The organism is Enterobacter sp. 168J2, from assembly GCF_034107265.1.
Lineage (GTDB): Bacteria > Pseudomonadota > Gammaproteobacteria > Enterobacterales > Enterobacteriaceae > Enterobacter > Enterobacter nematophilus.
Window position 1 is genome coordinate 1 of sequence record NZ_JAWNEB010000014.1, and the last position, 54,410, is coordinate 54,410.

66 protein-coding genes and 1 other RNA gene (1 of these 67 running past the window's edge) are annotated in these 54,410 nt (G+C 54.4%); 38 read left to right on the forward strand and 29 right to left on the reverse strand.

Features of this window, described 5'->3' with window-relative positions; all coding sequences use genetic code 11:
- Positions 1–104: 104 nt before the first annotated feature.
- Both USG84_RS21775 and USG84_RS21780 read right to left on the reverse strand, forming a co-directional pair.
- On the reverse strand, positions 105–1,130 hold the full coding sequence (locus USG84_RS21775; RefSeq protein ID WP_248113419.1) for a phage portal protein: 1,026 nt from the start codon (positions 1,128–1,130) through the stop codon (positions 105–107).
- Entirely contained in the window at positions 1,130–2,896 is a 1,767-nt protein-coding gene (locus USG84_RS21780) for a terminase ATPase subunit family protein (RefSeq protein WP_151412949.1), read from the reverse strand. The genes USG84_RS21775 and USG84_RS21780 overlap by 1 nt, the downstream gene beginning before the upstream one ends.
- Before the next feature lie 142 nt (positions 2,897–3,038).
- Between USG84_RS21780 and USG84_RS21785 the strand changes: the two genes are divergently transcribed.
- From USG84_RS21785 to USG84_RS21835, 11 genes are all read left to right on the forward strand, one after another.
- Positions 3,039–3,872: a GPO family capsid scaffolding protein gene (locus USG84_RS21785; RefSeq protein WP_248113421.1), complete on the forward strand. Its 834-nt coding sequence runs from the start codon at positions 3,039–3,041 to the stop codon at positions 3,870–3,872.
- A gap of 16 nt (positions 3,873–3,888) precedes the next feature.
- Positions 3,889–4,950 carry a phage major capsid protein, P2 family gene (locus USG84_RS21790; RefSeq protein ID WP_151412947.1) on the forward strand — a complete coding sequence of 354 codons (1,062 nt, stop codon included), beginning with the start codon at positions 3,889–3,891 and terminating at the stop codon, positions 4,948–4,950.
- A 3-nt stretch (positions 4,951–4,953) separates the two neighbouring features.
- Positions 4,954–5,604 carry a phage terminase small subunit gene (gpM, locus tag USG84_RS21795; protein WP_151412946.1) on the forward strand — a complete coding sequence of 217 codons (651 nt, stop codon included), beginning with the start codon at positions 4,954–4,956 and terminating at the stop codon, positions 5,602–5,604.
- A 93-nt stretch (positions 5,605–5,697) separates the two neighbouring features.
- Positions 5,698–6,162, forward strand: a complete 465-nt coding sequence (locus USG84_RS21800; protein WP_151412945.1) for a head completion/stabilization protein — start codon at positions 5,698–5,700, stop codon at positions 6,160–6,162.
- The gene (locus tag USG84_RS21805) at positions 6,162–6,365 is read left to right on the forward strand and encodes a tail protein X (protein ID WP_151412944.1); all 204 of its coding nucleotides are present in this window, start codon (positions 6,162–6,164) and stop codon (positions 6,363–6,365) included. The genes USG84_RS21800 and USG84_RS21805 overlap by 1 nt, the downstream gene beginning before the upstream one ends.
- Positions 6,366–6,368: 3 nt before the next feature.
- The gene (locus tag USG84_RS21810) at positions 6,369–6,584 is read left to right on the forward strand and encodes a hypothetical protein (RefSeq protein ID WP_014884902.1); all 216 of its coding nucleotides are present in this window, start codon (positions 6,369–6,371) and stop codon (positions 6,582–6,584) included.
- On the forward strand, positions 6,565–7,080 hold the full coding sequence (locus tag USG84_RS21815; protein ID WP_151412943.1) for a lysozyme: 516 nt from the start codon (positions 6,565–6,567) through the stop codon (positions 7,078–7,080). Before USG84_RS21810 ends, USG84_RS21815 begins: the two co-directional genes overlap by 20 nt.
- Positions 7,077–7,505 carry an Rz-like lysis system protein LysB gene (lysB, locus tag USG84_RS21820; protein ID WP_151412942.1) on the forward strand — a complete coding sequence of 143 codons (429 nt, stop codon included), beginning with the start codon at positions 7,077–7,079 and terminating at the stop codon, positions 7,503–7,505. The genes USG84_RS21815 and lysB overlap by 4 nt, the downstream gene beginning before the upstream one ends.
- A complete protein-coding gene (lysC, locus tag USG84_RS21825; protein WP_227743268.1) occupies positions 7,390–7,638 on the forward strand; it encodes an Rz1-like lysis system protein LysC in 249 nt (82 codons plus the stop codon). The genes lysB and lysC overlap by 116 nt, the downstream gene beginning before the upstream one ends.
- Positions 7,601–8,032, forward strand: a complete 432-nt coding sequence (locus USG84_RS21830; RefSeq protein ID WP_151412941.1) for a phage tail protein — start codon at positions 7,601–7,603, stop codon at positions 8,030–8,032. The genes lysC and USG84_RS21830 overlap by 38 nt, the downstream gene beginning before the upstream one ends.
- On the forward strand, positions 8,025–8,471 hold the full coding sequence (locus USG84_RS21835; RefSeq protein WP_151412940.1) for a phage virion morphogenesis protein: 447 nt from the start codon (positions 8,025–8,027) through the stop codon (positions 8,469–8,471). Before USG84_RS21830 ends, USG84_RS21835 begins: the two co-directional genes overlap by 8 nt.
- Here USG84_RS21835 and USG84_RS21840 read toward each other — a convergent pair.
- Positions 8,463–9,368 carry a hypothetical protein gene (locus USG84_RS21840; RefSeq protein ID WP_248113423.1) on the reverse strand — a complete coding sequence of 302 codons (906 nt, stop codon included), beginning with the start codon at positions 9,366–9,368 and terminating at the stop codon, positions 8,463–8,465. The two genes, USG84_RS21835 and USG84_RS21840, sit on opposite strands and share 9 nt — an antisense overlap.
- A 94-nt stretch (positions 9,369–9,462) precedes the next feature.
- On the opposite strand from USG84_RS21840, the gene USG84_RS21845 reads away from it, so the two are divergent.
- The 14 genes from USG84_RS21845 (at position 9,463) to USG84_RS21910 (ending at position 21,370) form a co-directional block, all read left to right on the forward strand.
- On the forward strand, positions 9,463–10,041 hold the full coding sequence (locus USG84_RS21845; protein WP_151412939.1) for a phage baseplate assembly protein V: 579 nt from the start codon (positions 9,463–9,465) through the stop codon (positions 10,039–10,041).
- A complete protein-coding gene (locus USG84_RS21850; protein ID WP_110108660.1) occupies positions 10,038–10,397 on the forward strand; it encodes a GPW/gp25 family protein in 360 nt (119 codons plus the stop codon). Before USG84_RS21845 ends, USG84_RS21850 begins: the two co-directional genes overlap by 4 nt.
- Positions 10,384–11,292, forward strand: coding sequence for a baseplate assembly protein (locus tag USG84_RS21855; RefSeq protein WP_058670697.1), 909 nt, complete (start codon positions 10,384–10,386; stop codon positions 11,290–11,292). The genes USG84_RS21850 and USG84_RS21855 overlap by 14 nt, the downstream gene beginning before the upstream one ends.
- Positions 11,285–11,890 (forward strand): phage tail protein I, encoded by a 606-nt coding sequence (locus USG84_RS21860; protein ID WP_151412938.1) that lies wholly within the window; start codon positions 11,285–11,287, stop codon positions 11,888–11,890. The genes USG84_RS21855 and USG84_RS21860 overlap by 8 nt, the downstream gene beginning before the upstream one ends.
- The gene (locus tag USG84_RS21865; protein ID WP_151412937.1) at positions 11,887–13,149 is read left to right on the forward strand and encodes a phage tail protein; all 1,263 of its coding nucleotides are present in this window, start codon (positions 11,887–11,889) and stop codon (positions 13,147–13,149) included. Before USG84_RS21860 ends, USG84_RS21865 begins: the two co-directional genes overlap by 4 nt.
- Complete coding sequence (locus tag USG84_RS21870; protein WP_151412936.1) at positions 13,149–13,745, forward strand: tail fiber assembly protein; 597 nt, start codon at positions 13,149–13,151, stop codon at positions 13,743–13,745. Before USG84_RS21865 ends, USG84_RS21870 begins: the two co-directional genes overlap by 1 nt.
- Positions 13,746–13,877: 132 nt before the next feature.
- A complete protein-coding gene (locus USG84_RS21875; RefSeq protein ID WP_047749060.1) occupies positions 13,878–15,050 on the forward strand; it encodes a phage tail sheath protein in 1,173 nt (390 codons plus the stop codon).
- A gap of 9 nt (positions 15,051–15,059) precedes the next feature.
- Entirely contained in the window at positions 15,060–15,575 is a 516-nt protein-coding gene (locus USG84_RS21880) for a phage major tail tube protein (protein ID WP_151412935.1), read from the forward strand.
- A gap of 54 nt (positions 15,576–15,629) precedes the next feature.
- Positions 15,630–15,932: a phage tail assembly protein gene (locus USG84_RS21885; protein WP_151412934.1), complete on the forward strand. Its 303-nt coding sequence runs from the start codon at positions 15,630–15,632 to the stop codon at positions 15,930–15,932.
- 14 nt (positions 15,933–15,946) lie between these two features.
- Positions 15,947–16,066 carry a GpE family phage tail protein gene (locus USG84_RS21890; protein ID WP_007848878.1) on the forward strand — a complete coding sequence of 40 codons (120 nt, stop codon included), beginning with the start codon at positions 15,947–15,949 and terminating at the stop codon, positions 16,064–16,066.
- The gene (locus USG84_RS21895; protein ID WP_320738454.1) at positions 16,059–19,502 is read left to right on the forward strand and encodes a phage tail tape measure protein; all 3,444 of its coding nucleotides are present in this window, start codon (positions 16,059–16,061) and stop codon (positions 19,500–19,502) included. The genes USG84_RS21890 and USG84_RS21895 overlap by 8 nt, the downstream gene beginning before the upstream one ends.
- A complete protein-coding gene (locus USG84_RS21900) occupies positions 19,502–19,987 on the forward strand; it encodes a phage tail protein (RefSeq protein WP_014884887.1) in 486 nt (161 codons plus the stop codon). The genes USG84_RS21895 and USG84_RS21900 overlap by 1 nt, the downstream gene beginning before the upstream one ends.
- A complete protein-coding gene (locus USG84_RS21905) occupies positions 19,984–21,084 on the forward strand; it encodes a phage late control D family protein (protein WP_151412933.1) in 1,101 nt (366 codons plus the stop codon). Before USG84_RS21900 ends, USG84_RS21905 begins: the two co-directional genes overlap by 4 nt.
- 70 nt (positions 21,085–21,154) lie before the next feature.
- A complete protein-coding gene (locus USG84_RS21910; protein ID WP_151412932.1) occupies positions 21,155–21,370 on the forward strand; it encodes an ogr/Delta-like zinc finger family protein in 216 nt (71 codons plus the stop codon).
- Between the two features lie 140 nt (positions 21,371–21,510).
- Here the strand turns inward: USG84_RS21910 and USG84_RS21915 are convergent, their stop codons facing one another.
- The 3 genes from USG84_RS21915 to smpB all read right to left on the reverse strand — a co-directional run bounded on the left by USG84_RS21915 (position 21,511) and on the right by smpB (position 23,342).
- The gene (locus tag USG84_RS21915) at positions 21,511–22,233 is read right to left on the reverse strand and encodes a hypothetical protein (RefSeq protein WP_151412931.1); all 723 of its coding nucleotides are present in this window, start codon (positions 22,231–22,233) and stop codon (positions 21,511–21,513) included.
- A gap of 173 nt (positions 22,234–22,406) precedes the next feature.
- Positions 22,407–22,770, reverse strand: a transfer-messenger RNA (tmRNA) gene (gene ssrA, locus USG84_RS21920).
- Positions 22,771–22,859: 89 nt separating this feature from the next.
- A complete protein-coding gene (smpB, locus tag USG84_RS21925; protein WP_008502505.1) occupies positions 22,860–23,342 on the reverse strand; it encodes an SsrA-binding protein SmpB in 483 nt (160 codons plus the stop codon).
- Between the two features lie 156 nt (positions 23,343–23,498).
- On the opposite strand from smpB, the gene USG84_RS21930 reads away from it, so the two are divergent.
- Positions 23,499–23,936: a type II toxin-antitoxin system RatA family toxin gene (locus USG84_RS21930; protein ID WP_008502504.1), complete on the forward strand. Its 438-nt coding sequence runs from the start codon at positions 23,499–23,501 to the stop codon at positions 23,934–23,936.
- A complete protein-coding gene (locus tag USG84_RS21935) occupies positions 23,926–24,213 on the forward strand; it encodes an RnfH family protein (RefSeq protein WP_320738455.1) in 288 nt (95 codons plus the stop codon). The genes USG84_RS21930 and USG84_RS21935 overlap by 11 nt, the downstream gene beginning before the upstream one ends.
- Positions 24,214–24,315: 102 nt before the next feature.
- Here USG84_RS21935 and bamE read toward each other — a convergent pair whose 3' ends face one another.
- The 3 genes from bamE to nadK form a co-directional block, all read right to left on the reverse strand.
- A complete protein-coding gene (bamE, locus tag USG84_RS21940; protein WP_028014132.1) occupies positions 24,316–24,654 on the reverse strand; it encodes an outer membrane protein assembly factor BamE in 339 nt (112 codons plus the stop codon).
- A gap of 138 nt (positions 24,655–24,792) precedes the next feature.
- Complete coding sequence (recN, locus tag USG84_RS21945) at positions 24,793–26,454, reverse strand: DNA repair protein RecN (RefSeq protein WP_253543109.1); 1,662 nt, start codon at positions 26,452–26,454, stop codon at positions 24,793–24,795.
- Between the two features lie 85 nt (positions 26,455–26,539).
- A complete protein-coding gene (gene nadK / locus USG84_RS21950; protein ID WP_008502500.1) occupies positions 26,540–27,418 on the reverse strand; it encodes an NAD(+) kinase in 879 nt (292 codons plus the stop codon).
- Positions 27,419–27,540: 122 nt separating this feature from the next.
- On the opposite strand from nadK, the gene grpE reads away from it, so the two are divergent.
- On the forward strand, positions 27,541–28,134 hold the full coding sequence (gene grpE / locus USG84_RS21955) for a nucleotide exchange factor GrpE (RefSeq protein WP_032644906.1): 594 nt from the start codon (positions 27,541–27,543) through the stop codon (positions 28,132–28,134).
- Between the two features lie 51 nt (positions 28,135–28,185).
- On the opposite strand, the gene USG84_RS21960 is transcribed toward grpE, so the two are convergent.
- Together USG84_RS21960 and USG84_RS21965 are read right to left on the reverse strand one after the other, a co-directional pair.
- Entirely contained in the window at positions 28,186–29,472 is a 1,287-nt protein-coding gene (locus USG84_RS21960) for an HlyC/CorC family transporter (protein WP_320738457.1), read from the reverse strand.
- A 19-nt stretch (positions 29,473–29,491) separates the two neighbouring features.
- Entirely contained in the window at positions 29,492–30,283 is a 792-nt protein-coding gene (locus USG84_RS21965; protein WP_061099630.1) for an inner membrane protein YpjD, read from the reverse strand.
- A 166-nt stretch (positions 30,284–30,449) separates the two neighbouring features.
- Here USG84_RS21965 and ffh point away from each other — a divergent pair, with 166 nt between their 5' ends.
- The 7 genes from ffh (at position 30,450) to USG84_RS22000 (ending at position 35,868) form a co-directional block, all read left to right on the forward strand.
- A complete protein-coding gene (gene ffh, locus USG84_RS21970) occupies positions 30,450–31,811 on the forward strand; it encodes a signal recognition particle protein (protein ID WP_253543106.1) in 1,362 nt (453 codons plus the stop codon).
- Between the two features lie 116 nt (positions 31,812–31,927).
- A complete protein-coding gene (gene rpsP / locus USG84_RS21975; protein ID WP_022649067.1) occupies positions 31,928–32,176 on the forward strand; it encodes a 30S ribosomal protein S16 in 249 nt (82 codons plus the stop codon).
- A gap of 15 nt (positions 32,177–32,191) precedes the next feature.
- Positions 32,192–32,731, forward strand: coding sequence for a ribosome maturation factor RimM (gene rimM / locus USG84_RS21980; RefSeq protein WP_003863136.1), 540 nt, complete (start codon positions 32,192–32,194; stop codon positions 32,729–32,731).
- A 31-nt stretch (positions 32,732–32,762) separates the two neighbouring features.
- On the forward strand, positions 32,763–33,530 hold the full coding sequence (gene trmD / locus USG84_RS21985) for a tRNA (guanosine(37)-N1)-methyltransferase TrmD (RefSeq protein ID WP_014832949.1): 768 nt from the start codon (positions 32,763–32,765) through the stop codon (positions 33,528–33,530).
- 43 nt (positions 33,531–33,573) lie between these two features.
- Positions 33,574–33,921: a 50S ribosomal protein L19 gene (rplS, locus tag USG84_RS21990; RefSeq protein WP_002914145.1), complete on the forward strand. Its 348-nt coding sequence runs from the start codon at positions 33,574–33,576 to the stop codon at positions 33,919–33,921.
- 132 nt (positions 33,922–34,053) lie between these two features.
- Positions 34,054–34,458, forward strand: coding sequence for a DUF2946 domain-containing protein (locus USG84_RS21995; protein ID WP_151412930.1), 405 nt, complete (start codon positions 34,054–34,056; stop codon positions 34,456–34,458).
- 39 nt (positions 34,459–34,497) lie between these two features.
- Positions 34,498–35,868: a PepSY-associated TM helix domain-containing protein gene (locus USG84_RS22000; RefSeq protein WP_151412929.1), complete on the forward strand. Its 1,371-nt coding sequence runs from the start codon at positions 34,498–34,500 to the stop codon at positions 35,866–35,868.
- 2 nt (positions 35,869–35,870) lie between these two features.
- Here the strand turns inward: USG84_RS22000 and USG84_RS22005 are convergent, their stop codons facing one another.
- The 4 genes from USG84_RS22005 to USG84_RS22020 all read right to left on the reverse strand — a co-directional run bounded on the left by USG84_RS22005 (position 35,871) and on the right by USG84_RS22020 (position 38,646).
- Positions 35,871–36,356 carry an OmpA family protein gene (locus tag USG84_RS22005; RefSeq protein WP_061097344.1) on the reverse strand — a complete coding sequence of 162 codons (486 nt, stop codon included), beginning with the start codon at positions 36,354–36,356 and terminating at the stop codon, positions 35,871–35,873.
- A gap of 12 nt (positions 36,357–36,368) precedes the next feature.
- Positions 36,369–37,589 (reverse strand): diguanylate cyclase DgcN, encoded by a 1,221-nt coding sequence (gene dgcN, locus USG84_RS22010; protein ID WP_151412928.1) that lies wholly within the window; start codon positions 37,587–37,589, stop codon positions 36,369–36,371.
- On the reverse strand, positions 37,582–38,070 hold the full coding sequence (locus tag USG84_RS22015; protein WP_414146797.1) for a YfiR family protein: 489 nt from the start codon (positions 38,068–38,070) through the stop codon (positions 37,582–37,584). Before USG84_RS22015 ends, dgcN begins: the two co-directional genes overlap by 8 nt.
- Positions 38,071–38,271: 201 nt before the next feature.
- On the reverse strand, positions 38,272–38,646 hold the full coding sequence (locus USG84_RS22020) for a DUF2799 domain-containing protein (RefSeq protein ID WP_061097347.1): 375 nt from the start codon (positions 38,644–38,646) through the stop codon (positions 38,272–38,274).
- A gap of 213 nt (positions 38,647–38,859) precedes the next feature.
- Here USG84_RS22020 and aroF point away from each other — a divergent pair, with 213 nt between their 5' ends.
- Together aroF and tyrA are read left to right on the forward strand one after the other, a co-directional pair.
- Positions 38,860–39,930: a 3-deoxy-7-phosphoheptulonate synthase AroF gene (aroF, locus tag USG84_RS22025; protein ID WP_061097348.1), complete on the forward strand. Its 1,071-nt coding sequence runs from the start codon at positions 38,860–38,862 to the stop codon at positions 39,928–39,930.
- A 10-nt stretch (positions 39,931–39,940) separates the two neighbouring features.
- Entirely contained in the window at positions 39,941–41,062 is a 1,122-nt protein-coding gene (gene tyrA / locus USG84_RS22030; RefSeq protein ID WP_253543059.1) for a bifunctional chorismate mutase/prephenate dehydrogenase, read from the forward strand.
- A 143-nt stretch (positions 41,063–41,205) separates the two neighbouring features.
- Here tyrA and USG84_RS22035 read toward each other — a convergent pair whose 3' ends face one another.
- The 14 genes from USG84_RS22035 to USG84_RS22100 form a co-directional block, all read right to left on the reverse strand.
- Entirely contained in the window at positions 41,206–41,427 is a 222-nt protein-coding gene (locus USG84_RS22035) for a DNA-binding transcriptional regulator (protein WP_032665565.1), read from the reverse strand.
- A gap of 76 nt (positions 41,428–41,503) precedes the next feature.
- Entirely contained in the window at positions 41,504–42,673 is a 1,170-nt protein-coding gene (locus tag USG84_RS22040; protein WP_151412926.1) for a phage late control D family protein, read from the reverse strand.
- Complete coding sequence (locus USG84_RS22045; protein ID WP_151412925.1) at positions 42,670–43,134, reverse strand: phage tail protein; 465 nt, start codon at positions 43,132–43,134, stop codon at positions 42,670–42,672. The genes USG84_RS22040 and USG84_RS22045 overlap by 4 nt, the downstream gene beginning before the upstream one ends.
- Positions 43,135–43,146: 12 nt before the next feature.
- Positions 43,147–45,594 (reverse strand): phage tail tape measure protein, encoded by a 2,448-nt coding sequence (locus tag USG84_RS22050; RefSeq protein ID WP_151412924.1) that lies wholly within the window; start codon positions 45,592–45,594, stop codon positions 43,147–43,149.
- Positions 45,584–45,742, reverse strand: a complete 159-nt coding sequence (locus tag USG84_RS22055; RefSeq protein ID WP_320338389.1) for a GpE family phage tail protein — start codon at positions 45,740–45,742, stop codon at positions 45,584–45,586. Before USG84_RS22055 ends, USG84_RS22050 begins: the two co-directional genes overlap by 11 nt.
- Positions 45,739–46,047, reverse strand: a complete 309-nt coding sequence (locus USG84_RS22060; RefSeq protein ID WP_151412923.1) for a phage tail assembly protein — start codon at positions 46,045–46,047, stop codon at positions 45,739–45,741. Before USG84_RS22060 ends, USG84_RS22055 begins: the two co-directional genes overlap by 4 nt.
- 60 nt (positions 46,048–46,107) lie before the next feature.
- Positions 46,108–46,626, reverse strand: coding sequence for a phage major tail tube protein (locus tag USG84_RS22065; protein ID WP_032678189.1), 519 nt, complete (start codon positions 46,624–46,626; stop codon positions 46,108–46,110).
- A 12-nt stretch (positions 46,627–46,638) separates the two neighbouring features.
- Complete coding sequence (locus USG84_RS22070; RefSeq protein ID WP_151412922.1) at positions 46,639–47,832, reverse strand: phage tail sheath protein; 1,194 nt, start codon at positions 47,830–47,832, stop codon at positions 46,639–46,641.
- 152 nt (positions 47,833–47,984) lie between these two features.
- Complete coding sequence (locus USG84_RS22075; RefSeq protein WP_065420196.1) at positions 47,985–48,527, reverse strand: tail fiber assembly protein; 543 nt, start codon at positions 48,525–48,527, stop codon at positions 47,985–47,987.
- The gene (locus USG84_RS22080) at positions 48,527–50,527 is read right to left on the reverse strand and encodes a tail fiber protein (RefSeq protein ID WP_320738458.1); all 2,001 of its coding nucleotides are present in this window, start codon (positions 50,525–50,527) and stop codon (positions 48,527–48,529) included. Before USG84_RS22080 ends, USG84_RS22075 begins: the two co-directional genes overlap by 1 nt.
- A gap of 7 nt (positions 50,528–50,534) precedes the next feature.
- Positions 50,535–51,068, reverse strand: coding sequence for a phage tail protein I (locus USG84_RS22085; protein ID WP_151412921.1), 534 nt, complete (start codon positions 51,066–51,068; stop codon positions 50,535–50,537).
- Entirely contained in the window at positions 51,061–51,969 is a 909-nt protein-coding gene (locus USG84_RS22090) for a baseplate assembly protein (RefSeq protein ID WP_151412920.1), read from the reverse strand. The genes USG84_RS22085 and USG84_RS22090 overlap by 8 nt, the downstream gene beginning before the upstream one ends.
- Before the next feature lie 5 nt (positions 51,970–51,974).
- On the reverse strand, positions 51,975–52,325 hold the full coding sequence (locus USG84_RS22095) for a GPW/gp25 family protein (RefSeq protein WP_151412919.1): 351 nt from the start codon (positions 52,323–52,325) through the stop codon (positions 51,975–51,977).
- On the reverse strand, positions 52,322–52,963 hold the full coding sequence (locus USG84_RS22100; RefSeq protein WP_252038482.1) for a phage baseplate assembly protein V: 642 nt from the start codon (positions 52,961–52,963) through the stop codon (positions 52,322–52,324). Before USG84_RS22100 ends, USG84_RS22095 begins: the two co-directional genes overlap by 4 nt.
- A 256-nt stretch (positions 52,964–53,219) precedes the next feature.
- Here USG84_RS22100 and USG84_RS22105 point away from each other — a divergent pair, with 256 nt between their 5' ends.
- Positions 53,220–54,410 carry the 5' portion of an SIR2 family protein gene (locus USG84_RS22105; RefSeq protein WP_151412918.1) on the forward strand. The gene runs 294 nt beyond the window's last position, so only the first 1,191 of its 1,485 coding nucleotides appear in the window; it begins with the start codon at positions 53,220–53,222; the stop codon falls past the right edge of the window.

Below are 54,410 nucleotides of genomic sequence, written 5' to 3' on the forward strand. Positions count from 1 at the left end.
ATACAAAAAAAGCTACTGTTATAGAAGCCGCCGATATTGCAACACGCTTTAGATAAGTAGACGCCTGCGCCTGCTTGGGCAGGCGCTAGCTGTAAGCTTAAAATCTATAAAGTATAATTGTTAAATGTAATTACATGTTCCCCTATCCAATGATTAAATTCTTGCACCTTTTTTTGCAATGGCAACAGTTCATTTCGAACAAAAACATTAGCTGCTTTCTCCACATCCCCAAACCCTCCAACATTGCTCGGCATGATCCCCATCATCTGCGGTGGAACGCGGTGAGCCGCCATCATGTCATCCCGGCTCACATTCTTGATATTCAGAAACTCATCCTTTGCTGCAACTTCTGACAATGGGATGATCTGAATCCCGTCCTTTTTGCCGTTTGGCGAGTACATAAATAGGTTGCGGAAGTTGCCTGGCCCTTTGGCGCTTTTCATAGCCTGGCGGATATTGTTCACGTCCTCCTGGTTCTGCGCGGCGTCGGTCATGTACATGATAAAACCCGCATGGCTTCCGTTAATGTAATACTTGCGACGGAACAGCGTAGCGGACTCATTCAGCAGTGCGGAGGGAATGGCGGACAGGTATTCCGGCAGGCCGTAAATCTCCTGGTTTAAGTCCGGCTCCATCAGGTGAAAAATGCTGCCTTTGGTGAACTGATACGGCTGCGTGGTCATGCCGTACTGTACGAACCAGTAAGTATCTAGATCCACTCCGCGGCGGGTGTATTTCGCCAGTGACGGCTCAAGCGACAGAATGCCGCCGAGCCGGTTGGTGCGCTTCTCCAGATAGGCGTTACCAAATACCAGATAGTCCTGCACAAACCGGCTGAACGCCTGCTGGCTGAGCAGCGGGTGCGGAATAAAGGTGCTGGTCAGAATATTGCGCTTCACGGCAATTGGTGAGCTGTGATGCACGGCCGCACGGTAGGTGCGCGCCAGCCCGTCAAAACTCACCGGCGGCTCATACCAGCGGTCCATCTGCACGCATTCCACGTAATCCAGCAGCTCGCGACGGTCCAGCACCGGGATCGGGTCGCCAAAGCTGAAGGCTTCTGCCGTTGTCGCGCCGCTGTGCTGAACGCTTTGCGCGGCTGCGGCGCGGTTTTTCTTACTCTTGCCCATCAAAAAATCTCCACAATATTGCTGGTATTGGCGGATTCGCCCTGCAGCGGTTCGTTAAACAGTGCGTGCATCGTCGCCCAGGCCAGATCGGCATGGCTGGCTTCTTCACTGCGACTAGCTTCATAGGTCGGGCGATTGCCGCTGGCCGTAGTGGCGCGGCGGATTGCCATGAAGGACTGCGCGATGTCGGTGTGCCCGGCGTCGAACTCCAGGCGGCGGTGGCTGATAATGTCGTACGCCTTGAGCACCAGGGCGTTTTTAACGTTGGGGTTGTAGACAAACTCGCGCACGGCCGGGAAGAACGCCTTCACGTTCTCGTACACGCCGTGGCCGACGCCGGTGGAATCGATGCCGATATAGGTCACGTTGTACTGCTGCGTCAGCTTTTTGATGGCGTCCGCCTGGGCACGGAAGTCCATCCCGCGCCACTGGTGACGCTCCAGAATGCGGAACTTGCCGCCCGGTACGGTTGGCGGTGCCATGACCACGCAACCTGCGCTGTCACCGTTTTGCGTACCCTTCGCCGGGTCGTAGCCAATCCATACTTCACGCCAACCAAACGGACGCAGCGCCAGGGCATGGAAATCGCTCCAGACTTCCCAGCTGTCCACCATGCAGGCCTGCAGCTCACTGAGCGGAAATACGGACGCCAGATCGTCGATAAACTCGCACATCAGCAGGTTCTGGTATTCGTCCGGGCTGTACTCCATGCGCAGTTGGTCAATGTCGAACAGGTTACAGCCGCCGCGCACCGCATCTTCCACGGTGACAATCTGGCGATACTGCCCGTCCGGACACAGCAGGCCGGGGGCCAGGCTACCGTGGGTTAGGTCAATATCCACCTTGTCTGCTTTGGCGCGGCCCCGGTTAAACAGCGCGCCGGACCAGAACGGATACGCGCTGTGCGTCAGGCTGGACGGCGTGGAGAAGTAGGTCTGACGCCATTTTTTGTGAATGGCCATCCCGGATGCCACCTTGCGCAGCTCCTGGAATTTCGGTATCCAGAAATATTCATCCAGGTAAAGATTGCCGTGATAGCTCTGCGCCGTGCGGGCGTTGGTGCCGAGGAAGTACAGGCACGCGCCGTTGCTGAGCGTCATCGGATCGCCTTTCAGCTCTACATCCACTTCTTTTGCAAAGTCGATGATGTACTGCTTGAAAACATGCGCCTGTGCCTTGCTGGCTGAGAGAAAAATCTGGTTGCGGCCGGTGGTGATGGCGTCAATCAGCGCCTCCCGGGCAAAAAAGAAGGTCGCTCCGATCTGGCGCGATTTGAGCAGATTGCGGATACGGTGGCGGTTGCCTGCCTCGTACCAGTGGCGCTGGTAGGCGAACATCGAGCCGTGGAAAACCTCCTGCAGCTTCTCGATCTGTTCGTCGGTGAAAACATTCTTTTCGGGCTGGCGGCGCGGGCCTTTGTTGCGGTTGGCAACCTTCGGATTTAAATCAGCCTCATTGCCGCCATCGTTAAATTTACCGATCCGGGCGTGGCGCTCTGACTGGCGCGCCAGCAGGTCAATTTCCTTGAAGTCTTTCCCTTCTTTCTGCTCCTTCATAATGAGCTGGCAGTAGCGCGCGGCGGTGGTGAGCTGCATCTGATCCAGCGGCCCATACTCGCCCCACTTGTCGCGTTTCTTCCAGCTGTGAACGGTTGCAACTTTCTCGCCCAGCATTTCTGCAATGCGGGCTATGCGGTATCCCTGAAAGTACAGCAGCATGGCCTGCCGACGGGGATCGAGGTCTGCGGGGGGCATTGTCGTGTTCATGGCCCAAACATACGGCCTTGCCCGGCGGCTTTCCCCGGCTGCGGTTTGTGTGGCTGACCGTACAAGCGCCGCGCGTTGTTTCACTCCCCCCATCACCGCAAACATAAGGCTCCAATAAGTTTTTTCTAACGGAGCACGGCTCATGACAGTGAAAGCAAAGCGTTTCCGCATCGGGGTGGAAGGTGCCACCACCGACGGGCGCGAAATCCAGCGCGAATGGCTGGTACAAATGGCTGCCAGCTACAACCCTGCGGTGTATACGGCGCAAATTAACCTTGAGCACATTAAAGGCTATTCGCCGGATGGCACGTTTAAGCGTTATGGGCATGTCACCGGCTTAACCGCCGAAGAAATCACGGAAGGGCCATTAAAAGGGAAAATGGCGCTGTACGCCGAAATTAACCCGTCGCCTGACCTGATTAGTCTGATTAAGCAGTGGCAAAAGCAATTCACCTCTATGGAAGTCAGCCCGAAATTTGCTGACACCGGCAAGGCCTACCTTGTCGGCCTGGCTGCCACTGACGATCCGGCGAGCCTGGGCACCGAGATGCTGGCTTTCAGTGCCACCGCCAAACAGAACCCGCTGGCTAACCGCAAGCTAAGCCCTGAAAACCTATTTACCGCCGCTGAAGAAACGCTGATTGAACTGGAAGAAACCCAGGACGAAAAGCCGTCCCTCTTTGCCCGCGTATCCGCGCTGTTTACCAAAAAAGAGCAGACCGACGATGCGCGTTTTTCAGACGTGTACAAAGCCGTTGAGCTGGTCGCCACCGAGCAGCAGAACCTGAGCGAGCGCACTGATAAATCTCTGTCAGACCAGGATGCGCGCATTTCTGAGCTTGAATCCTCGCTGCAGGAGCAGCAGGCCGCCTTTGCCGAGCTTCAGCAGCAACTGAGCCATGAAGACAGCCGTAAAGATTACCGCCAGCGCGCACCGGGCGGTGACGCACCGGCAGGCACCCTGACCAATTGCTGATGGAGCATAAAACCCGATGAAAAAGAATACCCGCTTTGCCTTTAACGCCTACCTGCAGCAGCTGGCGCGCCTGAACAATGTGGAAGTGGAAGAGCTTTCCAGCAAGTTCACCGTGGACCCGTCCGTGCAGCAGACGCTGGAAGACCAGATCCAGCAGTCCGCCGCTTTCCTGACGCTGATTAACATCACGCCGGTTGCGGAACAGTCCGGCCAGCTGCTTGGCCTGGGCGTTGGCTCCACCATTGCCGGAACCACCGACACCACCACCAAAGAGCGCGAACCTACCGATCCGATGCTGATGGAGGACGTGGAATATAAATGCGAACAGACCAACTTTGACACGGTGCTGACCTACGCAAAGCTGGACCTATGGGCGAAATTCCAGGACTTCCAGGTGCGTATCCGTAACGCCATCATCAAGCGTCAGGCGCTGGACCGCATCATGATCGGCTTTAACGGTGTGAAGCGTGCCAAAACCTCTAACCGCGGTGAAAACCCACTGCTGCAGGACGTGAATAAGGGCTGGCTGCAGAAAATCCGCGAAGACGCGCCGGACCACGTTATGGGCAGTACCACCCAGGGCGGCATCACCACGGCAGGCGCGGTGAAGGTGGGCAAGGGCGGCGACTATGTCAACCTGGACGCCGTGGTGATGGATGCGGTTAACGAGCTGATCGACGTGGTTTACCAGGATGATGACGAGCTGGTTGTTATCTGCGGCCGCGAGCTGCTGTCTGACAAGTATTTCCCGCTGGTTAACAAAGAGCAGGAAAACAGCGAGAAAATTGCCGCCGATCTGATTATCAGCCAGAAACGCATGGGCGGCCTGCAGGCGGTGCGTGCGCCGTTCTTCCCGGCCAATGCCCTGCTGATCACCCGTCTGGATAACCTGTCCATCTACTGGCAGGAGGACACCCGCCGCCGTTCTGTTATCGACAACCCGAAACGTGACCGGATTGAAAACTTCGAATCCGTCAACGAAGCGTATGTGATTGAAGATTATCGCTGCGCGGCCCTGGTCGAAAATATCGAAATCGGTGATTTCAGCGCGTCAGCTGCGACGGAAGGTGGGGAGTAACGCATGAGCCTGAGTCCCGCACGGCAGCACCGCCTGCGCATTCAGGCCGAACAGGCCGCCCGGGAGGGCGGCAGTGTTCGCCATGCGTCCGGCTATGACCTGATGCTGCTGCAGCTGGCAGAAGACCGCCGCCGCCTAAAGGGTGTCCAGTCCACCGTGAAAAAGGCGGCAATCAAGGTGGAGCTTCTGCCGAAGTATGCCGCATGGGCGGAGGGCGTGCTGGCTGCCGGAGGTGCGCAGCAGGATGACGTGCTGATGTACGTGATGCTGTGGCGTATCGACGCCGGTGATTATGTCGGTGCGCTGGAAATCGGGCGTCATGCGCTGCACCATGGCTGGGTGATGCCACTAGGCAACCGCAACGTGCAGACCGTTTTGGCGGAAGAAATGGCGGACGCCGCACAAAGCGCCCTGCTGGCCGCCACTGGTTTTGATGCCGATCTGCTCTTGCAGACGCTGGACCTGACAACAGATCTGGATATGCCGGACCAGTCCCGGGCACGTCTGCACAAAGCCATCGGCGCGGTACTAACCGAAAGCAACCCAGCTTCTGCCCTTAATCACCTTACCCATGCGCTGCAACTCGATCCCCGCTGCGGCGTGAAAAAAGAAAAGCAGCAGCTGGAGCGCAGATTGCGCAGTGACAGCTGCTAACGAACGTGCCCCGCGCACGGGCGGCACGGGGTGGCGAAAGGCACTGCCACATCAAAACCTCGTCCACCGCCCACTCTTTCAGGAGAAAGCCGCATGCAGTTTATTGCGCCAGAACAGGCACCGGAACAGGCGGACGTTATTAAAAATACGCCGTTCTGGCCCGATGTGGACCTGTCGAAGTTTCGCAGCGTGATGCGAACTGACGGCACGGTGACGCAGCCCCGTCTCAGGCAGGTTGCACTGACAGCCATTTCCGAAGTTAACGCTGAGCTGTACGACTTCCGCAACCGCCAGCAGATGCTGGGCTACCGGGATCTGGCTGAGGTGCCGGCGGAAATGCTGGACGGCAAAAGCGAGCGCATCCAGCACTACCTTAACGCCGTGTATTGCTGGGCGCGCGCCGTGCTCAATGAGCGTTACCAGGATTATGACGCCACGACGTCGGGAATAAAGCGAGGGGAGGAGCTGGCGGAGGCCTGCGGCGATCTGTGGCGTGATGCCCGCTGGGCTATCAGCCGGGTGCAGGATGCAGCGCACTGCACGGTGGAGCTTATCTGATGAAAGTGCGTGCGCACCAGTATGACACGGTGGACGCGCTTTGCTGGCGTCATTACGGGCGCACGCAGGGTGTCACCGAGCAGGTTCTGCAGACAAATCCGGGGCTGGCTGAGTATGGCCCTTTTTTACCGCACGGACTGCAGGTGGAGCTGCCGGATATTCCGGCGACAACCACGGCGCAGACCGTCCAGCTATGGGACTGAATTATGACGCTTGAACGAATCAGCGCCTTTATCACTTACTGCGTTGCCCTGCTTCTGGCATGGCTCGGCGATTTGTCTCTTAAAGATGTATCGACCATTACCGGTCTTGCGCTGGGCATTATTACTGCAGCGGTGACCTGTTATTTACGCTGGAAAGCCTATCAGCTGCTGCGGGACGGCAGAATATCCAGGGGGGAATATGAGTCCTTCAATCGTTAAGCGTTGCCTGGTCGGCGCGGTGCTGGCGATTGCCGCCACGCTGCCGGGCTTTCAGTCGCTTCATACCTCCGTCGAGGGGCTGAAACTGATTGCTGATTTCGAAGGGTGCCGCCTGCAGCCATACCAGTGCAGCGCCGGGGTCTGGACTGACGGGATCGGCAATACGTCCGGGGTAGTGCCGGGCAAAACCATAACGGAGCGAGAGGCCGCGCAGGGGCTGATTAATAACGTGTTGCTGACGGAAAAAAGGATTGAAGCCTGCCTGCAGGTTAAGCCACCTCAGCATGTTTACGATGCCATGATTAGTATCGGCTTTAATGTCGGAACGGGAGCAATCTGCCGGTCAACAATGGTTTCTTACATCAATCGCCAGCAATGGTGGCAGGCGTGCAACCAGCTCCCCCGCTGGGTTTATGTAAATGGTCAACGGAATAAAGGGCTGGAAAACCGGCGCGCCCGTGAGCTTGCCTGGTGCCTTAAAGGGGCAGGGGCATGACGCGCGCGCTGGCGGTGATCCTGGCTCTGGTGCTGGCATTGCTGGGCTGGCAGTCATGGCGGCTTAACAATGCCGGTTACACCATCGGGACGCAGGCTGAGGCGCTTAAAAAGAACAAGCAGGAGCTGACGAAGAAAAACAGCCAGCTCATCAGCCTGTCCATTCTTACCGAAACAAATAGCCGGGCGCAGATGCAACTTTATGCTGCAGCGGAGGAGACTTCCGCACTGTTGCGGAGTCGCCAGCGCCGGATCGAGGAGCTAAAACGTGAAAACGAGGATTTACGCCGCTGGGCTGACACTCTTTTGCCTGCTGACATTATCCGGCTGCGGGACCGCCCGGCCCTCGCCGGAGGTGCAGCTTACCGTGAGTGGTTGTCCAAAAGTGACCCAGTGCCGTCTGGACAGGTCAGCGCCGCGCAGTAATGGGGATCTGAATCAGGTGCTGGATGAGACTGAGGCCGCCTGGGCGGCATGTGCCGACAAAGTGGACACGATTATTGCGTGTCAGGAGCGAGACAGTGAACAAGCCGCAGTCCTTACGCAACGCCCTGAATAAATCGGTGGCGTATGTTCGTGACAACCCGGACAAACTGCACCTTTTTGTTGATAACGGTTCGCTGGTTGCAACCGGCGCCCGTTCAATGTCATGGGAATACCGCTACACCCTGAACGTGGTGATTGAAGATTTTAGCGGCAATCAGAATTTAGTGATGGCGCCCGTGCTGCTCTGGTTAATGACCAATCAACCGGACGCCATCAACAACCCGGAACTGCGCGAAAAACTTTTTACCTTTGACGTCGATATCCTGAGCAACGATCTGTGTGATTTCAGTCTCAATCTGCAGCTCACGGAGCGCGTGATTGTCAGCACAGACGGCACCGTATCGAGCGTTGAAGCGGTGCCGGAACCCGATGTATCCGAAGAAATGTGGACGGTGAAACGTGGATGACCTGCAGAGGGTGGATGACTGGCTGGCGGCCCTGCTGGCGAATCTGGAACCGGCAGCCCGCAACCGTATGATGCGACAACTGGCGCAGGAGCTGCGCCGGTCGCAACAGCAAAACATCAGGCTGCAGCGCAATCCAGACGGCACCGCTTTTGAGCCGCGCCGGGTAACGGCCAGAAGTAAAAAGGGGCGCATAAAGCGCCAGATGTTCGCCAAATTGCGCACCACTAAATACTTGAAAACCGCCGCCACTGCGGACTCTGCCAGTGTGCAGTTTGATAGGAAAGTCCAGCGCATCGCCCGTGTTCACCATTATGGGCTGCGTGATCGAGTCAGGCGCAATGGCCCGGAGGCCCGGTACGCAGAGCGCCGACTGCTGGGTTTTAACAATGACGTGGAAGTTCTGACCCGTGATTTATTGCTGCGCTGGTTATCACACTGATTGTTGTTGCATCGGTGGATTCATCTTATGTGGCCTAAGGCTTATAAATGGTTCATGATCTATCCAAGAGTCCCAATTTATTGATTCATCATCAAAATTGATGTATTTCATTAGAACCAAAGGGAGAAGTAATTTTAGGTTCGATGAATAATCCTTTAAGTAAATAATGCTTTCAGGCTTGCTGTCTTGAGTAAAAGCTATGTATTCGCCATTGTGAAATAGAGAGTTACGCAGTTTACAGTAATGCATCATATTTCTTTGCTTTACAGGGTTTCCATCTTTAGAAACATCAAAGCCATATTCTTTCAATGCTGATGATAATATTTGAGGAGACCTTCCTGGTTTGAAGTCTTTTTGAATGTATCGGCATAACGATTCTAATGCTGAAAAGTTTAGGAAGTAATCAACATCAACATAGCTCATGCTTTCTCGAAACGAAACCATGGATTTATAGAAAGCAGTTCTGAAGGGGTTCTGATCCGATTTAACATTTTCCGCTAGTTTCCTCATGGCAAGAGCAATGAAGATTGCACGACTTTGTGGGAAGAAGTAATCCTCAAGGATTATTTTTCCAGGGCCTTTTTTTCGCTGAGCATTCAGCTTTCGGGGAAGTGTAGAGCCAAAATTGGTAGGGCTTTCATTTTCCTCAAGTGAACCGCCAATTATTACGTTTTTTTGTTCTATGAAACTGAGTACTGCGGTTAAATCAAAAAGGGTGTGGGAAATTTCTGCGTAATATTTAGGTGAAGGAGTAAAGAAGCCGGTTAAGATATAATTGGTTCCATCGCACTTGTTTTCATTCAACTCTTTAGCAGAGGTGAAAATTGGTGTTAATACGCCACCATCAAAAATGACTTCTTTCGTAAAATTATAACCATAGATAGCAATTGGTGTCATCTTTAGCCCTTTCTCAGTTCCTAGCCATTGTATGGTTGGCCATACATATCAGGTTCCATGCCTCAGATTAAATGTTTATGCAAATATCGTCGACATGAACGCACAACTTACCGAAATCATGCGCCTTATCACCAACTTGATCCGCACCGGCACCGTAACCGAAGTGGACCGGGAAAACTGGCTGTGCCGGGTGAAAGTGGGCGAGCTTGAAACCAACTGGATTAACTGGCTGACTCTGCGCGCGGGCGGTGCCCGTACATGGTGGTGTCCGTCGCTGGATGAGCAGGTGGTGGTGCTGAGTATGGGCGGCAATATGGAAACCGCTTTTGCCTTACCTGCGATCTATTCCAACCAATTCGCGCCGCCGTCGGACTCCGTGGACGGATGCGTAACGGAATACCCGGACGGTGGCTGGTTTGAATATGAACCTGCGACCGGCCGCTGGCATGTGCGGGGCATCAAATCCATGGTGATCGAGGCTGCAGATAACATAACCCTGAAAACGGGGGAATTTGTGGTGGAAGCAAGCAACACGCGCATAAACAGCGAGGTGGTGATCAATGGTGGCGTCACCCAGGGCGGCGGTGCCATGAGTTCTAACGGGATCGTAGTCGATAAACACGGTCATACCGGCGTTAAATCCGGCGGTGATACATCGGGAGGCCCGGTATGACGCTTTATATCGGCATGAGTCAGGGCAACGGCAGGGCCATTACCGACACGGACCACCTGCGCCAGTCGGTCCGGGATATTCTGCTGACCCCGCAGGGGAGCCGCATTGCACGGCGGGAATACGGCTCGCTTCTGTCTGAACTGATAGACCAGCCGCAGAACCCGGCGCTACGCCTGCAGGTAATGTCTGCGGTCTATGTGGCTCTGAGTCGCTGGGAGCCACGGCTTACCCTGGATTCCATCACCATAGACAGCAGTTTTGATGGTTCGATGGTGGTTGAGCTTACCGGGCAGCGTGATAACGGTGCGCCGGTTTCACTTTCGGTATCAACAGGAGCAGACAATGGCAGTCATTGACCTTTCTCAGTTGCCCGCCCCGCAGATAGTGGATGTGCCGGATTTTGAAACGCTGCTAAACGAGCGGAAAGCCGCGTTTATGGCCCTTTATCCAGCAGACGAGCAGGACGCGGTAAGGCGCACGCTTGAGCTGGAGTCTGAACCCGTGACCAAGCTCCTGCAGGAAAATGCGTATCGTGAAATCCTCCTGCGCCAGCGCATTAACGAGGCGGCGCAGGCGGTCATGGTGGCTTATGCCATTGGCGGCGATCTCGATCAGATGGCGGCCAACTACAACGTGAAGCGGCTGACGGTTACTCCTGCAGATAACGACGCGGTGCCGCCGGTCGCAGCGGTAATGGAAAGTGATGAGGCGCTGCGCCTGCGTGTTCCTGCTGCATTTGAGGGGCTGTCCGTTGCGGGGCCGACGGCGGCTTATGAGTTTCACGCTAAAAGCGCTGACGGGCGAGTGGCTGACGCTAGCGCAACCAGCCCGGCACCGGCGGAGGTGGTGCTTACCGTGCTGAGCCGTGAGGGCGACGGAACGGCAGCGGCGGATCTGCTGGCGGTGGTTGAACAGGCGCTTAACAGTGAGAACGTGCGGCCGGTTGCTGACCGTTTGACGGTGCGCAGCGCTGAAATTATTCCGTACAGCGTGGATGCGACGATCTTTCTTTACCCGGGGCCAGAAGCTGAGCCGGTGATGGAGGCGGCAAAAGCCAGCCTGCAGAAATATATCGCCAGCCAGACGAGGCTGGGGCGCGATATTCGCCGCAGTGCTATTTATGCCGCGCTGCATGTGGAAGGTGTGCAACGTGTTGAGCTGGCCTCGCCGCTCGCTGATGTGGTGCTGGATAAGACACAAGCCGCTTCATGTACGGAATGGAGCGTAACCAACGGGGGGACGGATGAATAGTCTGCTTCCTCCTGGTTCATCGCCGCTTGAGCGCCACCTGGCGCAGACCTGCAGCGGAATTTCCGATCTGCAGGTGCCGCTGCGCGATTTATGGAATCCGGCAACATGCCCGGTCAAGTTTCTGCCATATCTGGCGTGGGCCTTTTCGGTTGATCGCTGGGACGAAGGATGGGCGGAGAGCGTGAAGCGCCGCGTGGTGCAGGATGCGTTCTATATCCATCAGCACAAGGGCACAACCAGCGCTGTGCGGCGTGTGGTGGAGCCGTTCGGTTTTCTGATCCGCATCATTGAATGGTGGCAGACCGGCGAGGCGCCGGGTACGTTTCGCCTGGATATTGGGGTGCAGGACCAGGGCATAACAGAGGAAACCTATCTGGAGCTGGAGCGCCTCATCGGTGACGCCAAACCCTGCAGCAGGCACCTGATCGGCATGTCCATAAATCTGCAGACGAGCGGGCCATATTTTGTGGGGGCTGTCACTTACAGCGGCGAAGAAATCACGATTTACCCGTATATCAACGAAACCATCATTTCCGGTGGTTCTGCCTACGAGGGCGGTGCCGTCCATGTTATTGACACAATGAGAGTGAATCCATGAGCGCAAAATTTTATACCCTGCTGACGGATATCGGCGCGGCGAAACTGGCAAATGCCGCCGCGCTCGGTGTTCCGCTGAAAATTACACAGATGGCGGTGGGGGATGGCGGTGGCGTGCTGCCAACGCCAAACGCACAACAGACAAAGCTGGTCGGTGAAAAACGCCGTGCAGCTCTGAATATGCTGTATATCGATCCGCAGAACAGCAGCCAGGTGATCGCTGAGCAGGTGATACCCGAAACTGAGGGCGGTTGGTGGATTCGTGAGGTTGGTCTGTTTGATGAAACCGGCGCGCTGATTGCTGTCGGTAACTGCCCGGAGAGCTACAAGCCGCAGCTGGCAGAGGGGAGCGGCCGCACGCAGACAGTGCGCATGGTGTTAATTACCAGCAGCACCGATAACATTACGCTGAAAATTGATCCTTCCGTGGTGCTCGCTACCCGTAAATACGTGGATGATAAGGTACTGGAGCTCAAGGTGTATGTGGATGATTTGATGGCAAAGCATACCGCCGCCAGCGATCCCCATACGCAGTATGCGCCGAAAGCCAGTCCGACATTCACCGGCACGCCAAAAGCGCCGACGGCTGAGGCAGGCAATATTTCCACGCAGCTTGCAACCACGGCCTTTGTGCAGGTAGCGATTGCGGCACTGGTGGACTCATCGCCTGGCGCGCTGGATACGCTGAACGAACTGGCTAAAGCACTAGGCAACGATCCGAACTTTGCCACCACTATGACCAATGCGCTTGCCGGGAAAATGGATAAATCAGCTAATGGCGCAGATATTGCAGATATTTCCGCGTTTCTGAATAACCTTGGTCTGGGGGCAGGCTCCGCTCTGCCAGTTGGTGTGCCTGTTCCATGGCCTCTTACTACAGCTCCCGCTGGCTGGCTGAAGTGCAATGGTGCAGCCTTTACTGCTGCGCAGTATCCGAAGCTGGCACAGGCGTATCCGGGGCTAAAACTTCCTGATTTGCGCGGCGTGTTTATTCGCGGCTGGGACGATGGGCGGGGGCTGGATAGTGGCCGCGCTATTCTGTCGTATGCTGCTGATAAGTTGAGGAAGCACACACACGCGTTATTGTTTGGTAATGGTGATGGGGGCGAAACTCCTGCTGTTCATGAATCTTACCGTAAGAGTTCAGCGACCGTTTATTTTGCTTATTCGGGGAGCAGTGGCGTGTATTTATCCGATGAGGGCCAGAACGAAACCGCGCCATGCAATGTGGCATTTAACTACATCGTGAGGGCCGCATAATGCAAAGCGCAGTTATAGAAAATGGATTTGCCGTCGTGGCTGGTGAGGTTGTTGTGTTTAATTATGACAGTCTGACGCGGGTTTATTTGTCGCAAACAACGGAGTTTATTCCCGTGGGCGTCAGCATTCCTGCAAATGCCTGTACGGACATGCCACTGGCAGCAAAAAAAGGTTATGTTGTCTGCCGGAACAGTCAACTGACCGGATGGGAATATCTGGCAGATCATCGCGGTGAAACCGTCTGGAATATCAGAACCGGGGCGGAGCAGCAAATTACCGTGCCGGGCGATTATCCTGCTGATACGACTATTTACCCGCCATCGACACCATATGATAAGTGGAACGGTGAGCGCTGGGTAACAGATGAGGCGGCGAAAGCAGCTGCAGTAATTGCCGAAGCTACAGCAACAAAAGCAGAACTCATTAAAAGCGCCGCTGCCAAAATCGAACCCCTGCAGGATGCTGTTGATCTGGATATGGCAACAGATGAAGAAAAGAGCCGCTATGATGCCTGGCGAAAATACCGCGTATTGCTGACGCGCGTGGATACATCGCAGGCCCCCGATATTAACTGGCCTGAACCTCCCGAAGATTAATCCCGTCCCCGCAACTGCGGGGATTTTTTACCTCTTCCATTGTGTCATTCCCTATACATAGCCCAGCGCGTGCGCCGCGTGCATATCAACCAGAACATAGACACACCCCCTGTAAACCGGAGAGACTGCCATATGGCTCAGGATTACCACCACGGGGTGCGCGTTGTTGAAATCAACGAGGGCACCCGACCTATCACCACGGTGAGCACCGCCATCGTGGGCATGGTCTGCACCGGCGATGATGCTGATGCGTCCATGTTTCCCCTTAATAAGCCGGTCCTGCTGACCGATGTGCTGACCGCCAGCGGTAAAGCGGGCGAATCTGGCACGCTGGCCCGTTCGCTGGATGCGATTGCCGACCAAGCTAAACCGGTGACCGTCGTTGTGCGCGTTGCGCAGGGTGAAACCGAAGCGGAGACAACCTCTAACATTATCGGCGGCGTGACAGCCGACGGTAAAAAAACAGGCATGAAAGCGCTGTTATCTGCGCAGTCCCAGCTCGGCGTTAAGCCGCGCATTCTGGGCGTGCCAGGGCACGACACGCAGGCGGTAGCTACTGAGCTGTTGAGCGTGGCGCAGAGTCTGCGCGGGTTTGCTTATCTGTCCGCCTACGGCTGCAAAACGGTAGAGGAGGCTATTGCCTATCGCGCTAATTTCAGCCAGCGCGAGGGGATGCTTATCTGGCCTGATTTCATCAGTTTTGACACCGTGCTGAATGCTGACGCAACGGCTTACGCTTCAGCCCGTGCGCTTGGTCTGCGTGCCAAAATTGACGAGCAGACCGGCTGGCATAAATCCCTGTCTAACGTGGGCGTGAACGGCGTCACCGGCATTTCTGCGGATGTGTTCTGGGATTTGCAGGACCCGGCAACCGATGCAGGGCTGCTGAACCAGAACGATGTCACCACGCTGATCCGCAAAGACGGTTTCCGCTTCTGGGGCTCCCGCTGCCTCAGTGACGATCCTCTGTTTGCCTTTGAAAACTACACCCGAACCGCGCAGGTACTGGCTGACACCATCGCCGAAGCGCACATGTGGGCGGTTGATGGCGTGCTTAACCCGTCGCTGGCCCGCGACATTATCGAAGGTATTCGCGCCAAACTGCGCAACCTGAAAACGCAGGGCTACATCATCGGCGCCGACTGCTGGCTGGATGAGTCCGTAAACGATAAAGATTCCCTGAAAGCCGGGAAGCTCACTATCGATTACGACTATACGCCGGTACCACCTCTGGAAAACCTGATGCTGCGCCAGCGCATCACCGATCAGTATCTGCTGGATTTCTCCAGCCAGGTCAGCGCGTAAGGGGACAATATGGCTTTACCACGCAAGTTAAAACACCTGAACCTGTTTAACGACGGGAATAACTATCAGGGGATCGTTGAGTCTCTGACCCTGCCAAAATTCGGCCGCAAGTTTGAAAAGTATCGCGGCGGCGGTATGCCCGGTTCGGCTGATGTTGATCTGGGGCTGGATGATGGCGCGCTGGACACGGAATTTTCAATCGGTGGCACCGAACTGCTGTTATTCAAACAGATGGGTAAAGCCACCGTTGACGGTATCCAGCTGCGTTTCACCGGCTCCATTCAGCGTGACGATACCGGCGAAGTGCAGGCCGTTGAGCTGGTTGTGCGCGGGCGACATAAAGAAGTCGATTCCGGCGAATGGAAAACCGGGGAGAGCAACACCACAAAAGTCAGCAGCACCAACAGCTACGCGAAGCTGACCATTAGCGGCGAGGTGCTCTATGAGGTTGATGTGATCAACATGATTGAAATCGTTGATGGCGTGGACCTGATGGAAGAACACCGCAACGCCCTGGGCCTCTGATCTACTTTAAAGGCGCGGACAGCCGCGCCAGTACCTTATTAACAGGAAATGACAATGAGCGAACAACAGACTGAAAAAACCGTACAGCTGGACAGCCCAATCAAACGCGGTAAAACCGAAATTGCCGAAATTGTGCTGCGCAAGCCGCAGTCCGGCGCACTGCGTGGCACTCGTCTGCAGGCGATCATGGATATGGACGTCGGCGCGATGATGACGATTATTCCCCGCATCTCCACGCCCGCGCTGACCGCTCAGGAAATGGCTGAAATGGACCCCGCCGATCTCACCGCGCTGTCGGTTGAGGTGGTCACTTTTTTGTTGAAGAAATCGGTGCTTGCCGGTTTGCCGACAGCCTGACGGTAGAAGACCTGGTGGCTGATATCGCCACCATTTTTCACTGGCCGCCGTCCGTCACTGACGTTATGCCGCTGACCGAAGTGCTGGAGTGGCGGCATAAAGCGATTCAGAGAAGCGGGGCCAGCGATGAGTGACACTAACCTGCGTTTGCAGGTAATTCTCAATGCGGTTGATAAACTCACCCGCCCATTCCGATCAGCGCAGGCCAGTTCTAAAGAGCTGGCTACCGCCATTCAGCAAAGCCGCGCAAGATTAAAAGAACTGGACGCCCAGGCGGGCCGTATTGACGGTTTCCGCAAGGCAAGCGCGCAGCTGGCCGTCACCGGCAACAGTCTTAAAGCCGCACGCGAAGAAGCGGCGAAGCTTGCCACGCAGTTCTCGGCCACTAACCGGCCGACGGCGGCGCAGGCGCGTCTGCTGGAGCAGGCAAAAAACCGCGTTAACGAGCTGCAGAGCAAATACAACGGCCTGCGTCAGTCGGTGCAGCGTCAGCGTCTTGCGCTCAATGAGGCCGGGCTGGACACCAAAAAGCTGAGCAGTGCGCAGCGGGAGCTGCGGCAGAATGCCGACGAAACCCGGCAGGCGCTGGACCGACAGCAGAAATCCCTTAAACGCCTGGGCGAGCAGCAGGCCCGTATGAACGCCGTCCGCGATCAGTATTCGCGGCGCCTTGAGGTGCGGGATCGTATTGCGGGCGCCGGAGCAACGACTACTGCCGCCGGGCTGGCGATGGGCGCGCCGGTGATGGCTGCCGTTAAAAGCTATGCCAGCATGGAAGATGCGATGAAAGGCGTGGCAAAGCAGGTTAACGGGCTGCGGGACGACAACGGCAACCGCACAAAACAGTTTTATGACATGCAGGATGCCATCAAGGCCGCCAGTGAACAGCTGCCGATGGAGAATGGCGCCATCGACTATGCCGCGCTGGTTGAAGGTGGCGCCCGCATGGGCGTGACAAACCAGAACGATTCTTACGAAGACCAGAAGCGTGACCTGCTGGCCTTTGCATCCACTGCTGCAAAGGCCGCAACGGCATTCGAGCTGCCCGCTGATGAGCTGGCGGAGGGGCTGGGGAAAATCGCGCAGCTCTATAAAGTGCCGACCCGCAATATTGAACAGCTTGGCGATGCCCTGAACTACCTGGACGATAACGCCATGTCTAAGGGCGGCGATATCATCAATGTGCTGCAGCGCATGGGCGGCGTGGCTGAACGGCTTGATTTCCGCAAGGCGGCCGCGCTGGGTTCCACCTTCCTGTCTCTGGGCGCCGCGCCTGAAATTGCCGCCAGCGCATCAAATGCGATGGTGCGCGAACTGTCGATTGCAACCATGCAGAGCAAGCGGTTCATGGAAGGTACGGATCTGCTGAAACTCAATCCAGAAGAGATTGAAAAGCAGATGACAAAGGACGCAATGGGGACCATTCAGCGCGTGCTGGAGAAGGTCAACAAACTGCCGCAGGACAAGCGCCTGTCCGCCATGACGATGATATTTGGCAAGGAGTTTGGCGATGATGCGGCGAAGCTTGCAAACAACCTGCCGGAGCTGCAGCGACAGCTGAAACTCACATCAGGCAATGAGGCTAACGGCTCCATGCAGAAAGAATCCGATATCAATAAGGATTCACTTTCCGCGCAGTGGTTGCTTGTGAAAACTGGCGCGCAGAACGCTTTCAGTAGCCTGGGTGAAACCCTGCGCCAGCCGCTGATGGATATCATGGGGTACGTCAAAAACGTTACCGGGGCACTGCGTCGATGGGTTGAGGCTAACCCGCAGCTGGCGGGCACGCTGATGAAAGTGGCTGCAGCCACAGCTGCGATCACCGTTGTGCTCGGCACGCTGGCGGTGGCCGTTGCTGCCGTGCTGGGGCCGCTGGCGGTGATCCGTTTTGGCCTGTCCGTGCTGGGTGTAAAAACACTCCCCTCCGTTATGTCTGCAGCGACCCGCACCGGCGGCGCGCTGTCCTGGCTGGCAAATGCGCCGCTTTCCCTGTTGCGTCGTGGCCTGGCTGCATCCGGCAGCAGCGCCGGATTGCTGGCGTCTCCCCTTAACTCCCTGCGCCGTTCTGCCGGGCTGGCTGGCAATGCGCTGAAAGCGCTGGCCGGTGCGCCGCTTGCTGTCCTTCGCGGCGGAATGTCTGGTATTCGCAACATTATCGCCATGGTAATGAATCCGCTGGCCGCGTTGCGCGGGGGATTATACGCAGCCGGTGGCGTGCTGCGTTTTCTGGCGTCCGGCCCGCTTGCCCTCCTTCGCGTTGCGCTGTACGGGATTTCTGGATTGCTGGGCGCCCTGCTTAGTCCGATAGGGCTCGTTGTGGCGGCGCTGGCTGGCGTGGCGCTTGTTGTCTGGAAATACTGGCAGCCGATAAGCGCATTTTTAGGCGGAGTGGTTGAAGGATTCAAAGCTGCAGCTGCACCTATCAGTGCGGCGTTTGAGCCACTGCAGCCTGTTTTCCAGTGGATAGGTGACAAGGTCCAGGCATTGTGGGGCTGGTTTACTGATCTGCTGACGCCGGTTAAATCCACCTCTGCAGAACTGCAAAGCGCGGCGTCGATGGGACGGCAGTTTGGGGAAGCGCTGGCGGCAGGGCTGAACATGGTCATGCACCCGCTGGATTCGCTTAAATCGGGCGTGTCCTGGCTGCTTGAAAAACTCGGCATCGTCAGCAAGGAGGCGGCCAAAGCGAAGCTTCCTGAGCAGGTCACGCGGCAGCAGCCAGCCACGGTAAACACAGACGGTAAAGTGGTGCTGCCGCCTGGCGGATTCCCGCCGATGGGTTTTGCTGGCATGTACGACAGCGGCGGTACCATTCCGCGCGGCCAGTTCGGCATCGTGGGTGAGAATGGCCCTGAGATTGTTAACGGGCCCGCCAATGTCACCGGCAGGAAACGGACTGCTGATCTGGCGAGGATGGCGGCAACGCTCAATCCTTCCCGGCCGGAACCGGCCAGCGCTAAACAACGTCCTGAACGCGGGATAGTTCTGCCGCCTGATAGTGTGAACGGTCCGGCAAATCTTCCGGTAAGCAATCGCACTACTGAACTGGTGAAACTGGCGGCAACAGTAAGCCCCGTTCGTGATGTAACAGCCAGCCCGGAGCAACGGCCTGAAAGCAGGTTAATACTGCCTCCTGAGATTGTTAACGCCCCGGTAAATCGTCCTGGTCGGGATCGTGCTGCGGAGCTGGCTGATATCGCTGCGGCTGTCATGCCAGCACCGGCCCTTGCGGAAATCACGGATAACAGGGCTGACCCGATGGCTATGCGCCAGAAGGTGTTCGCTTCCGTGGTCGCTGGGGTAATGGGCCTGGCGGCTGCCCCGGCAGAAGCCGCACCACTTCATCCGTACAGTGTACCTGTCAGGACGCAACCGGCGCCATCGGAGAAGACAGAGAGACAGCCGCAGGTCATTAAGTACGAGATAAGCGCGCCAATTCATATTGTCGCCCAGCCAGGGCAAAGCGCGCAGGATATCGCCCGCGAGGTGGCCCGGCAGCTTGATGAGCGTGAGCGCAGGGCCAGGGCAAAAACACGCAGTAATTTCAGTGATCGAGGGGGGTACGAATAATGATGATGGTGCTGGGGTTGTACGTATTCATGCTGCGAACAGTGCCCTATCAGGAGCTGCAGTATCAGCGCAGCTGGCGGCACGCAGCCAACAGCCGGGTTAACCGGCGCCCGTCAACGCAGTTTCTTGGACCGGATAACGATACGCTTACTCTGTCCGGTGTCCTGCTGCCGGAGATTACCGGCGGCAGGTTGTCTTTGCTGGCGCTGGAGCAGATGGCGGAGCTGGGAAAAGCCTGGCCTCTGATTGAGGGGAGCGGGACGATTTACGGCATGTTTGTGATCGAGAGTCTGAGCCAGACAAAAACAGAATTTTTTGAGAGCGGTATGCCCCGACGCATCGAATTTTCGCTGAGCCTGAAACGGGTGGATGAGTCGCTGTCTGATATGTTCGGCAGCCTCAGCGACCAGCTCAGTAATTTGCAGGAATCTGCCACCTCTGCGATAGGCAATATGAAAAATACGGTTGGAGGGTTACTGCAGTGAATTTCAGCTCTGATCTCCTGAACCTAAACAGCAAAACTCCCGGTTTCAGTATCATCATTGAAGGTAAAGATGTGACTACCGTTCTGGATGCGCGCCTGATGAGTTTGACGCTGACGGATAACCGGGGCTTTGAAGCGGACCAGCTTGATCTGGAACTGGACGACTCGGACGGGCTAATCGTTCTGCCGCGTCGGGGGGCCATTATTCAGTTTGCGCTGGGGTGGAAAGGTCAGCCGCTTTTTCCGAAAGGGGCGTTTACTGTCGATGAGATTGAGCACAGCGGCGCGCCTGACCGTCTCACAATCCGCGCGCGTAGTGCAGATTTCCGTGAAACCCTTAACACGCGGCGTGAAAAGTCCTGGCACCAGACAACGGTGGGCGAAGTTGTGAAGGAAATCGCGGGCAGGCATAAATTAAAGATGGCGCTGGGAAAGGACCTGTTGGACAAGCCTATCGATCATCTTGACCAGACTAATGAAAGCGACGCCAGCTTTTTGATGAAGCTGGCACGGCAGTATGGGGCGATAGCCTCAGTTAAGGACGGAAATCTGTTGTTTATTCGCCAGGGGCAGGGCAGAACGGCAAGCGGTAAGCCGCTGCCGGTTATCACCATAACCCGCCAGGCCGGTGACGGTCATCGTTTTACCCTGGCAGATCGCGATGCCTATACGGGGGTGATTGCCAGCTGGCTCCATACCCGTGAGCCAAAGAAAAAAGAGACAGCAAAGGTTAAGCGCCGTCGAAAGAAAACCACCGCGACAAAGGAGCCGGAAGCAAAACAGGGAGATTACCTGGTTGGAACGGATGAAAACGTGCTGGTACTCAACAGAACTTATGCAAACCGCAGTAATGCAGAGCGAGCGGCAAAGATGCAGTGGGAGCGCCTGCAGCGCGGGGTGGCAACATTCTCCCTGCAGCTCGCAGAGGGAAGGGCTGATCTGTATACCGAAATGCCGGTGAAGGTGAGCGGCTTTAAACAGCCTATTGATGAAGCGGAATGGACGATCACCACGCTCACGCATACGGTCAACGCTGACAGTGGTTTTACAACCAGCATTGAGTTGGAGGTGAAAATTGACGATCTCGAAATGGAATAAGTGGTTCTCAATATTGAATAATGGTGTATCATTATTGTGAATTAAGCAAAGATAAAAGGGGGATTGATAAATGATGAATTGTCCGTTGTGCGCTCAGGCCGCACACACACGCAGCAGTTTTCAAGTCTCCACTCAAACCAAGGAGCGTTACAACCAGTGCACCAATATTGAGTGCGGGCATACGTTCGTCACGCATGAAACTTTTGTTCGTTCAGTGTGCCGACCACAAAAAATCAGCTCTGCACCACCTCATCCGCAAGGGATGCAGGAACAATTAGTTTACTGATACTAACCCGCCACTGGCGGGTTTTGAATAATATCGAGACAGTTATTTGATTTTTGACGCAAGAAGAATATAAATGATTTTTTAAAATTAAAACTATTTTATAAATACTTTGTTGTTATTGTTTTAATATTTTTTATGAATTATTTTATTTTAAATATTTCATGAATAGAGAATTTTTTTAATTCATCGCTCTCGTGTTCAACTCTGCCCCTTTCTTCATTAAATTCATTAAATAAATCATCAAATGGTCTATGAGTTAAAGAGTTGTATGGGGAGTTGGGGTTTATCTCATTTACTAGTGCTATATACATATTTGTTGCCTTCATGCCTAACTCAAAAGCATCAGCGGTAAGTTGGTCTAATCTTATTCCGTTCTCTGTGTTTAAGCTTATATTCCAGCGAGTTAGTGAACCAATTGTAGATCTTGTTTTGTAGGCTGAACTTGTTGCTTTTTCGATGTTTTTTGATGCTTCATCAAGTTGTTTAACTAACTGAGGGTCCTTGGGATTATTAGTGTTTTTATAAATATTAATAAGTGTCATATTTAAAAATAGGCTTGAAAAGCTATCTATGCAATCATCGAGAGACATCAATGCTGTATCTATTTTACTAATGGCATTATCGGACAGTTTATCTTTAAATAAGTTGGATATATTTTTGAATGCACGAACGGCGTAGGTAGCTAAAATAATATTTGTGGTGGCTATTATAATGTCACTTACAGTCCCAGTATAGTTTGGGGCAATGCTTAATGAACGGAGATAAAGATAAATAAACTGCATACAGACTAAGATGAAAAGTACAAAAACTATTATCACAAGATATTTATTAACTGGCATTTTTTTGTTCAGGTTGAAGTCCATAGTAGCCTCAAATTGAGATTAAATTACAGCTTGAAAGTAGCAACGCGTGTCCGATCACTCATAAGAATAGGAGGCAATATGACTGTACCCAACCCTAGCGCATTGCTATCGCCATTTTGCCGCCACGGCCAAAGAAAAAAGGGTTACGTTTTCACGTAACCCCTTGTTTTATTTGGTGGAGCTGGCGGGAGTTGAACCCGCGTCCGAAATTTCTACATCCTCGGTACTACATGCTTAGTTTGTCTTTACATTCGCACGCCAGCTGCGGACAGACACGCCACTAACGAACTAGCCTGATTAGTTTTAACGCTTCAACCCCAGGCAGGGCTTCCACGCGATCTCTTTTGGGTTTGACCTCTCTTTGATCCCCGTCTTAAGAGCGGAAGCTAGGGAGAGAGGGCTCAGAGCAGGTTATTAAGCTGCTAAAGCGTAGTTTTCGTCGTTTGCGACTATTTTTTTGCGGCTTTTAACGAGGCAAACCGCCCCTCGGCATGCACCTTGGGTTTCGCAAATCCCGTCGAATCCAGAATCAGCCCCAATAGTGTTGAACTCAGTATACCAGATTTCACTTCCTGGATACCAGCCCGGAATGCTAACTTATTGAATAGTACAATAAGTGTGCAGAATCAACGTCCTGCGTTTTTCATGATGCGCGCTTTATCCAACTGCCACTCGCGCTCTTTCAGGTCAGTACGCTTGTCGTGCTGTTTTTTACCTTTGGCGACGCCAACTTTCACTTTGCACCAGGCATTTTTCCAGTACAGCGACAGGGCAACCACGGTGAAACCTTCACGGTTGATGCGTCCGTAGAGGGATTCCAGCTCACGCTTGTTCAGCAGCAGCTTACGGGTGCGCGTTGGGTCACAGACGTAGTGCGACGAGGCGACGGTCAGCGGCGTAAAGTTCGCGCCGAATAGGAAGGCTTCGCCATCTTTCAGGATCACGTAGCTGTCGCCGATGTTGGCTTTACCGGCGCGCAGCGATTTTACTTCCCAGCCCTGCAACGCAAGGCCAGCTTCGAATTCTTCTTCAATGAAATACTCATGGCGAGCACGCTTGTTGAGCGCAATGGTCGCCGAGCCTGGTTTATGTGCTTTTTTCTTCGTCATAAGTGTCGTAAAGCCGTCGGTAATCTGATTTCAAAAAGTCACCTCATTGCGTCCTGTGAGGTCTAACGCGCTATCTTAGCACGAGATGAGGCTTAGCGTTTTTTTAACAGGTGATAAATGTTATTATTTGTCCGTTGTGTGACCATGGAAAATGCTATGCCTCAGATTAGCCGTACTGCGCTCGTTCCTTACAGCGCGGAACAAATGTATCAGTTAGTGAACGATGTTCAGTCTTATCCAGAGTTTATCCCGGGATGTACCGGGAGCCGCGTTCTGGAGTCAGGCCCGACGCAGATGACTGCGGCGGTGGATGTCTCCAAAGCGGGGATCAGCAAGACGTTCACCACCCGCAATACGCTGACCAACAATCAGAGTATTTTGATGCATCTGGTGGATGGTCCATTTAAGACCCTGATGGGTGGCTGGAAGTTTACGCCCCTGAGCGCTGACGCCTGCCGCATTGAGTTCCATCTGGACTTTGAGTTCACCAATAAGCTGATTGAGCTGGCGTTTGGCCGCATCTTTAAAGAGCTGGCGTCAAATATGGTTCAGGCGTTCACCACCCGCGCCAAAGAGGTTTACAGTGTCGCATAAGATCGCTGTGGAAGTGGTGTACGCGCTGCCGGAAAAGCAGTACCTGCAGCGCGTAATGCTGGAAGAGGGGGCAACCGTAGAGGCGGCTATCCGCGCGTCCGGCATTCTTGAGCTTTGCAGCGATATCGACCTGGCGAAGAATAAGGTCGGGATTTACAGCCGTCCGGTGAAGCTGGGCGACGTGTTGAGAGAGGGCGACCGGGTGGAGATTTATCGTCCGCTGATTGCTGACCCGAAAGAGCTGCGTCGCCAGCGCGCGGAGAAGGCGGCTAAGTAGCGTGTTTCCCCCTTACCCTGTCCCTCTTCCCAAAGGGGCGAATGGATAAAGAAAAACAAAAAAGGTGCTCATTGAGCACCTTTTTGCATTTTTGGCTTCTGATTATTTGGTCAGAGCAGGTTTGTTGTCGATGTTGGTCAACACACCGGCGCTGCTGAAGGTCAGCGTCAGGGTCTGCTGGGTCACGCTTTCGTGGCCTGGCTGCTGACGGAATACATAAAACCAGGTGTTAGTGCCGAACGGATCGGTCATCATCGGGGTTCCCAGTGCATAAGCGACCTGCTGTTGTGTCATCCCCACGCGGATTTTGGACACATCGTTAGGGGTAAGGTAGTTCCCCTGGTTGATGTCAGGACGGTAAACCACTTTCTCCAGAGTGGAACAGCCTGCGGTCAACATCAGAAGAACCGCTGCGGCAGCGGTCAGCATTTTACAACGCATAGTGATTTGATTCCTTTTCGGGCCCGAGCAGAACGCGGCTCATATGTAATATGCCGATGATAATAGACCTTGCCCCACTTTGAAACCGGTCTGGCGGCGTTTTTGTTGTTCTGTATGACCCTGAGATCCCGAAAAAGTTTATGCCGCCAGCAGTTCTTTCGCGTTCGCGAGCGTATTACGCGTGACTTCACTGCCGCCGAGCAGGCGCGCCAGCTCCTGCAGACGGGCACGTTTATCCAGCGGCTTCATGTGCGTTTCGGTCATTTCGCCGTCGGTTTCTTTGCTGACAATAAAGTGATGATGACCACAGCCCGCGACCTGCGGCAGGTGGGTGACACACATCACCTGCGTTGATTCACCTAGCTGACGCAGCAGTTTACCCACCACTGCCGCCGTTGGGCCGCTGATGCCGACATCCACTTCATCGAAAATCAGCGCCGGGGTTTCCATTTTACGCGCGGTAATCACCTGAATCGCCAGCGCAATACGCGACAGTTCACCGCCGGATGCCACTTTGGAGATAGCCTGCAGCGGCTGCCCCGGGTTGGTGGTGACGCGGAACTCGATGCGATCCGCCCCTTCTGCCGTCAGGTGGTTCTCTTCAAAACGGACATCAATGGTGAACACGCCGTGCGGCATCGCCAGCGTGTGCATGCTGTCGGTGATGTGCTGGCTGAGTTCCTGAGCGTAATGCTGACGGATCTCATGCAGTTTTTTCGCCGTGGTCAGCGCCTGCTGATGATGCAGGTTCACGGCCAGAGAGAGGGTTTCCTGCGAATCCGCCTGATCGTCAAGCTGCTGCTGTTCTTCGAGCAGAGACTGATAGTAGCCTGGCAGTTCTTCCGGCGTGACATGGTGCTTGCGCGCCAGTGAAATTTGACGAGAAAGGCGCTGCTCCAGTTCAAACAGGCGGTTCGGGTCGAGGTCCAGCCGCTCACAGTAATGACGCAGTTCGTCACTGGCTTCTGAGATTTGAATCGCGGCCTCTTCCAGCATATCCAGTACGCCAGAGAGTTTGCTGTCCATGCCGGCCAGTTCGGTGACCAGTTGACGGACATTGTACAGCTGGCTCTGCAGGTTTACGTCTTCGCCATCTGCGAGCATGTTGAGCGCATTCTGGCTGGTTGAGAGCAGGTGGCCGCTGTTCGCCAGGCGCTTGTACTCTTCGTCAATTTGTTCAAACTCACCCGGCTGCGGATTGAATTCGTTCAGCTCTTTTAGCTGGTACGCCAGCAGCTCCGCACGCGCGGCGCGCTCCTGGCTTTGCTGCTGGTGCTGGGCGAGCTCGCGGCAGCTTTGATGCCACTGGCGATAGTGCTCCGCCATAAGCTGAGTAAGCGCGTACTCACCCGCATAGCCATCAAGCAGCGCTTTCTGCTGCTCTGGTTTAACGAGTTGCTGATGCGCATGCTGACCGTGGATCTGGATTAGCAACTGGCCGAGTTCGCGGAGCTGGGAGAGCGGAACCGCCGTGCCGTTGATAAAGCCACGCGAGCGTCCGTCGCTGCTGATCACGCGGCGAAGTAAACACTCACGTCCATCTTCAAGCTGGTTCTGTTCCAGCCAGCGCAGGGCAGCAGGGGTGTCTTTCAGGGAGAAACGTGCGCAAAGATCGGCACGGTTTGAGCCCATGCGCACCATGTCACCCTCTGCACGGCCGCCAAGGCACAAGCCGAGGGCATCAATGGCAATGGATTTACCCGCACCGGTTTCCCCGGTGATCGCCGTCATGCCGCTGTGGAAATCGATCTCAAGCTCACGAACAATGGCAAAGTTGCTGATGGTCAGTTGTGCCAGCATAATTGTTTTCCTGTATGAAAAACCATAACTGTGTTTTCATACAGTATAAACTGGTTTTTTATACAGTAAAGCACTGGATGCAAAATCAGAACAATTTTTTTGACCAGCCAAGCTTCGAGCTTAATGTATTGAAATAGCTGTAATCTTTCGGGTGAATCAGATTCAGGTGGTAATCACACCGGCGAATAAGAACATCTTCACCTTCCTGGATCGGTAGCGCGATCTGGCTGTCGCAGCTGATCTCCAGGTCGTTACGGCGGTGCGAGAAGCGCAGACGTATCGTGCTGTCGCCGTTAATCACCAGCGGGCGGGCGGAAAGCGTGTGCGGGAACATCGGCACCAGGGTAATAGCATCCAGAGAGGGCGTCAGAATCGGGCCGCCCGCAGAAAGCGAGTAGGCGGTTGAGCCGGTTGGGGTGGAGATAATCAACCCGTCAGAACGCTGGGAGAAGGCAAAAATCTCGTCGATATAAACTTCGAACTCGATCATATGCGCCACTTTACCGGGATGAAGCACCACCTCGTTGATCGCGGTGCTGATGCGCTTCTGACAGTCCTGCTGGCACACCTGGGCTTCCAGTAAAAAGCGTTTTTCGCTGATATAGTGACCTTCCAGCACGTCGGCCAGCTGCTGTTGCGCGTTGTCCGGGTCGAGGTCGGTTAAAAAGCCGAGATTGCCGCGGTTGATACCTATGACCTTAATGTCATAACGCGCCAGCGTGCGTGCCGCGCCGAGCATGTTGCCGTCGCCGCCCACCACCACGGCGAGATCGGCCTGTTGGCCAATTTCCGCCAGCGTGCCGGTTTTGACGCTCTTCAGCTGCAGCTCCTGCGCAATCTGCTGCTCGACCATCACTTCATAGCCTTTGCTACACAACCAGCGATACAACATTTCATGTGTCGTCAATGCGGTAGGGTGACGCGGATGCCCGACGATCCCAATACACCTGAAATGATTATTCATTTTCTGGAGGTCCTTGTGCCTGATGAATGATGACAATCTCTCTTGTTCCCTTGAATCCAGGAAACTGATCCCCATAATAAGCGAAGTTAGCGAGATGAATGCAGAAAAACGCGGAGAAATTCATGAGTAGTAAAGAACAGAAAACGCCTGAGGGGCAAGCCCCTGAAGAAATTATCACGGAACAGCACGATGAAGTTGAGGCTGTAGAGCCAGACGCATCTGCTGAGCAGGTGGACCCGCGCGATGAAAAAATTGCGAATCTGGAAGCCCAACTGGTAGAAGCACAGAATCGCGAACGCGACACCGTTCTGCGCATCAAGGCGGAAATGGAAAACCTGCGTCGTCGTACCGAGCAGGACGTTGAGAAAGCGCATAAATTTGCGCTGGAGAAATTCGTTAACGAACTTCTGCCGGTGATCGATAGCCTCGACCGCGCGCTGGAGGTGGCTGATAAAGCGAATCCGGACAACGCGGCGATGATCGAAGGTATTGAACTGACGCTGAAATCCATGCTTGACGTGGTGCGTAAGTTTGGCGTGGAAGTGATTGCGGATACCGATGTCCCGCTGGATCCAAACGTTCACCAGGCCATTGCAATGGTTGAATCTGAAGAGATTGAAGCCGGTAAAGTGCTGGGCGTGATGCAGAAAGGTTACACCCTGAACGGCCGTACCATTCGCGCTGCGATGGTGACCGTGGCGAAAGCGAAAGCGTAATTTGCTACCTGTAGTGCCGGGTGGCGGCATTCGCCTTACCCGGCCTACGTTTTATTCGGCAATACTTTCCCGAAGTGGCGTGACGGGCAGCACCTTCACCTGCTTAATCATATTGTCCTGCACGTCCAGGATATCAATATCGTACTGCTCAATGCGCACCCGCGTGCCCGCCGCCGGGATCTCTTCCAGCGCTTCCAGAATCATCCCGTTCATGGTACGAGCTTCATCTTCCGGCAAATGCCAGTTAAAGGCTTTGTTGAGTTCCCGAATGTTCGCGCTGCCGTCAATCAGCACCGAACCGTCGTTTTGCGGGGTCACCTCTTCCGCAAGTGAAGGCGACATCGACGTGGTAAAGTCCCCGACAATCTCTTCCAGAATATCTTCGACCGTCACCAGCCCCTGAATATCGCCGTACTCGTTGACCACCAGGCCGACTTTCTTCTTGTTGCGCTGGAATTTAACCAGCTGCGTGCTGAGCGGCGTTCCTTCCGGCACGTAGTAAATCTCGTCGGCGGCGCGCAGCATCACCTCTTTGGTGAACTCTTTTTTCTCGGTCATCAGACGGTAGGCTTCGCGCACGCGCAGCATGCTGATCGCGTCATCCAGCGAGTCGCGATAGAGCACGATGCGCCCGTGCGGGGAGTGCGTCAGCTGGCGGACAATAGCTTTCCAGTCGTCATTGATGTCGATACCGACGATTTCGTTACGCGGCACCATGATGTCGTTCACGCTCACCTTTTCCAGATCCAGCACCGACAGGAGCATGTCCTGATTGCGACGGGAGATCTGCGAGCGGGATTCGTTCACGATAGTGCGCAGCTCTTCTTTGCTGAGCGCGCTGCTGATAGTGACGTCGGCTTTAATCCCCACCATCCGCATCAAAACGCGCGTGACCATGTTCAACAGCCAGACCAGCGGCATCATCAGGATCTGCAGAGGCGCCAGCAGGAAGCTGCTCGGGTAGGCCACCTTTTCCGGGTAAAGCGCGGCGATGGTTTTCGGCAGCACGTCGGCAAACACCAGCACCACAAACGTCAGCACGCCGGTGGCAATCGCCACCCCGGCGTTGCCGTACAGGCGCATCCCGACGATGGTACCGAGGGCAGAGGCCAGAATGTTGACAAGGTTGTTGCCGATAAGCACCAGGCTTATCAGCCGATCCGGCTTGCGGAGCAGTTTTTCAACGCGACGGGCGGCACGGTTACCCTGTTTAGCACGATGACGCAACCGGTAACGGTTTAAGGTCATCATGCCGGTTTCCGAGCCGGAGAAATAGGCGGAGATGACCACCATGACGATCAGGATAACGATCAGCGTGGTGGTAGAGATGTGTTCCAGGGGGAACTCCTTTTATAACTTAGCCAGCAAATTGCTGTATGAAGCGGCTGCCAAAATAGGCAAGGGTGAGAATGCCCGCACCCGCGACGTTGAACCAGACGACGCGACGACCGCGCCAGCCTTCATGATAATGGCCCCACAACAGGACAATATAGACAAACCACGCGATGATGGAGAGCACTGCTTTATCGATATTCTCCACGCTGAACAGGTTCTTCATGTAAAACAGGCCCGTGCAGAGCGTGAGCGTCAGCAGCACCACGCCTATCTGGGTGATGTGGAACATCTTACGCTCAATGACCATCAGCGGCGGCATTTCATGGTTAAACGCCAGCTTTTTGTTTTTCAACTGGTAGTCAATCCAGGCGAGCTGCATGGCGTAAAGCGCGGCGATGATCAGCGTCGCGTAGGCAAACAGCGACAGGCCGATGTGCACCAGCATCCCCGGCGTCGCCTCCAGATGCGTAATGAATTCATTAGGCATAAAGGTGGCTAAAGCCAGATTGATCAGCGCGAAGGTATAGACAATCGGCAGCAGCAGCCAGCCGCGATTTTTAGACGCGACGATGGTCATGACCGTACAGATCATCAGGCTGACCAGCGAGCCGACGTTGAGGGCGCTCAGATTTTGTACGCTGCCGTCGCCGGGAATGATGCGTGATTCCAGCGCAAACGCGTGGCTTATCAGTGCGATGACCGCCGAAAGAATAGCCATGCGCCGCCAGCCGCTGTTTTTTTGCAGCAGTCCGGGAATAATCAGCGCGAGGCTGACAGAGTAGGCAACAAGGGCGATCAGTGCGAAAACAGGCATATGGGCATCGACAGTTGTCTTAATAAGAAAGAGAAGCAGTATAACGTTACGTGACGCCTGCTCCAACCGTTGCATAACAACAAAGGCGCCTTCATGTTATACTCCGGCAAAATTCTGTGTATGTGCCGCTCAATGCGGCCCAACGTTTCTACTCAGGCGAGAGACAATGTTTGATAATTTAACCGATCGTTTGTCGCGCACGCTGCGCAACATCAGCGGCCGCGGACGCCTTACTGAAGAGAACATCAAGGAAACGCTGCGCGAAGTGCGCATGGCGCTGCTGGAAGCAGACGTGGCGTTGCCGGTTGTTCGTGATTTTATCAACCGCGTAAAAGAGAAGGCGGTTGGTCATGAAGTTAACAAGAGCCTGACCCCGGGTCAGGAGTTCGTCAAAATCGTTCGTAACGAACTGGTTTCGGCGATGGGCGAAGAGAACCAGGTGCTTAACCTGGCGGCTCAGCCGCCGGCCGTGGTGCTGATGGCGGGCCTGCAGGGTGCGGGTAAAACCACCAGCGTCGGTAAGCTGGGTAAATTCCTGCGCGAAAAGCACAAGAAGAAAGTGCTGGTGGTCTCTGCGGACGTCTATCGCCCGGCGGCGATCAAGCAGCTGGAAACGCTGGCCGAGCAGGTCGGTGTGGATTTCTTCCCGTCCGACGTTGCCCAGAAGCCTGTCGACATCGTTAACGCCGCGCTGAAAGAAGCGAAGCTGAAGTTTTACGACGTGCTGCTGGTGGATACCGCCGGTCGTCTGCACGTCGACGAAGCGATGATGGACGAGATCAAGCAGGTGCATGCCTCTATCAACCCGGTAGAGACCCTGTTCGTTGTTGACGCCATGACCGGTCAGGATGCGGCGAATACCGCGAAAGCGTTTAACGAAGCGCTGCCGTTAACCGGCGTGGTGCTGACTAAAGTGGACGGTGACGCCCGCGGCGGTGCGGCGCTTTCGATTCGTCATATCACCGGTAAGCCGATTAAATTCCTCGGCGTGGGCGAGAAAACCGAAGCGCTGGAGCCGTTCCACCCGGACCGTATTGCCTCCCGTATCCTCGGCATGGGCGACGTGCTGTCGCTGATCGAAGATATCGAGAGCAAGGTTGACCGCGCGCAGGCCGAGAAGCTGGCCAGCAAGCTGAAAAAAGGCGATGGTTTCGATCTCACCGACTTCCTTGAGCAGCTGCGTCAGATGAAAAACATGGGTGGCATGGCAAGCCTGATGGGCAAACTGCCGGGGATGGGCCAGATCCCTGACAACGTCAAATCCCAGATGGATGACAAAGTGCTGGTGCGTATGGAGGCGATCATTAACTCCATGACGCTGAAAGAACGCGCCAGGCCAGAGATCATCAAAGGTTCCCGTAAGCGCCGTATCGCAGCCGGCTGCGGCATGCAGGTGCAGGACGTTAACCGCCTTCTGAAACAGTTCGACGACATGCAGCGCATGATGAAGAAAATGAAGAAAGGCGGCATGGCGAAGATGATGCGCGGCATGAAAGGGATGATGCCCCCTGGTTTTCCTGGGCGTTAATCGCTTTTGAGATTGCTTTTTGCCCGAAAATGAGTAAAATTTTCGGGCTTTTAATATGACACCCGGGCTCCGTTCCTCGATGGGGCCCGGTTGTTTTATTCACACAAGAGGATGTTATGGTAACTATTCGTTTAGCACGTCACGGCGCTAAAAAGCGTCCGTTCTACCAGGTTGTTGTGACTGACAGCCGTAATGCACGCAACGGTCGCTTCATCGAGCGCGTTGGTTTCTTCAACCCACTGGCCTCTGGCGCAGAAGAAGAAACCCGTCTGGATCTGGATCGTATCGCTCACTGGGTTGGCCAGGGCGCTACTGTTTCCGATCGCGTTGCTACGCTGATCAAAGCAGCAAACAAAGCAGCTTAATCTGTCACGGTGGTCATGATGAGCAATAAAGCACCTGTTGAACCGATCGTATTGGGAAAAATGGGTTCTTGCTACGGTATCCGTGGTTGGCTCAGAGTGTTTTCCTCCACTGAAGACGCTGATAGCATTTTTGATTACCAGCCCTGGTTCATCCAGAAAGCCGGTAAGTGGGAAGAGGTCGAGCTGGAAAGCTGGCGTCACCACAATCAGGACATCATCATCAAGCTGAAAGGCATTGACGATCGTGATGCCGCGAATGCGCTGACTAATTGTGAAATTGTCGTGGATTCGTCGCAGTTGCCACAGCTGGAAGAGGGCGACTACTACTGGAAAGACCTTATGGGTTGCCAGGTAGTCACTACCGAAGGCTACAGCCTGGGGAAAGTCATCGATATGATGGAAACCGGGTCAAATGACGTTCTCGTCATTAAGGCAAACCTGAAAGATGCATTTGGCATCAAGGAGCGGCTGGTTCCGTTCCTCGATGGACAGGTTATCAAGAAAGTCGATCTCACTACTCAAACCATTGAAGTAGATTGGGATCCTGGTTTTTAAATTCTCCGGATAAACGGTAAAAGACGGCGCTATGTGGATTGGCATAATTAGCCTGTTTCCTGAAATGTTCCGCGCGATTACCGATTACGGGGTAACTGGCCGGGCAGTAAAGAATGGCCTGCTGAGCATCCAGAGCTGGAGTCCTCGTGACTTTACTCATGACCGGCACCGTACCGTGGACGATCGTCCTTACGGCGGCGGACCGGGGATGCTAATGATGGTGCAACCCTTACGGGACGCCATTCACACAGCAAAAGCCGCGGCAGGTGAAGGCGCAAAGGTGATTTATCTGTCACCTCAGGGACGCAAGCTTGATCAAGCGGGCGTCAGCGAACTGGCGACGAATCAAAAGCTGATTCTGGTCTGTGGGCGCTACGAAGGGATAGATGAGCGCGTAATTCAAACCGAGATTGACGAAGAATGGTCTATCGGCGATTACGTTCTCAGCGGTGGTGAGTTACCGGCAATGACGCTGATTGACTCCGTCGCCCGGTTCATTCCGGGGGTACTGGGCCATGAAGCTTCGGCAACGGAAGATTCCTTTGCCGATGGGTTGCTGGACTGTCCACACTATACTCGTCCTGAAGTGTTAGAAGGGATGGAAGTACCGGCAGTGTTACTGTCAGGAAACCATGCCGAGATACGTCGCTGGCGTTTGAAGCAGTCGCTGGGCCGAACCTGGCTTAGAAGACCTGAACTTCTGGAAAACCTGGCTCTGACTGAAGAGCAAGCAAAGTTGCTGGCCGAGTTCAAAACTGAACACGCGCACCAGCAGCATGAACATGATGGGAATGCGTAATACGCTCCCGAATATCAGTTTACCCAGGATAAGAGATTAAATTATGAGCAACATTATTAAGCAACTTGAACAAGAGCAGATGAAGCAGGACGTACCTTCCTTCCGTCCAGGTGACACCGTGGAAGTGAAAGTATGGGTTGTTGAAGGTTCCAAAAAACGTCTGCAGGCATTCGAGGGCGTGGTTATCGCTATTCGTAACCGCGGTCTGCACTCTGCATTCACTGTTCGTAAAATTTCCAACGGCGAAGGCGTTGAGCGTGTCTTCCAGACTCACTCTCCGGTAGTTGACAGCATTGCTGTTAAACGTCGTGGTGCTGTACGTAAAGCTAAACTGTACTACCTGCGTGAGCGTACTGGTAAGTCTGCTCGTATTAAAGAGCGTCTGAACTAAGATTCGCTTAAGCGACATCCTGTTAGAAAGGGCTGGCCGAAAGGCTGGCCCTTTTTTTATCCCATCGCACCTCTCGCGTTAACCCTTTCGTCATAAATCATTTACAATGCTTGCCTCTTCGGTGGAGGGTAAGTGGATAACGTACTGCATCAGCCTAAACGGAAACGCGCAGCGGCATTGACCGCGCTGTTTGCGATCCTGCTGATCGTGGTTGCGCCGCTTATTTCCGTCTCGCTGCAGAAAGACCCTATGAGCGCCATGCCGGGTATGCATCATGACATGAGCATGATGTCGATGGACGATCATCATAGCGATATGCAGCATTCCACGCCTGTCGACCATGCGGAAGCGTGCGGCTACTGCGTGCTGTTAGCCCACGTGCCGGGCGTGATGCTCGCACTGATTGTGCTGCTCAGTATCGTGCTGCAAAGGCTGCGCGTGAAGCCACCGCGTCAGGCGGTTAGCTACTGGCACTTTTTCCCCTGGCTTTACCCCGATACCCGCGCGCCGCCGCGGCAGTCTGCTTTTTCCCTTTAAAAACTAAATCGATAACTTTTTGCCTTAAAAAGGAAAAGTATGACTACCTGCACGCCGCGCGCGGCATGGGGAAACCTGCTGCGTCGCCTCCATTTCTACGTCGGGCTGTTTGTCGGCCCGTTTATCTTCTTCGCCGCGCTGACCGGTACGCTGTATGTGGCGACCCCGCAGCTCGAGAATGCGCTCTACCGGCACGCGCTCCATACGGATTCCGTGGGCGAGCCGAAGCCGCTGGCGGAACAAATCGCCATGGCGGAAAAAGCCGTTGGCTCAGATTTGCGTTTACACGCCGTTCGTCCGGGGCTGGTTGAGGGGGAAACCACCCGCGTGATGTTTGCTGACCCTGCGCTTGGGCCATCGGAAAACCGGGCGATCTTTATCGATCCGGTAAGCCTGGCGGTGCTTGGGGATATGACGGTATACGGCACCAGCGGGATTTTACCGCTGCGTCAGACCATTGATTATCTGCATACCTCTCTGATGCTGGGCGATATCGGGCGGCTCTATAGCGAACTGGCCGCTTCCTGGATGTGGGTGGCCGCGCTGGGAGGGATTGCCCTGTGGTTTTATACCCGACCAAAACGGCGGATTAACAATCGCTTCCAGAACCGTCGTCGGGTGCATGTGACGCTCGGCTGGTTATTACTGGGGGGCATGCTGCTCTTCTCTGCAACCGGCCTGACCTGGTCCCAGTGGGCGGGGGGAAACGTTGATAAGCTGCGCGCTGAGATGAACTGGCTCACCCCGCAGGTGAACACGACGCTTTCCGGCGTGGCGGAGAGCGTGGATGAGCACGCCGAACACCGTGGCCATCATGGCGGAATGGTGATGCCGGAAATGGCGATGGATCTGACGCAGTTTGATGGCGCGTTAAGCGCGGCGCGTAAGGCGGGGATTGATGCCAACAGGCTGGAGATCCGCCCGGCAAAAACGATGGATCGCGCATGGACAGTGACGGAAATCGACCGCAGCTGGCCGACTCAGGTGGACGCCGTTGCGGTTGATCCCGGTACGATGCAGATCCTGGACAGAACCCGATTCGAGGATTTCCCGCTCATGGCAAAACTGACCCGCTGGGGCGTGGATTTCCATATGGGGATCTTATTCGGGCTGGTGAATCAGCTGCTGCTCGTTGCCTTCGGCCTTGCCCTGTGCGTGCTTATCATCTGGGGATACCGGATGTGGTGGATGCGTCGTCCGGCACAGTCGGCAATGAATCCGGTGCAGACGCTTTCTCAGAGCTGGCTGGCGCTGTCAGGGTGGGGAAGAGGTGTTACTGTGGTCATCAGCGCACTGCTGGGGCTGGCTTTGCCGGTGATGGGCGTGAGTCTGGCGCTGTTTGTTCTGATTGACTGGCTGCGCTGGCGAGCGGCAACAGGCGTGTCGCTCACCGAATCATCCGCTAAATAATCCTATGGCGTGCTGATAACCACTGACACCCGGCGGTTTTCAGCGCGCCCTTGCGCAGTGCTGTTGCTTGCAATCGGGTATTTTTTTCCTAATCCTTGGGTGGTGAGATTAGTGCGCGGGATATTCGCGCCCTTCGCCCACGCGTCGGCAACGGCATCGGCGCGTTTTAACGACAGGGCTTCGTTGTAACTTTCTTCACCGTAGTTATCCGTATGACCGTCCATTCGCGCGTGATTCAGGCCAGTTTTCGCCAGACGAGAGGCCATGGATTGGATCTGGGTTTCACTTTCCGGGCGCAGTCTGGCGTCATTCTTATCAAAGAGGATGGTATCTGACAGCCCCAGAGACCAGTCGCCGTTCAGTTCGTTAAAACCGTAAGACTTCATCGCCGCGATTTGCTCAGGTGTGAATTTGCCCTGGGGCGGCGACTGGCAGCCAGCCAGAACCAGTGAGGCCATAACTAACGGCGCGAAGTATCGTTTTAACATAGAATTTCCTTTCTAACTTATTGTTTTTGTACGCTGGTTTTTAACCTGGTACATATTGCGGTCGGCTTTCTCCAGTAATGCTTCAACGGACGCATTTTCCCACGCCAGAGCAAAGCCAATGCTGAGTGACATCGATGCTTTTAGTCCGTTATGCAGATCAAACGGACGGATAAACTGCTGCGCTAGCGCAGCACAAATGTGTTGAACCTCAGTCTCAGAATGCACGCCGTAGAGCACCATGGCAAATTCGTCACCGCCAAGGCGGTAGGACTGATGGCGTTTATCGCCAAACTCCATCATCCTGCTGGCGACTTCAATCAGCACGCAGTCTCCTGCCGCGTGACCCCAGGTGTCGTTGATAAACTTAAAATTGTCACCGTCGAGGAAGAGCAGGGCCGAGTTTGTTCTTGCGGAAGGGTCATTCATTAACGCCGCAATGCTGTTACGGAACGCCGCGCGGTTGGCAAGTCCGGTAAGCGGGTCGTGCATGGCGGTACGCAGCAGCTGAGCGTTTTTCGCCTGGAGCTTAAGCTGCCACTCTTCCATCTCATCCAGCAGGCTGTTGAAGTCTTCACCAAACTGATGGAATTCTTCGATACGGCTATCTTTCACCCGGCGGGAGAAGTTGCGGTTTGTGCGCACGTCATGCACAACGTCGGTGATATTTTGCAGCGCCGTTACCATGCCGCGGTGCAGAGAGTGGGTAATGGTGAGCGCGACGACGGTTGCAAAAAGAATACAGCCGGTGAGGACGGCAAACGACATCCAGATGAAATGACTGATAAGACTGTCACGCGCGGTAAGGCGAATTTCGCCGATTGCCGCGCCGTTATGCATGATTGGCTGCGCAACCGGAACGGGGAAAAGCCAGCGACTCACCAGCGCACCCAGCGTGTCGTTATTATCCTTTGGGTTCCAGGACCAGTAGGCAAAGCGCTTTTTATGCCCGTTGATGACTTCTGCAACGGCAAACTGCCCCTGCTTACCCAGCGCAGCAAGCGTTTCGTTGGCTGCCAGTGAATCGTTGAAAACCAGCGAGGCTTCAAGGCTGTGGCTCATTGTGGCGCCGGTTAATTCAAGATTTTTTTGCGCGTATTGTTTTAATGTTACGACCGAGGCAAAACAGAGCAACAGCCATATTAACGTCATCGTGATGATGACGCTTATCATGCTGTTTCGCCTCAGCGTTCTTTTAAACGTCGGACGCGGCGTCGAGGTGAAATCTTTATCCATGCTGCTTATTCCGTGCAAGCATTAATACATCCGGGCTGACCCTGACGCCACTGCGTGTCAACGCATCCAGATTGACGGAAAACCGCACCTGGCCACGATCGATTATCAGGCAAAAAGCACTGCCAATAACACATTCCGGATTTTGCTCTGAGATTAATAGCAATGCTCTGCCCTGATATTGACTTATTAATTCAAGTTGTTTCGCAGGTGGTTCAGTCCCGAAATAAACAGCATCGCATGTCGCGGCCAGGGCTTCCCGATCGTTACGTACAATAACGGGGGTATAGGGTAACTCGTTATGCCCCTGGTCTCCGCTGAGCGCGTGCTTATAGTGAGAAGTGGCATAGATGCAGAGTTTAGGCTGACCGGAAAGCGACGGCCATCGCGTATAGCTCACTATGCCTGAGACAATAGAACGTACCGATTTATCTGTCTCCGTGAGCGCGCCTGCCATCGCCGGGCCCACCATAAGGAACAGCATTAGCACCAGAGTGAGTCGGAACAAAGAGTTCAAGTATAAATTTCTCACCAGAATCCGCCGTACCGCTCCGGAAATAGATGTCCTTAAGAGTTGCGGGCAGAATACCATTGTTTATCAGAACCGTCATTATGTCAGAAATAGCCCATGGCTGACCTAAGCTAAATCCTACAGTTGTTTATTTTTCAAAGAATAAAAGCAGACTTAATTAAGCCTGCTGGAACGCATACTTTCATCCATTCCTTTTTGCCATGACGCATGCAGTTTCGCTGCATTTTCAACGGTATCACAACTGGCTGGATAAGATTTGCCCGCTAATCCCCAGGCATGAATAAAGCCTTCTTCGCATACTTTCTTCTGACCATCAGCATAGCCACGGAGATATTCACTCCGATCGATGTTGGGGTCGTTAAGACTATCGGCCAGGGTCTGGTTATCTTTAACCGGCAGGCCATTCATGGCGTCTTCTTTACCCGCAGTGAACCAGTCCGGGCTCGTCCAGTTGGGCTGGAAAGTGTAAGGATTAATCTGGCAGCCCGATAAAAACAGCGACAGCAGGACGAAAGCAATCGATCGCATAATCCTTCTCCTTTTTCTTCAGCATAGCCTGGCGGGAGAAAATCAGTGTGTAATTTAAACTTTACGGTTTTGATGGCTGATTTTTGCATCTAATTTGTCTATGTAAACTAATGTGTACGTATTTTGGATTGAAATGTTTACTTTTTATGGTATCGTGGTTTCACCTCACTGAGGAAAACAACTATCGCAAACGAGCTTTACAGGATCGCTATCATGCAAAAAGACGCGCTGAACAACGTACATATCACTGACGAACAGGTTTTGATTACCCCGGATCAACTGAAAGCGGAGTTTCCGCTGAGCGCCGCGCAGGAGGCTCAGATCGAGCATTCTCGCCAGACCATTTCTGACATTATCGCCGGCCGCGATCCGCGCCTGCTGGTGGTATGTGGTCCTTGCTCTATTCACGATCCTGAAACCGCCATTGAGTATGCTCGTCGATTTAAAGCATTAGCGGAGGAGGTCAGCGATAGCCTCTATCTGGTAATGCGCGTCTATTTTGAGAAGCCACGTACGACCGTCGGCTGGAAAGGGTTGATTAATGATCCGCACATGGATGGCTCGTTTGATGTGGAAGCAGGCCTGAAGATTGCGCGTCGCCTGCTGGTGGAGCTGGTCAACATGGGGCTGCCTCTGGCAACCGAAGCGCTGGATCCGAACAGCCCGCAATACCTGGGCGATCTGTTCAGCTGGTCCGCGATTGGTGCGCGTACGACGGAATCGCAAACCCACCGCGAGATGGCGTCTGGCCTGTCGATGCCGGTTGGCTTTAAAAACGGTACCGATGGCAGCCTGGCGACGGCGATCAACGCCATGCGCGCTGCCGCCATGCCGCACCGCTTTGTCGGTATCAACCAGGCGGGCCAGGTGTGCCTGCTGCAAACGCAGGGCAACCCGGACGGCCATGTGATCCTGCGCGGCGGTAAAGCGCCAAACTACAGCCCGGCGGACGTGGCGCAGTGTGAAAAAGAGATGGAACAGGCGGGACTGCGTCCGGCACTGATGGTAGATTGCAGTCATGGTAATTCGAATAAAGATTACCGTCGCCAGCCAGCGGTTGCGGAATCCGTGGTCGCGCAGATCAAAGACGGAAACCGTTCGATTATTGGTCTGATGATTGAGAGCAACATTCATGAAGGCAATCAGTCATCAGAACAGCCGCGCAGCGCGATGAAGCACGGCGTCTCCGTGACGGATGCCTGCATCAGCTGGGAAACCACCGATGCGCTGCTGCGTGAGATCCATAAAGATTTAAGCGGCCAGCTGGCGACGCGTCTGGCTTAAGAGGGTAGTTATGGTTGCTGAATTGACCGCACTGCGCGATCAAATTGATGAAGTGGATAAGGCTCTGCTGGACCTGCTGGCGCGCCGCATGGCGCTGGTTGCCGAAGTCGGTGAGGTGAAAAGCAAATACGGCCTGCCAATTTACGTCCCGGAGCGCGAAGCCTCAATGCTGGCCTCCCGTCGTAAAGAGGCCCAGGCGCTGGGCGTTTCGCCGGATTTGATTGAAGATGTTCTGCGCCGCGTGATGCGGGAATCCTACTCCAGCGAAAACGACAAGGGCTTTAAAACCCTCTGTCCGTCCCTGCGGCCGGTGGTGATTGTTGGCGGAGCAGGACAGATGGGGCGTCTGTTCGAGAAAATGCTGACGCTTTCTGGCTATCAGGTGCGCATTCTGGAAAAAGAGGACTGGGCACAAGCACCGGAACTGATGAAAGATGCCGGAATGGTTATCGTCAGCGTGCCGATCCACGTGACGGAGCAGATCATCGGGAAGCTCCCGCCTTTACCGAAAGACTGCATTCTGGTAGATCTGGCTTCCGTCAAAAACGGTCCGCTGCAGGCGATGCTGGCTGCGCATACGGGCCCGGTGCTGGGCCTGCACCCGATGTTTGGCCCGGACAGCGGCAGCCTGGCGAAGCAGGTGGTGGTTTACTGCGACGGCCGCCAGCCGGAAGCCTACCAGTGGTTCCTGGAACAGATTCAGGTCTGGGGGGCGAGGCTGCACCGCATCAGCGCGGTCGAGCACGATCAGAACATGGCGTTTATTCAGGCGCTGCGCCACTTTGCGACCTTTGCCTACGGTCTGCATCTGGCGGAAGAGAACGTGCAGCTTAAACAGCTGCTGGCGCTCTCTTCACCAATCTATCGTCTTGAGCTGGCGATGGTCGGGCGTCTGTTTGCGCAGGATCCCCAGCTTTACGCCGACATCATTATGTCGTCTGAAAATAACCTGGCGCTGATCAAGCGCTACTATCAGCGCTTTGGCGAAGCCATTACGCTGCTGGAGCACGGAGACAAGCAGGCGTTTATCGACAGCTTCCGCAAAGTGGAGCACTGGTTCGGTGATTACGCCACGCGTTTCCAGAGTGAAAGCCGCACGCTGTTGCGCCAGGCAAATGACAGTCGCCAGTAATCCAATGATGTATATACTGAAAGCCAGCAATGCTGTTTTAATTTTAGACGCAATACAATGAAATAAAAGGATTTATTTCTAACGATGTCCACACGTCGTCCACACATCGAAAAAAAGCCCCGCATTGCGGGGCTTTCTTTTGGTCACTGCCAGTGCATTTGTTGCTGACCTGATGATGTCGGGTGAGGTGCCGCTGGTACTACAACGCCCGGCGATACAATGAAACGCTCGACCGTCTCAGTGGTCACAAACGTCGCGCTGCAGTTGATGTTTGTGCACTGGTGATACCGCTCTTTGGTCGTGTCAGTAAAATAGCGACTTGTGCGGGCGTGAGCGGCGAAATGGCATTTTGGACAGTGAAACATGGCGAGCACCTCATTTATTTTCCGATGCGCTAATTTTACTCAATTTATCCTTATATAACAAACACATAAAAACAAATCACTGCGTTAATTCTTCGCTTTCGTACTCCACATCCGAAACCTTAACCTCAAGCTCTAAGCCCGTCGTGTAGCCGTTCCCGTTGAGGTTATGCACCACCCGGCTGATTATCCAAGCCTGCTCGTCTATGACGCGCTTAAACCCTTTCACCGCGATTGGCGTTTCAGGAAATAAATCTGCCCGGCCAATCGCCAGCGAGATTGAAAACTCAGCAACGCCGCGCTGCAGCTTGTCCCACTTCGCCTGAGCGGCGCGCATGGCCTGCGCCTTTGTCGCATAAATGGTCGTCAGCTCCAGTACGTTGTCAGCCTCACCGGCCATGTACTCACCCTCGCGCGCTTCCTGCTCTTTTTTGGCTTTGGCATTTGCCGGGGCTTTGGTAGCCTTTGGGTGCTGCAGCGCGCGCAGGTGCTTCTCTTTGAGCTTACGCTTAAGCTTCACCTTTTGCTTTTGCGGCTTCGGGTCTTTGGTGTGCAGCCATTTTGCCGACACGCCGGTGTAGGCTTCCCGGTCAGCAATGGCAAACTGATGACGATCACCGTCGCCGCGCTCAAGCGTCATCTGCGGAATGGGCTTCCCGCTGGCCGTCTTACCGCTCCCCGCTTTGAGGAATAACAGTTTCCCCGCTTTTACCGAAACCGCCGCACCGTTCCGGTCAGCCAGGCGGGAAAGAAACACCGCGTCCGATTCCTGCGACTGGTCAATGTGAGGCACGGCGACGGCTTTCAGCGTGTCGGCCACGCTGGCCGTCAGCTTATTGCGTGCCGCAATCGTCTCGACAATTTGCCCGAGCGTGGTGTCATGCCATGACTGTTCCCGGCGAGAGTTCAGCGACCCGCGAAAATCGGCGCTGCGCCCCCGGATGGTCAGCGTATCTGGCGCACCACGGTGCTCGATTTCGTCGACCGTGAACGTCCCTTTTTTTATCAGCGCTGCACCCTGCCAGCCTAACCACAGCGTCAAGGTTGCGCCGCGCGGCGGCATTGCGATTAGTCCGTCAGTATCATCGAGCTCGATATCGAGCTGGTCGGCCTCGAATCCGCGATTGTCGGTCATGGTCAGGCTGATAAGGCGGTCGCCAAAATCCTGCGTGATATCCTCGTTATCCAGCTTGAGCATAAACGCCGGGGCAATCTTCGCCCCGGCCTGAATATCCATTCCTGTAATCATCCTGCCAGCCCTCCCAGCCAGTCACCGGCAGACGTGACCAGATTGTCGGCCTGCGTTTTCAGGTCGCCATAAATGGCCGCCAGCGATTTATCGACCCGCTTAAGGGAAAGGCTAAACTCGATTTTTCTGGCCGCTCCGTCGCTGAATAGCTCGGTGTGCGTGTGCGTCACTTTGTCGATGACATACATGCCGTGGATCATGCCCGTTCCGTCAATCAGCGGCCACGCGCGCGCCTCGTCTGCCATCAACTCGATGGCGGTCAGTGACAGCCGTCCGCCGGTAATTTCGGGATAGAGCACGCCCGACAGCGTGCGCGTGGTTTCCCCTTCCCCGAGATACTGGTAAGCCGGTGGCTTGCCGATACGGTCGTTTGATGCCCAGCGGTAATCCTTTGAATACTGCATGGACTGATAGGGCAGCGTGCGGCGCTCAAACACAAACAAACCCAAAACCATTAACATGCTTTATCCCCCTCAGTCATGACGCATACTTGAGCGCTGACGCGCACGGTTTTCACGGTCGAATTTATCGACAGCCTCGCGGAGCTGCCGGTCAAGGTCGCTGCCCGGCGCGATGCCCCCATTCAGGTTGATGTTATATTCTGGCTTGCTCTGATCGACGTAAGTCTTACCAGTGGGTGCCGTTACCGGCTGATATGCCTGATAACCGCCATACGCTGAGGTTGCCGGAATATAAGACCCATTTTTCGAGCCGGTGGCGGCACTGGCTTTTGCGGCCTTCTGGTCAAGGTCGCTCGATTCTTTATTGATAACCCCGAGTTTTTCCAGCAGCCAGTTAACGCCAGTACGCAATGTATTAAAGCTTTTGAGCGGTAACATCAGCGCTTCGGCCAGTAACTTACCGAACATCACACCCGCATTTTTGCAGCTGTCGAGCGTCTCCTGCGTCGACTTAACCGGTGCGATCAGGTCTTTGAACCACTGCCAGACTCCGCGTAATTTCTCCATGAAAGAATCAAACACCGGCGCAAGCGGTGCGAAAATTTCCGCCACCGGCGCAAAGGCCGCTTTAAGTCCCTCCACCACGCCTGAGAAAAATGCGCTTATTGGCTCCCAGTATTTGCGAATAAGCAGCGCACCGGCGACGATGGCAACCCCAATAGCGACAATCGGCCAGGTAAGCGCCCCGAGCACCGAAACAATGGCCGTTCCCATTGCGGCCAGATTTGTACCGAGAAAACCGGCAGCGGCGATAATCACGTTGATGCCCGTTACCACCGGCCACGCTATCAGGCCAATCCCGCCCAGCACGCCAATCAGCGCCAGTCCGCCCCCAACAATCACCCCGATAGTGGTCGCCAGTCCTTTATTCTTCTGGATCCATCCGTCGAGCTGTAACACATATTTCGTGGCGGTCTGCGTGAGCTTACGCAGTGAGCCCTCCTGCTGGTCAAACAGGTCAGTACCAACGGCCTCATAAGCTGACTGGAATTCTTTGAAGTCGCCGCCGAGGTTGTCCTGCATGATTTTGACCAGCTCAGCTGTTTTCCCGTCCGAGGCTTTAAACGCCGCCGTGAGCTGGTCGAGTTTGCCGCTTGAGGCAGCGGTCATCAGCACCGCCGCTGCCGAGCTGGCTTCCTCACCGAAAATGGTTTTCATGTACTCGCCTTTCTGGCTTGTTCCGAGATTATTTTTCTCAAAACTGCGCTGCATTTCTTTCAGAATGGCGAATATCGGGCGCGTGTTGCCCTTGCTGTCAGACGTTTTAACACCGAGCTCTTTAATGGCCTCGTATGCCTTACCGGTCGGAGCCTGCAGGCGACTCAGGACGGCACGGCTGCCGGTCCCTGCCATCGAGCCGGTGATTTTGGCGTCATGGAGTGCGCCGACCATTGCGGCGGTCTGCTCGATACTGACCCCGGCATTTTTTGCTACCGGCGCAGCATACGTCAGGGCGTCGCTCAACCCGTCAAAGTCAGCGGCCGTTTTGTTCATCGTCATCGACAGCACGTCGCCGATGTGTGCTATCTGGTCGTTAGACATCTGAAACGCGGATTTCATCCCCGTCAGCAGCGCGGCGTTTTCTTCCATCGAGCGACGGTTAGACAGCGCCATATTCAGCGTGACCGGCGTCGCCGCCTGAATCGCTGCGGCATCCCCGCCGCTTTTCGCAATGATAATCTGCGCGCTCGCTGCATCATCTGCAGACGCAGCGGTATTGTCCCCGAGCTGTCGCGCCTGTTTGCGCAGCGCCTCCATTTCGGGTGATTGTTTCTCTACCCCGAGCACGGCCTGCAGCTCAGAGTTTTTCTGTGCAAACGAATAGCCAGGCATCAGCAGTTTCACCCCGGCCATCGTTCCCGCCGTGGCGATACCTACGCCCGCCGCGCCTGCAGCCGCAGCGCCTCCGGCAAGGGATTTACCGGCCTGATAACGCTCTTTAACGCGACTCAGTCGCGCCTGCTGTTGACTGACCCGCGCCAGCGCCTCGCGCTGCCGGTTAAGTTGCGCGGTCGTTTCACTGATGCTGGTTTTCAGGCGGCGCTCATCCGCCGAGAGAGTACGGGTGTTAATCCCGGCCTGCGCGAGCTCGGTGCGCTGGCGCTGTACCGACTGCCTGAGGCTGTTGTATTTGAGCTGCAGGTCAGCGGCGGATTTCTTTGCCGCCTCCATCGCGCGCGCCTGCGCGGTTGTAGGGTTCTGCGTGTTTTTAAACTGGACGGCCAGCGCGGCGGCTTCCTGTTTCGCCTTGTTAAGCGACTGGCCTGTCACGGCAAGCTGTGCGCTCGCTTTCCTGAATCCGTCAATTCGGCCAGCCTGCGCATTCAGATCGCGCAGGCTGTTTTGAGAAGTGCGGATATCGCCAGCAAGGGTCTTGCTGGCAGTCTGGATAGCTTTGAGCGGTCGGCTTGCCCGGTCTACTGCGTTCAGCAGTACCTCAATCCTGACGTTATTGCTCATGGTGGTGTCCGCTTCGCTGCAGCGCCTTTTCGCGCCATGTGATGAGCTCGGTCACGCTCAGGGAATTTAGCTCTGATGGCGGCCAGTGAAATATCACCGCGATATCCGCCATCAGGTCATCGACCGAAAGGTTGTTCGGGAAGGTCAGCGAGCCGAAGATGGCGACAAAAAACCGACCACCTTACCGGCGAACAAAATCAGGTCTGACGCTTCCAGACGCATGACCTCTGGCTCGGTCAGCGCCGGGTATGTCATGCGCGGCAGCACCTTAATCAGCGCATCGACGTCAGAGTTTGCCAGCGAGGCCAGACTCACACCGCGCAGAGTACCGGCGTTGGGTCTGGTCACGGTCACCTGTTCGATTTTTTGCTCACCGCGCATGATTGGATTATCGAGGATCACAATGTTCTGGTTTTCGGTTTCGGTGGTGGCGGTTTCGTTGATGTTTTCCATGAAGTTGCTCTCTTTGAATGTGAGTAAGTGACCGGCCAGCCTGGCTGACCGGTTAACGGTTTACAGGCCAATCGCCCGGCGGTGCTCAGCGAGACGGTCGACGCCGTCGACTTTCATCACCATGTTGACGACGTCAATCTCGATGACCTCTTTGCCGTCGATCGTGAGCTGGTAGTACGAGCACTCGGTCGCGATTTTGGTCGTGCCGCTTTCGCCCTGTTTGTTCTCGCCGCCGTCGTACTCCTTGTGACGGCCACGCATGACCACCTCAACGGCAGAAATTTCGCCGGTGTCATCGCGCTGGAATGAGCCGGTGAAGCGCAGCGGCACGCTGTCGGCACCTGGTGACGCGTACTGCGCCCACAGCGCGACGTCAGGCAGGCCGCCCAGCGTCCACTCAAGCGAGAGCGCGTCGTCGTCGAGGCCGAGGTCAACCGACACCGAGCCCGGCATCCCGCCGCCGCGATATTTCTCAAGCTTGCGGGTCAGCTTTGGCAGGGTGACGGATTCAACGACGCCCATGTAGCTGAGACCGTCGTTAAACATGTTCAGGTATTTCAGTTTGCGTGGTAACGCCATGCTCTGAGCTCCTTAGCTGTTGACCGAGTCTGACAGGTCTGCCAGATAGGTATCGGTGATGCGCTGGCGCAGGGTCAGGTTTTCCAGCGGCGGGACGGGGGTGTAGTCGTAATCGATATACAGTTTCCCCGCTTTAAGGGTTTCCACGCTGTTTGACTCCGGGTCGTACCAGCAGGAGCCGTCAACGATATAGCCGTTGTTTTTCAGCTCGCGGAATTTGGCATTGATTCCGGCGACGATGTCGCGGATGAGCGTTGCGGAAACGGGCTTATCCATCGCCCACGCGTGCGCTTCCGCCATCGTGTCGGCCAGCACCTGCGCCGTGCGGGTGTAGTTTTCAAACACGAATAACGGATCGTCCGAGCAGGTGCGGTTGCCCCAGAATTTAAAGCCGTCGTTGCGGATGAGCGTTGTCACTCCGGCCTGATTCAGCAGGTTGGCGTCGGTGGCCTGCTCCTGCAAATCCCATGAGACCGAGGCACTGACGCCGGTGACACCATTCACGCCGACGTTGGACAGCGTTTTGTGCCAGCCGGTTTCCTGGTCAATTTTGGCGCGCAGGCCGAGCGCGCGGGCGGTCGCCCATGCAATATCGGTTTCGTTCGCCGTGTTGTCCCATGCCAGAAAATCAGGGTGAATGACCATCAGCTCGCGCTGGCTGAAATTCTCACGGTATTTGATGGCGTCGGAAATGGTCTTGCATCCCCACGCGCTCACGTAGCCGAATGCGCGCAGGCTCTGGCAGGTCGACGCAAGCGCGGTCGCCACTTCCTGCGTATCCAGCCCCGGCACGCCGAGAATGCGCGGCTTAACGCCGGTGACGGTTTTCGCCGTTAACAGCGCTTTCAGCCCGGTGTATTTGCCGTTTTCGTCGGTCGTGCCGATGATGTTCGAAATGGTTTCTTTCTGCGCCGCTTCCGGGTCTTCCGGGTCTTCGATACCTTCGGGAACGCGCACCACCACAATGACAGGCTTGCACTGGTCGGCGATGGCCTGCAGGGATTTTGACAGCGTGCCTTTTTTACCGGCTTTACCGATAGCCGTTTGCACACTGGTAATTAGCACCGGCTCGTTTAAGGGGAATGTCTTTGCGTCAGCATCGCTGGCCGTGCAGACCATGCCGATGATGGCCGTCGAGACGGTGGAAATGGTGCGCGTGCCATCGTTAATCTCGATGACCTCGACGCCGTGATGATAGTCGCCCATCTGTTTAACTCCGTGGTTAAGGGGTGCGACTATTTTCTGTTGTGTGTTCTGCGGGTGCGATGAAATGGCGTTGGTGGAGGGATAAAACAACAAACAAAAGCCCTCCGGGTGGAGGGCCTCGGTAAATCATTTTTAAAAAGCGACTAACTGACTCAAATCGCAGTCTCAGGCAATGGTGGCCATACCGGTTTTTTTACATCGACCCGATTCAGAAGCACTCGGTACTTTTTCCACTCCTGCAAATTTGCTGTTTCTTCGTCTGTTGCCATGTTTAGATCAACCGCATCCTGCATAGTGGCGATGACGTTATTTGCCTGAGTCATCAGCTCCAGTTTTTTGCGCTGCGCTTCGTCTACATAATCCACTGGCGCGGCTATTATTTTCCCGCCATCAAAAATCCATTCACCAAAAATATTAAGGCCTGCCGGAACATCTGAAATGTCACATTCTCCGACTGACATATCAACAGGATTTAACATAGATGCGTCAGTTGAAAAAGAGCGAATTACATTAGCTCCATCAAAAACAACTTTAAGTGTGTCTTTCGCAAACAGTTTCTGCGCGTCATACCAATCCACATCATTCTCATCTTTTAAAAAGATGATGCTACTCCCGGTGAGTTTTTCCATCATCTCTAAATCAGAAAGCTTGCTTTCCTCAGAAGGAATATAATTAGAAAATTTCCCTAATATCATCACAGTGCCCCTACATTATACCAGTTCCCATTAATGTTATATTGGTCATATCTGTATTCAACAGCAATGTAAGTACTTTCATTAAATACTGATACTACACTTGCCCCATCGGGTGCTCTGGCAAATCTATCGCTGTTTTGGTTGCTATTGGCGCTGCCTTTAGCTCCCTTTCGTACCCCTTGAATGAAGTTATTTCTCACCCAATCACTCGGTGCCAGATAGACAATCGTATTTGAATCAGCGTGCCGCATATAAGGATATGCAGTATTGTTAGCTGCAAGCCCAACATATGTAATCGAGTCTCTTTTAACATAGGGGTCTAAGTTCGGCTCTGGAATCACAACAGCGCCCTGCATCCCATTAACACTGGTCACAGGGAATGTTGGGAGATAGTTTGGAGAGTATACCCGCACGCCCGGCGTATCGTACACTCCAGAACCGGCTTCAATTAACCCTTTACTGCTGATATTGCGCCCAGAATGGATGTCATCTTTAGCCTCCAGATAGTTTGGGGCAACAACATTACCGTTCGACTGAATATTAACTGACGGTCCTTCACCAGCCCGCAAGTGGAGTACTTTATCGTCAGAAGCGTAAACAAGCCCCATTTCAGCGCCCGAAGTATTGAAAAACCAAAGATGTTTATTGCCGGAGCCCCGAATGATTATTGCGTTTTGACTTAATTCAATTGCACCGTTACGCGCTCTTACATCAACAGGAAAGGTGACATTCTGGTTGTCTGCATCAAATTGCACTGCACGGAAATAACGCCAGCCTATGGTTGAACCATCATCTTCCCGAATGGCAAAAATCATTGTTGAATTTGTATAACTTACAAATTGGATTAACGGCCTGTTAACTCTCCCTCCCTGAGCTGGGCTAGTGGCACACACAACATTTATATAATAAAAATCTTGCGTCAAAAAAGGCGGGTTATTCGTACAGCCACGTGAATCAACGAATAATGATTCCCCAACTACAAACGGATAAGTCGCAAAATCAATCGCCCCGTGATTACATTCGGATTTAAAATTACCTTTATACCCTACCGGAATTAATTCTCCTGAAGCATTATCAGCGACGCCTCTATGTGCGGCTTCGCCCAGGCTGTTTTTCAGTTTTGTAACATCATCGCTGACCGTCTTCACGGCCTTTGGCGTGGCCGCGAGCGTCTCAGACTCGCTGTTGGTCGCGCTACTGAGCTGAACGATACCCTTTTGCGCCGTGGTCGCGTCCTGAGCCGTATATTTCCCTTTAGCAAGGTCATACGCCGTCTTAACCGCTTTCGGCGTCGCTGCGAGCGTCTCAGACGCGCTGTCGGTGGCGCTACTGAGCTGGACGATACCCTTTTGCGCCGTGGTCGCGTCCTGAGCCGTGTATTTCCCGTTAGCAAGGTCATACGCCTCCTTGACCGCTTTCGGCGTCGCGGCGAGCGTCTCAGACGTGCTGTCGGTCGCACTGCTGAGCTGAGTAAACCCTTTTTCCTTAAGCGTGGCGTCAGGATGACGGCGGGACTGCTCATGCTCAGCGAGCTTGTAGTCGACATAGTCCTGCGTTGCCATCACGGTTGAGGTGTCAATCGTCAGCTCGACTGACTCGATGTCGCTTACCATGATGACCATACGCACGGTCTGCGCGCGGCCTGACCCCTCGGCCAGCTCCGGCTTGTAGCTTTCCGCCATGTTGCCGACGGCAATCAGCGTGCCGGTGTCGTCATAGAGACCCATTTCACGCATCCAGAAACCGCCGGTTTCAGGCGGGATGAGCAGCTCCGCGATCACATAGTTTTGATGTTTGTTGTCCTGGCTGATTTTATTCAGCGTATGGCGCCAGACTTCATTGACGAGCTTTGTCTGGCTGGCATCAGGCTCCGGCAATGTGCCGCCACCGTCGCCGATGGCCATCGCCGTAAAATTCACTTTTTTCCCGTTCGGGACGGTCGCTGCAGCAAGCTTAATCGCACCGGCTTTGGTGATGACCGTTTTATATTTTACTGTCAAGGTGTTCTCACTTATCCGGGTAAACCGTGATGATGTCGCCGTCATACGTCAGCGCGCCGGTGTAGAGATAGCCCGGCACATCCTGAATAATGTTGAGGCCGATAAGATGGCGGCTGGCTGGCTTTGCATCCGCAATGAGCCGCTCCATCTCGTAATACATTTCCTCGGTGATGCCGGTCTCTAACACACCGATATCGAGGCGAAATGTGCCGGGCGGGTCATTCGTTTCCCACCACTCGGACACGTTAATCAGATAGCCGAGCGGCTCGACCACGCGGCGCACCGCCCCAATCGTCCCTTTGTGCGCATGGATAAACCACGCCGCGCGGATCACATCGCGCTTTGTGGCTTCCGGCCAGCTCTCATCCCAGCGGTCAACGGAAAACGCCCACGCCAGCCACGGCAGCAGATTTGCCGGGCAGTCGTCAGGACTCCAGAGGCGACGCAGCGGAACGGGAGTATTTTCAATCTCAGCGCAGGCGCGCGCCGCCGCCACCTCAAGCGGTGACGAGCCCACCGGCAGCAGGCGGATATCATTCATCGTTGCCCCCGATCGTCACGCTGTAATCGCTGCACCATGACGCCTGCGTGTCATCGAGCACGATGTCGGCCACCGGTTCGGCCAGCTCGACACGCTGCACGCCTTCGACGTGGAGCGCGGCATAAATCGCTGATTTGCGGATATCTCGCCCGAGGCGGTGCTGCGCGGTGATATACGCCTGCAGCTTTGTTTTTGCCGCACTCAGCACCGGCTCGCTTTCGGGACCGGGGTAAAGGTAAAGCGACGCGGTGATTTTATAGTCGACAACGTTCGCCGACTGCACGGTCACGCGGTCAGCGACCGGCCTGACGTCCTCATCGTTCAGCGCGGTGCGCACGATGGTGAGCAGCTCGTCAGACGCCACGCCGTTATTTTCGCGGGAAAGCACCGTGACAGTGACACACGCAGGCGCGGGACTGATGACAGAAATATCGGCGACCCGCCCGTCAGCGCTGCGACCGTGAAACTGATAGGAGCCGGTAGAGCCTGCGGTACTCAGCCCCTCGAATGCCTGTTGAATGCGCAGACGGTAGTCGGTGTCCGACTCCATCACGGCAGGCGTCGGCGGTAACGTCGTGTCGTCTGCAGGCGTGATGACAAGGCGCTCGACGTTGTAATTTCCGCCTATCTGGTCGAGGTCTGCGCCGGTGGCGTAGGCCAGCATGACCGCGCGCGCGGCCTCGTTGACGCGCTGTCGCCAGATAACTTCCCGGTAGGCGTTTTCCTGCAGCAGCTTCACCAGCGGCTCGGACTCAAGCGAGAGCGTGCGCGCGATCGCTTCCTGCTGGTCTTCCGGGTACAGCGAGACGAGCGTCGCCTTTCGCTCGCTCAGGATGGTTTCATAGTCCAGTTCCTCCACGACGTCAGGCGCGGCGAGCTGGTTAAGGTCAACAATTGCCATAGCGTTTAACTCAGAGGAATGGTGAGTGAAAAAGGCTGGCCGCCGGTGGAGCGGGTGCCGGTAATGTCGACATACAGCCCGCCGTCGGTCTCCGACCGTTCAAAGGTGATGGTCGAGAGATTTACGCGCGGCTCCCACTTCTGGATCGCGGAATAGCACGCGGCCATAATCTGCAGGCGCAGCGCCGGGGTCTGCGGCTGGTCAATCATCTGCGACAGGAGCGAGCCGTATTCACGACGCATAACGCGCGAGCCAACCGGCGTGACCAGAATGTCGCGCACGCTTTGCCGGATATGCTCAACCTCAGAGATACTGAGGCCGCTCTGGCTGTTCATTCCCAGATAACGCACCGTCATTTGATGCCCTCCGTCCAGCTTCCGCCCCGTTCGACGCCGCCGTGGTCGTGGTTATCCACCTGCACGCCGTTTGATTTCAGTGTCCCGCCGGTGTGCTCGATGTTCCCGCGCATGGTGCCGCCTTTCTTCACTTCGAGCGTGCCGGTCGTCAGCTTGTTGGTGCACACCACCTCCGGCGTATCGAGCGTGACGCGGCTCGATGCTTTCACCAGCACCACCGGCACGGTGGCCGTGATGGAGTCCGACGCAGTGACGTCGGCGGTTTTGATGCCAGATACGGTGAGCGCGCCGTTTTCGGGCTCGTACTCAATAACCGCCCCGTCAGGAAAGGAAACATGAAGCGCATCAGGGGAGGCAGACGGCGCGGGATGGTCATCCGAGAAAATGCCGGGCAGCACAAACGCCGTATCGAGCTCGCCGCCGACAGCCAGTAAAAGCACCTGCTCCCCAACGGAGGGAGCCCACCATACGCGCGAACGTCCCGCACGACAGGTTAGCCAGTTCAGCCAGGTGGTTTCGATGCCGCCGGTCTGGACACGACACAGCCCCTTGTCGAGGTTAACGTCGGTCACAATGCCGGTGCGGATAAGGTTGCGGATCACGCGTGCGATTTCCTGAAGAGAATTTAGATTATTCATGGTGGAAGGATGCCGCCGGGCGAGGCCAGCGGCAATGGAACGGTGTTTTGTGGGCGTTGTGACAACCGTCATCAATCTCGAGTATTGAATTGAATAGTTTAAAGAAAACTTGCAACACCTTAACTTTTTAGGGTTAAAATCACTCTTCACTATGAGACACACCAATCAATACATATCAATTTTTGAATAGATTATTGGTAATTCTGACTGATATTTGATTACATTGGGTTATAAGTAATTCATATTGAGGGTTAACATGGAAATTAAGGATTTCGTAAATCAATATAAAAACCATCCCGTCCTGTTCATCGGAACAGGTTTTAGTCTCCGCTACCTAGAAAACTCCTATAGTTGGGATGATTTATTAATGAAGGCCGCGGTAGACTTAACTGGAAACCCCGAATTTTACTACGACCTGAAAGCTGACAGCCTAGAGGGCGATGAATATCGATATGACATTTTAGCCACTAAACTTGAGGATATTTTCAATCAGACACTGGCTTCAGATCGCAATGGTAAATTTGAAACCATTAATGATATTTTCTATGAAAACATGAAACAGGGTAAAAAGCTTAGCCGATTTAAAATCTATCTAACATCAATATTACAAGAGCTTAAAATCAAAGAGCATATGAAAGAGGAAGTTAACGCTCTCATTAAAACAAGAAAAAACATTGGCTCCGTAATCACAACAAATTATGACCAACTCATTGAGAATATTTTCGACTTCATCCCTTTAATTGGCAATAACATCTTACTAAGCAATCCTTATGGTTCAGTCTACAAAATTCATGGATGCGTTAGCGACCCCAACAATATAATCATCACCCTTGACGACTACAAAAACTTTGACAATAAATACGAGTTAATAAGAGCTCAATTACTCTCAATTTTCATACACAACCCAATAATATTCATCGGGTATAGCATAAGTGACAAAAACATTAAATACCTTTTGCAAACTATTTTCTCTTATGTTGATCTCAATACTGATCTTGCCAAACGAATAAAAGACAATTTCCTCTTGGTTGAGTATGACGAAAATAATTTCTCCACAACAATATCCGAGCACGATATTAACATTGAAGGATTATCAATTATTAGAATCAACAAAATAAAAACAGATAACTACAAAGCTGTGTATGAAGCAATATCAAATTTAGTTCTACCTGTATCTGCAATGGACATCAGAAAAGTACAAAAAGTTTGGAATACGATAAAAAGTGGTGGAGAGATTAAAGTAAAAATCACCGAAAACCTTGACGAGTTAAGAAACGAGGAAATGGTTATCGCTGTTGGCTCTGAAAGGACAGTCCAATATGTATATCAAACGAAATCTGAAATGCTGCAAAATTATTTCAAGATAGTAGAAGAAGCCAATTCTCAACTTATCTCCCTACTTAATAAGCAAACAATAGGTAACCACGAGCACTTCCCATTTTATGCA

Coding starts and splice junctions, on each gene's coding strand:
- USG84_RS21780 (WP_151412949.1), bottom strand. CDS start 2,896: ATGAACACGACAATGCCCCCCGCAGACCTCGATCCCCGTCGGCAGGCC.
- USG84_RS22050 (WP_151412924.1), bottom strand. CDS start 45,594: ATGAGCAATAACGTCAGGATTGAGGTACTGCTGAACGCAGTAGACCGG.
- USG84_RS21895 (WP_320738454.1), top strand. CDS start 16,059: ATGAGTGACACTAACCTGCGTTTGCAGGTAATTCTCAATGCGGTTGAT.
- USG84_RS21885 (WP_151412934.1), top strand. CDS start 15,630: ATGAGCGAACAACAGACTGAAAAAACCGTACAGCTGGACAGCCCAATC.
- ffh (WP_253543106.1), top strand. CDS start 30,450: ATGTTTGATAATTTAACCGATCGTTTGTCGCGCACGCTGCGCAACATC.
- USG84_RS22070 (WP_151412922.1), bottom strand. CDS start 47,832: ATGGGCGACTATCATCACGGCGTCGAGGTCATCGAGATTAACGATGGC.
- rimM (WP_003863136.1), top strand. CDS start 32,192: ATGATGAGCAATAAAGCACCTGTTGAACCGATCGTATTGGGAAAAATG.
- rpsP (WP_022649067.1), top strand. CDS start 31,928: ATGGTAACTATTCGTTTAGCACGTCACGGCGCTAAAAAGCGTCCGTTC.
- USG84_RS21915 (WP_151412931.1), bottom strand. CDS start 22,233: ATGGACTTCAACCTGAACAAAAAAATGCCAGTTAATAAATATCTTGTG.
- USG84_RS21785 (WP_248113421.1), top strand. CDS start 3,039: ATGACAGTGAAAGCAAAGCGTTTCCGCATCGGGGTGGAAGGTGCCACC.
- USG84_RS21875 (WP_047749060.1), top strand. CDS start 13,878: ATGGCTCAGGATTACCACCACGGGGTGCGCGTTGTTGAAATCAACGAG.
- gpM (WP_151412946.1), top strand. CDS start 4,954: ATGAGCCTGAGTCCCGCACGGCAGCACCGCCTGCGCATTCAGGCCGAA.
- USG84_RS21900 (WP_014884887.1), top strand. CDS start 19,502: ATGATGATGGTGCTGGGGTTGTACGTATTCATGCTGCGAACAGTGCCC.
- USG84_RS22035 (WP_032665565.1), bottom strand. CDS start 41,427: ATGTTTCACTGTCCAAAATGCCATTTCGCCGCTCACGCCCGCACAAGT.
- USG84_RS22075 (WP_065420196.1), bottom strand. CDS start 48,527: ATGATATTAGGGAAATTTTCTAATTATATTCCTTCTGAGGAAAGCAAG.
- USG84_RS21815 (WP_151412943.1), top strand. CDS start 6,565: ATGAGTCCTTCAATCGTTAAGCGTTGCCTGGTCGGCGCGGTGCTGGCG.
- recN (WP_253543109.1), bottom strand. CDS start 26,454: ATGCTGGCACAACTGACCATCAGCAACTTTGCCATTGTTCGTGAGCTT.
- USG84_RS21965 (WP_061099630.1), bottom strand. CDS start 30,283: ATGCCTGTTTTCGCACTGATCGCCCTTGTTGCCTACTCTGTCAGCCTC.
- USG84_RS21805 (WP_151412944.1), top strand. CDS start 6,162: ATGAAAGTGCGTGCGCACCAGTATGACACGGTGGACGCGCTTTGCTGG.
- USG84_RS22095 (WP_151412919.1), bottom strand. CDS start 52,325: ATGACGGTGCGTTATCTGGGAATGAACAGCCAGAGCGGCCTCAGTATC.
- USG84_RS21910 (WP_151412932.1), top strand. CDS start 21,155: ATGATGAATTGTCCGTTGTGCGCTCAGGCCGCACACACACGCAGCAGT.
- USG84_RS21860 (WP_151412938.1), top strand. CDS start 11,285: ATGAATAGTCTGCTTCCTCCTGGTTCATCGCCGCTTGAGCGCCACCTG.
- USG84_RS21865 (WP_151412937.1), top strand. CDS start 11,887: ATGAGCGCAAAATTTTATACCCTGCTGACGGATATCGGCGCGGCGAAA.
- USG84_RS22085 (WP_151412921.1), bottom strand. CDS start 51,068: ATGAATGATATCCGCCTGCTGCCGGTGGGCTCGTCACCGCTTGAGGTG.
- trmD (WP_014832949.1), top strand. CDS start 32,763: ATGTGGATTGGCATAATTAGCCTGTTTCCTGAAATGTTCCGCGCGATT.
- USG84_RS22005 (WP_061097344.1), bottom strand. CDS start 36,356: ATGTTAAAACGATACTTCGCGCCGTTAGTTATGGCCTCACTGGTTCTG.
- USG84_RS22045 (WP_151412925.1), bottom strand. CDS start 43,134: ATGTTAATGGTTTTGGGTTTGTTTGTGTTTGAGCGCCGCACGCTGCCC.
- aroF (WP_061097348.1), top strand. CDS start 38,860: ATGCAAAAAGACGCGCTGAACAACGTACATATCACTGACGAACAGGTT.
- USG84_RS21850 (WP_110108660.1), top strand. CDS start 10,038: ATGACGCTTTATATCGGCATGAGTCAGGGCAACGGCAGGGCCATTACC.
- USG84_RS21775 (WP_248113419.1), bottom strand. CDS start 1,130: ATGGGCAAGAGTAAGAAAAACCGCGCCGCAGCCGCGCAAAGCGTTCAG.
- USG84_RS21930 (WP_008502504.1), top strand. CDS start 23,499: ATGCCTCAGATTAGCCGTACTGCGCTCGTTCCTTACAGCGCGGAACAA.
- USG84_RS22020 (WP_061097347.1), bottom strand. CDS start 38,646: ATGCGATCGATTGCTTTCGTCCTGCTGTCGCTGTTTTTATCGGGCTGC.
- USG84_RS22060 (WP_151412923.1), bottom strand. CDS start 46,047: ATGGAAAACATCAACGAAACCGCCACCACCGAAACCGAAAACCAGAAC.
- USG84_RS22015 (WP_414146797.1), bottom strand. CDS start 38,070: ATGCTGTTCCTTATGGTGGGCCCGGCGATGGCAGGCGCGCTCACGGAG.
- USG84_RS22100 (WP_252038482.1), bottom strand. CDS start 52,963: ATGAATAATCTAAATTCTCTTCAGGAAATCGCACGCGTGATCCGCAAC.
- smpB (WP_008502505.1), bottom strand. CDS start 23,342: ATGACGAAGAAAAAAGCACATAAACCAGGCTCGGCGACCATTGCGCTC.
- USG84_RS21855 (WP_058670697.1), top strand. CDS start 10,384: ATGGCAGTCATTGACCTTTCTCAGTTGCCCGCCCCGCAGATAGTGGAT.
- dgcN (WP_151412928.1), bottom strand. CDS start 37,589: ATGGATAAAGATTTCACCTCGACGCCGCGTCCGACGTTTAAAAGAACG.
- USG84_RS21840 (WP_248113423.1), bottom strand. CDS start 9,368: ATGACACCAATTGCTATCTATGGTTATAATTTTACGAAAGAAGTCATT.
- USG84_RS21845 (WP_151412939.1), top strand. CDS start 9,463: ATGAACGCACAACTTACCGAAATCATGCGCCTTATCACCAACTTGATC.
- rplS (WP_002914145.1), top strand. CDS start 33,574: ATGAGCAACATTATTAAGCAACTTGAACAAGAGCAGATGAAGCAGGAC.
- USG84_RS22065 (WP_032678189.1), bottom strand. CDS start 46,626: ATGGCGTTACCACGCAAACTGAAATACCTGAACATGTTTAACGACGGT.
- USG84_RS22040 (WP_151412926.1), bottom strand. CDS start 42,673: ATGATTACAGGAATGGATATTCAGGCCGGGGCGAAGATTGCCCCGGCG.
- lysB (WP_151412942.1), top strand. CDS start 7,077: ATGACGCGCGCGCTGGCGGTGATCCTGGCTCTGGTGCTGGCATTGCTG.
- bamE (WP_028014132.1), bottom strand. CDS start 24,654: ATGCGTTGTAAAATGCTGACCGCTGCCGCAGCGGTTCTTCTGATGTTG.
- tyrA (WP_253543059.1), top strand. CDS start 39,941: ATGGTTGCTGAATTGACCGCACTGCGCGATCAAATTGATGAAGTGGAT.
- grpE (WP_032644906.1), top strand. CDS start 27,541: ATGAGTAGTAAAGAACAGAAAACGCCTGAGGGGCAAGCCCCTGAAGAA.
- USG84_RS22000 (WP_151412929.1), top strand. CDS start 34,498: ATGACTACCTGCACGCCGCGCGCGGCATGGGGAAACCTGCTGCGTCGC.
- USG84_RS21790 (WP_151412947.1), top strand. CDS start 3,889: ATGAAAAAGAATACCCGCTTTGCCTTTAACGCCTACCTGCAGCAGCTG.
- nadK (WP_008502500.1), bottom strand. CDS start 27,418: ATGAATAATCATTTCAGGTGTATTGGGATCGTCGGGCATCCGCGTCAC.
- USG84_RS21880 (WP_151412935.1), top strand. CDS start 15,060: ATGGCTTTACCACGCAAGTTAAAACACCTGAACCTGTTTAACGACGGG.
- USG84_RS22090 (WP_151412920.1), bottom strand. CDS start 51,969: ATGGCAATTGTTGACCTTAACCAGCTCGCCGCGCCTGACGTCGTGGAG.
- USG84_RS21870 (WP_151412936.1), top strand. CDS start 13,149: ATGCAAAGCGCAGTTATAGAAAATGGATTTGCCGTCGTGGCTGGTGAG.
- USG84_RS21800 (WP_151412945.1), top strand. CDS start 5,698: ATGCAGTTTATTGCGCCAGAACAGGCACCGGAACAGGCGGACGTTATT.
- USG84_RS21810 (WP_014884902.1), top strand. CDS start 6,369: ATGACGCTTGAACGAATCAGCGCCTTTATCACTTACTGCGTTGCCCTG.